This is a genomic window from Neptunomonas sp. ABH4_499 (assembly GCF_056160565.1).
This window is the reverse complement of sequence record NZ_JBSWXK010000008.1, coordinates 114122-171124: the sequence shown is the minus strand read 5'-3', so window position 1 is coordinate 171124 and position 57003 is coordinate 114122. Positions and strand designations below refer to the sequence as shown.

Here is a 57003-nt window from a genome sequence, read left to right as displayed (position 1 = left end):
TGAAAGAAGAATACCCAGTGCGCCCAGACCCAAAGTAACTTGGGCTGCTTTTGTACCGCTTTCCAGTTCTTCAAGGTTTCCAGCATCCATAATAAGGTGCTTGATACCCGCAAACATGTGGTACAACAGTGCTGAGATTAGGCCCCAAGCGATCAGCTTCGCGAAAAAGCTTTCTTCGAATAGGGTGGTGGCTTCATTAAAGCCGGCTTCGGATTGTAGTGACAGTCCTAATGCATACATCATAAAGATCGCGCCTATAAATAGGGCGATACCTGTGACGCGGTGCAAAATAGAAGTGACTGCCGGAAGCGGCAATTTGATAGTTCGCAAATCGAGATTAACAGGTCTTTTTTTGTTCACGGCTCTTGTTCACACTTTGCTGCCCGATGGGCAAGGTTGCTAGGAAGTGTTCAGAGAGTAGTTCCTCAGAAGAAAATATACGCCATCACTCTCCAGACGTATATTCGGAGCGCAAGTATAGACACATCACCCTGAGAATACAACGCAACCACAGGGCAACCTAGCCTAACGTCTAGTCCTAAGATCCATATCGTTATTGATATACATTCAACTAAATGGCAATTCTCTCTTTCTTCTATTATAGGTAAAAATTAACACTCCTTTGTTGCATTGCGGTAAACTTAGTAATGCCCTTGATTGACAATTTTGGGTCAATCTCTATATTGAGCGAGTCCTAATCGGACCAAGACTCACTTATGACCTATTAAAAGTAGCGTCATTACACAACAATCAAAATGATAGGAGCCTCTGATGGCTGATAAGAAAGCACGTTTGACTGTCGATGGTCTTGAAGATGTTATTGAACTACCTGTCTATTCCGGTACGGAAGGCCCCGATGTTATCGACGTTCGCCCCTTAACTGGCAAAGGCTTATTTACCTACGATCCTGGTTTTGTTTCTACCGCTGCTTGTGAATCAAAAATCACTTACATTGATGGCGGTAATGGTGTTCTGCTTCACGGCGGCTACCCAATCGAACAACTGGCCGAAAACTCCGATTACCTGGAAGTTTGTTACCTATTATTGAACGGTGAATTGCCAACACCAGAACAAAAACAAGAGTTCGAGAACACCATCAAGCGCCACACCATGGTTCACGAACAAATGAGCCACTTCTTCAACGGTTTCCGCCGTGATGCCCACCCGATGGCCATCATGGTTGCCGTAGTAGGTGCTCTGTCTGCGTTCTATCACGACTCTCTGGACATCAACGATGCGTACCACCGCGAAGTATGTGCCTACCGTCTGATCGCTAAAATGCCTACGATTGCAGCTATGTGTTACAAGTACAGCATCGGTCAGCCGTTCATGTACCCACGTAACGACCTAAGCTACGCTGATAACTTCCTGCAAATGATGTTTGGTAACCCTTGCGAGGAATACAAACCAAACCCTGTTATCGCAAAAGCAATGGACCGCATCTTCCTGTTGCACGCCGACCACGAGCAGAACGCTTCTACGTCGACAGTACGTCTGGCTGGCTCTTCTGGCGCTAACCCATTTGCATGTATCGCATCAGGCATCGCCGCCCTTTGGGGACCTGCTCACGGTGGTGCGAACGAAGCTGTTCTGACCATGCTGGAAGAGATTGGTGATGAGGCCAATATTCCTGAATTTATTCAACGCGCGAAAGATCCTGAAGACAACTTCCGTCTGATGGGCTTCGGTCACCGTGTTTACCGTAACTTTGACCCACGCGCCAAAGTTATGAAGAAAACTTGTGACGAAGTATTGGCAGAACTGGGCATCAACGACCCACTGTTGAAAATCGCAACTCGCCTAGAGCAGATCGCACTGGAAGACGAGTACTTTGTTCAGCGTAAGCTGTACCCGAACGTAGACTTCTACTCGGGCATCATTCTGAAAGCCATTGGTATTCCAACCAACATGTTTACTGTGATCTTCGCCCTGTCTCGTACTATCGGCTGGATCTCGCACTGGAATGAATTCCACAGCAGCCCGAACAAAATCGGCCGTCCACGCCAGCTGTACACAGGCACAAGCAAGCGCGACTACCCTAAAAAGTAATCTCCGCTTCATTAAAAAAACCGCCAATGGGCGGTTTTTTTGTACCTTTAACACTTAGTCTTACCGATGTGCGATTAAGGTTGCTGCGCTTCGGGTGACATCCAGTTTATCTCAATGGCCGTCGCAGCGCCCATAACCACATCATCTAACGAGGGTGGTATTAATGCTACGGATGGGGTCACCTGAACACGACCACCCATAATCTCCGCATGAGTCTGAGGAAACCGAGGTATCTTATTGGGCTCTGCATACCCTTCTGGCCAAATAGGCCAACCATTCGCTGGGTTGTATTTATCCGATGCCCCTACGGTGTGCAAAAGCTCGTGTGCCGCAATAAGATGATTTTGCCCTTGCTGTTTTGGGGATGCAAAAGCATTGACCAAACCGATCAAGCCTTTTTGAAGCCCCAACGAGTGCTTAAGCATTTTATCTTTCTCTGGCTCATAAAATCGCATATAGATGCGCACATCCGGTTTCGCACCTTGCCAGTTATCCTCCCACCAGGACCAGAGTCGCATATGCAAACTCCAGAGCACATTATCCAAAATACTTGGATTAACAGGCGGCTCAGGCGGCAATGACTCAAGCGGGTCGGACAAAAGCACATGTACAGGCTGGTCTAGCCTTAACCGGTAACGTCTAGCCTCACGCTCAAAGAAGGCTTCAATATCATCAAAATCTGATTCAACCAATGTGCTTATGTACTGATCGGACGCTTGACTGCCATCGGCATTAATGGGGTAGATCACAACCCAGAGCGGGACATCCCAATCGGTTGTTCTTAGCTTCGACAAATAGGTATTGACCGCTACAAACAGCAGCACCAGCAACAGAACTAGAATTCGCACACTGCGCCAGAACGGCATATCGACTCCCTTCTTACTTTAGACACTTACAACACTGACTGCTAACCACCAGAGAGTGGCGTAACGCGCGGCTTTACCCAGCAAAATCACCACGGCCGAGATGAACACAGGCAACCGTAACCAGCCCGCTAACAAACAAAGCGGATCACCCACCACAGGCAGCCACGCAAAAAACAGCCCCCAGACACCGTATCGTTTAAGCCATGCTTGCACACGAGGGTGTTTGCCTGGTGGAAGCTGAAGCCGTTTAAAATGCGCCGCATACCATCCCATCGCATAGGTCACCCATGACCCTAAAGCATTAGCGAACGTTACGGTGATAAAGAGCAGTACAGGTTCAGTCTTTGCTTGATTCACAAGATAAACAAATAAGACCTCAGAGCCACCTGGCAATAAGGTGGAAGACACAAACCCAGATAGCGCCAGCCCCCAGAGCGTCGTGTGCTCAAGCACTTATAACGCCATCGACTTTCGGACACACGCTAAGATGCCCAAGCTGTATTCGCCATCTAACATATCAAATACAGGCTGAAGTGCCCGGCCGTGTTCCGCTTCACACATTTCGATCACCGAGCGAATCTGATTCAGCGCTTGCGATGGCAGCTCAACCACCTCTTCCACAGGGATTAGCCCTTCACCAATCGCGCCTGCCAGATGGTTATAGATCACTTTATCCGATAACTTTTGCATACGCGCGACCTGCGCAACACTCATACCGCTTTTAAAGAGGGCAACGCTCTCGCTCGCTTGCAGATCAACCGATACCCCGCCTTGATCTGCCTCACGGATGACCTCTAGGAAGGCCTCACCATACAAGGCGAGCTTTTTATCACCTACCCCACTAATGCGCTGGAGTTGAAACGCGTTCGCTGGCCGGTTCATGACCATTTCCATCAAGGTCGCATCGTGGAAGATGACGTACGGCGGTACATCTTGATCATCAGCCAAGCGTTTACGCAGTTTTTTAAGCGATTCCCAAAGTTCGTAATCCTCGCGTGAGAGTTGCGACTGGGCGGTGCGACCTTTCTGAGTCGAACCACGCCCTTTTTCGTTGTCCCGACGAAGCATAAGGGACTCTTCGCCCTTTAGAAGCTGACGACACTGCTCAGCCAACTGCAAGACACCGTAACCATCGGCATCCACTTTCAAATAACCACGCCCCACCAACTGACGAAACACCGAACGCCACTGAGCTTTGCTTAAGCCTTTGCCTATACCAAAGGTAGACACCTTATCGTGCCCTTCGCTGGTCACTTTGTCGGTGCGATTGCCCATCAGGACATCCACCACGTGATTCACACCAAAGCGCTGGCCAGTTCGATATACGGCCGACAACGCTTGTCTGGCGGCTTCAGTACCATCCCACTGCTCCACAGGTTCCAGACAGGTATCGCAGTTACCGCACTCAACGTGCTGATCTTCACCAAAGTAGTTGAGTAACACCTGTCGCCGACACGTAGTGATCTCACAAAGCCCTAACATCGCCTCAAGCTTTTGCCGCTCGACTTGCTTAAAGCGCTCACCCGCTTGCGAACCTTCTAACATTTGTCGAAGAAAGATCACATCTTGTAGGCCATACACCATCCAAGCATTAGCCGGCTGACCATCACGCCCTGCCCGCCCTGTTTCCTGATAATAGGCCTCGATACTTTTAGGAAGATCCAAATGCGCGACAAAACGCACATTGGGCTTATCTATCCCCATCCCAAAGGCAATGGTCGCAACCATGATGACGGATTCTTCGGTCAGAAAACGGTGCTGGTGATGCTGCCTTAAATCATTGCTTAAACCCGCATGATACGGCAGCGCGTTGAAGCCCTTTTCGCACAACCAAGCCGCAGTTTCCTCAACCCGCTTGCGTGATAAGCAATAGACAATCCCGGCATCGGATGCATGCTCGCGCTTAATAAAATCAAGCAGTTGCTCTCTGGCGCGATTCTTTTGCATGATGCGATAACGGATATTGGGTCGATCAAACCCCTGCACAACAATGTGCGCGTCACGAAGCTCTAGGCGTGTGACGATCTCATCTTGCGTTCTTGGGTCGGCCGTAGCCGTTAGCGCAATGCGCGGGACTTCTGGGAATTTCTTAGCAAGCTGTGCAAGTTTCAGGTATTCCGGCCTAAAATCATGTCCCCACTGGGACACACAGTGCGCTTCATCAATGGCGAATAACGCGATTTTAGCCTCTTGCAACAGCGCTAGTGTTCTTGGTTGCGTCAGGCGCTCTGGCGCAATGTAGAGAAGGTCCAAATCCCCTACCCGCAAGGCTTGTTCAACTTCCATCTGAACCATCGGGTCCAGCACCGAGTTTAAACACGCCGCCCGGATACCTAATTGGGACAATGCCGTTACCTGATCTTGCATCAGCGCGATCAATGGGGAGACAACAATCCCCACCCCTTCTCTCATTAAAGAGGGCAACTGATAACACAGCGACTTTCCGCCGCCGGTGGGCATAATCACCAACACATCCCTTCCGAATGCCGACGACAATACAACCTCTTCCTGAACGGTGCGGAATTGGTCGTATCCAAAGATTTCTTTTAACAAATGGCGGGCTTGATCGATCATGGCGCAAATTATCCGGCATGAGTCCATCAGTGTCATCCAAAATTATCACTGACGTTTGCGATCACTGGGAGTAGAATACGCACCATATTTGATTCCAAGGAAAACACCATGGCGCAAGCGACCCTGAACACCCCTATTACCGATGCTGATCTGGACACTCTGGAAAACTTTATTTTCTCTGATGCGGTGTCGGAAGACTCATTAGATCTGATTGGCATTCACGCTTTGCTGTGTGCGATTTCGATCAGCCCTGTCGTCATCGAACAAAACGAATGGTTTAAGATCATCTTTGACGGCGAGCCTGAGTGCTCTGAAGACGAGAAGAAAACCATCCTAACCATCTTGGATCGTTGGAAGAACAACATCCATGATGATCTTTACAGTGATCGTGAGCTTGAAATGCCTTGCGACCTGACCTTGGAAAGCGAATCAAATGATGAAGAGCCGGAGCTTGAGCTTTGGGCGCAAGCCTTTATGGAAGGCGTGTTCTTAAACGAAGAAGCATGGTTCAATCACACTAAAGAAGACACCATCGCCGAGCTAATGCTGCCGATCATGGTCGCGTCAAACTTGTTTGATGACCCTGAGTTTAAAGAGATTCGCCGCAATAAGCGCCTCTCTTACCAGATGGTGAACGAGATCCCAGACTTACTGATCGACTTGTACTTGGTGTTCCACTCACCAGAGAAATAAGCGCAGATCCTAAAAAACCACCCATAGGGTGGTTTTTTAATGCCCTATTTTACGAAGAGGCGCTTTGTAACCGTCACTCTGTGGCGAAGCCATACCGAGTAACGTTTTTGAGAGTTTAATGGCGTTTCGCCCAGACGCTTTTGCTTCGTATAAGAGTCTATCCGCTTGACTGATCAAGAGGTGACATTCGTCGTTTTGACTTGGTTTCATCTCTACCAGTCCGATACTTGCCGTAACGAACTCCGACACAGAAGAGTGCTCGTTATCTATTTTGAGCAGTTCGATCTGCTTCAGAAGATCCGCGGCCATCACGTAAGCGTCTTTAAGCTTGATGCCTCCCCACACCAGTGCAAACTCCTCACCGCCATAGCGGGCACACAAATCACTTGGTCGCTGCGAGAAGCCTTTCATGAGCGTCGCTATACGCTTTAAGCATTCATCACCGGTTTGGTGGCCATACGTGTCGTTTAATCGTTTAAAGTAATCGATGTCCAACAAGGCCAAACAGATCGCGTCCTTGGTTCGCTTACAGCGATTCCATTCCGTTAATACAAACTCATCAAACGTGCGGCGATTCGCTATCCCCGTAAGTCCATCGAGCTTGGCCAGCGACTCTACCTCTTCTTCCGCCAGCTTACGCTCTGTCACATCTTGATGCGTAATCACGAAAAACGTCTGGTTGTCATAGTCAAAGGGGGTAACGCACATCATAAACCAGCGCTTTTCATCGGGGCTGTGACAGGGGTATTCCATAAAAAAGGAGGTTTGCTTGCGCTCAATGACACCCATTAAGCCTTCGGCCGCCTGCTCGCTAAACTGATCCCCCGTCCGAGCGGCAGCGTGACACACATCTAAATAGCTGCTGTTTATCCACATCTCGCCACTGGCGCATTGGTTTGCTTCGCCAAACGACCTCCAGCTGCGATTCACGTATTGAATCCGCCCTTGAGCATCAAGCACAACAATACTCTCATTTAAAGAGTCTAGGATAGAGCTCAAAAACAGATGCGATGGGGTCATAGACACCAGCCTTGCTTGGAAAGCGACGTTCGTATCTTTATCAAACCGCCTTAATGTTTGTCAGAATAGACCAACTCTTAGGTTAAAAAAAGGGACATCGTAAAACCGAAGCCCCTTTTTTGAACTTTTAGGTCAGGAAATTACTTATCCAGCACCATAATCGCTTCAACTTCGATGTCTGCATCTTTTGGCAGCGCTTTAACCGCATAAGCCGCACGAGCTGGGTATGGCTCAGAGAAGTAACGCGCCATCACTTCGTTTACTTGAGCAAAGTACTTAAGGTCAGACAGTAAAATGGTGATTTTAGCGAAATCCGCCAATGAACCGCCCGCTTCTTCAGCAACGGCTTTTAAGTTTTCGAAAACACGTACCGCTTGTGTTTCGAAAGAATCCATCTCCATTTCCATGGTTTCTGGGTTCAGAGGGATCTGGCCAGACAGGTAAACCGTGTTACCCACTTTAACCGCTTGAGAGTATGTACCGATCGCCGCAGGCGCTTTTTCAGTCGAGATGATTGTACGAGACATGAAGAATCCTCTTACACAATAAATAGTTAAATAAATCGATTAACGATATCGATCAACACTCAAGCCACTTGGATCAATGTCCGGCTTTTGGCCGTTGATGATATCACTGACGTACTTCGCAGACCCAGCCCCCATGGTCCAACCCAGTGTACCGTGTCCGGTGTTCAGGATCAGATTCGGGAATTTAGTCTCACCTAAAATCGGTGTCCCATCTGGGGTCATTGGGCGCAAGCCCGTCCAAACGTCGGCTTGTTTCAGATCGACACAGCCGCGGAACAGATCGGTCACAACGAAATCCGCATTGCGACGACGATCCGCAGGCAAGCTCAGATCAAGTCCAGTCAACTCAGCTGTGCCGCCCACTCGAATACGATCATCAAAGCGCGTTACCGCGACTTTGTAAGTCTCATCCATCACGGTAGAGACAGGTGCGCGCGACTCATCTACGACCGGCATGGTCAGCGAGTACCCTTTAACTGGATAGATCGGTAAATGAATATCCAAAGGCTTAAGCAACAAAGGACTGTAACTGCCCATCGCAACGACATAGCAATCTGCAACCACACGCTCGCCGCTTGCGATTGTAACACCGGTAATCTCACCACCGGCATGTTCCAGACCGACAATTTCTGTGTTGAAACGAAAGTTTACACCCATTGACATACACACATCCGCTAAGCCATTGGTAAACTTGTAGCAATCGCCTGTACCATCGCCTGGCAAACGCAGACCACCTACCAGCTTGCTTTTAACGTGATCGAGCGCAGGTTCGCTGGCCACACAACCTGCGACATCCAAGGACTCGTAAGCCACACCGCACTCGTCCAGAATGCGCATATCGGCCTTAGCCGCTTCGGCTTGTTTATCGGTACGGAACACTTGAAGCGTACCGCCATTGCGGTGGTCGTACTGCAGATTATGCTCTTGGGTGATCAGTTCGATACACTCACTGCTGTAATCAGCCACACGTAACATGCGGGATTTGTTGATCTGGTAAGCGTCTTGAGTACAATTACTGATCATCTGAAACATCCATTTCAGAAATGCAGGATCAGCCATAGGTTTGATGCGAAGCGGTGCAAGGTCTTGCATCATCCACTTGATCGCTTTAAGTGGTACACCTGGCGCTGCCCAAGGGGCAGAATAACCTGGCGATATCTGACCGGCATTGGCAAAGCTTGTTTCCATAGCAGGCGACGCCTGACGATCGATGACGGTCACTTCGTGACCTGATTTTGCCAAATAGTAAGCGGTGGTAACACCCACGACGCCACTGCCTAGAACAACGATGTTCATTGCCGAGCCAACCTCTTAGTTAACGATATATATCGCTAGATTAGATGAAAATAGCGATAATTTTTTATTGTTTTTGGGTTATAATACAGGTAATAAAACCACAATATTCAAAATCAACAGCAAAAACATGAGAAAACTAGACCGCATCGATCGCAACATTCTTTCTACCCTTCAAAAAGAGGGTCGCATCTCCTATACCGACCTTGCTGACAAAGTGGGATTATCCACCACGCCTTGTATCGAACGGGTAAAACGCCTTGAAAAAGATGGGTTTATCGAAGGTTACTATGCACGCCTCAACCCAGAAGTGCTGGGCTACAGCATGTTGGTGTTTGTTGAGATATCGCTCTCTTACCAATCACCCGATGCCTTCGAGAAATTCAACCGCGCGGTATCCAACCTCCCCTACATCATGGAGTGTCATCTCGTCTCGGGTGACTCGGACTACCTATTAAAAGCACGCATCAAAGATATGTCGGAGTACCGAGCACTGCTTGGCGACATGTTGCTCACTTTGCCGGGTGTTAAGAACTCCAAAAGCTACATCGTGATGGAAGAGGTTAAAGAGTCCTTTAACATTCCTGTGCCGCTGCAAGGCTAATTTGATGCAACGACTGGATCTCTTATTGGTTGAGCTAGGCCACGCCAAAACGCGCACGCATGCCCAACGCTTGATTAAAAATGGCCAAGTAAGATTACAAACACCCAAAGGGTTAGAGGTGCTTACTAAACCTGGGTTAAAACTGGCCTCTGACTCAGAGCTTGACATAGAACTGGCCGAAGTTGACCGCTACGTCTCACGTGGGGCTTTAAAACTGCTTGGCGCACTTGAGCAATTTTCGATTGATGTGACTGGGTTAACAGCCATCGATGTAGGCCAATCGACCGGTGGATTTACCGACTGCTTACTGCAAGGCGGAGCCTCCAAGGTTGTCGGCATCGAGGTGGGGCATGATCAACTCGACGCCTCTTTAAAAGATGACCCTCGCGTTATCTGCCTTGAAGGGATGAACGCTCGCACACTGCCTGCCAATTTAGTGTCACACACGCTCGATCAAGCGGGGTTTGATCTGGCCGTCATGGATGTATCCTTTATCTCTCAAACGAAAATCGTGCCAAACCTTCCCCCTTTGCTTAAACGAGATGGCATGTTGATCACCTTGGTGAAACCCCAGTTTGAAGTGGGAAAAGACGGGATCGGCAAAGGCGGCATCGTTAAAGACAGCTCGTTATTTGAGTCGGTTAAACAGAGCATTACCTCTTGCTGCGAGCAGAATGATTTATCCGTTTTGGGTTACACCGAAAGCCCTATCAAAGGCGGTGATGGGAATCGAGAATTTTTATTGTGGGCGAAAAAAGTATGAGCGGATCTCAGCCGATCGAACGTTTAACCTATAAAGAGACCGCCAAGGAAGCACAGCGTAACCTAGCGGCGTTTTTGGCCGCAGAAACAGGCTTGCCGAAAGGCCGCATTAAAGACGCCATGAATAAAGGTGCGGTGCAACTGAAACGGGGTAAGCAAACCAAACGAGTACGCCGAGCCGAAACGGCCATTCAGCCGGGTGATCAGGTGATCTTTCATTACGATGCGCACCTTTTATCGTTAAAGCCGCCCATGCCCTCCTGTTTAGAAGACCGAATGGGGTACTCGGTTTGGTTTAAACCGGCTGGCGTCATGAGCCAAGGCACCGATTTTGGCGATCATATGTCGATGCTTCGTATTGTCGAGAAGCTGTTGGACAATAAACGGGAGGTCTTCTTGGTACATCGACTGGACCGTGAAACACGCGGTTTAATCATCATTGCGCACAACAAGAAAATGGCCGCTCAACTCAGTGAGCTGTTCCAAAACGGTGAGATTAAAAAAGGATACCGTGCCATAGTTTTGGGCGATCCCCCTGAGAAAGAGACGATCTCAACGCCGTTGGATGACCGTACCGCGATTACCCACATTCAAAATCTAGGCTTTGACCCCGAGCGCAACACATCGGAAGTCGACGTTGATCTTGAAACAGGGCGTACGCACCAGATTCGCCGTCACCTTGAAAGCATCGGCCACCCCATCATGGGTGACCCTCGCTATGGGCAAAACAACAAAAACCGCGAAGGCCTTCAATTGATTGCTTATCGCCTGAGCTACCAATGCCCCATGCGACGAGATCAGGTCAATATTGCCCTACCAGAACCCTTCAAAGCGAAGGAACCTTCAAAAAAAAGGGCTGCCAAGGCAGCCCAAGTCCACACTCGCTTTTTCTACAGCGAATAACGTTTAACCATTTGCTCCAACGATTGAGACATATCAAAGAGATTTTTAGCCGAAGCTCCAATCTGATCCGCCGCGCCTGAGACTTCCGATGAGTTGGCATCGATCATGGCAATGCGAGCTGACACATCTTTAAGCACGTGCGATTGCTCCTCGGAGGCCGAGGCAATCTGAGTCGATAACTGCGTTATGCTGTGCACGGCACTGACAATCCCATCCAAGGAGGTCTCGACTTCGTGCGTTTGCTCCACTGAAGCGTGCATCTTCTCCTGATTAAGCTCCACCAGTTTAAAGGCCGCATCCACCTCGGTTTGCAAGGTTTGAATAATTTGCGCAATTTCGGTCGTCGAGCTTTGTGTGCGCTGTGCAAGTGCGCGTACCTCGTCGGCTACCACCGCAAAGCCTCGGCCTTGCTCGCCGGCGCGCGCTGCCTCAATGGCCGCGTTCAGAGCCAACAACCCGGTTTGATCCGATACGTTGTTAATCACCTCGACGACATTCGAGATACTGATGCTACTGGAGTGCAACTTGCCGATCATTTCACTGAGTTGCACCACATCATTGGCCAACTCATTGACCGCAGACACCGAGCCGCGCACCACCACATGCCCGCTTTTAGCGATATCACTAGCGCTTTGAGCACGGTCAGCTGAGTTGTGTGTGTTGCTCGCCACCTCTTGCACGGCGGTGGAAAGCTCCTCAATGGCGGTAGCGGCTTGCGTGGTCTGCTGTTGCTGCTCCGAAAGCTTTTGTGCACTGTGCAAAGCCACCTGACTGGTTTCACGAGCAATGGTTACCAACCGAGCGCAGTTATCCGCAAGCCCCTGAAAGTCAATCGAAAAGGCTTTCAAAGTCGCATTTAAGCCCTTGGCCACCTGACCCAACTCATCTTCCGACACCACCTCGGCGCGGGCCGACAGATCACGATTGTTCTGTACCTTATCCATCGTGGCCGCTAAGGATTTAACCTGCTTAGTTAGGGTGGCCATGGTCTTCACTGTGATACCGATGGTGGCAACCACCAATACGACCAACAACACCAAGAGAAAGATCAGCTTCGCCAGAGACGAGTTAAGGTGGTCATTGGACACCTCAATCAAATGGGTCGCCAATTGATCCTCTACCCCTTTAATCAGATTGATCCGCTTGGTCGATTGCTCAAACCAGTAGGTCGAAACCACATCAAACCCACCTGTATCGCTCTTCTCTTTTGCCAGCGATCTTAAGCGCTCCACCTCTTTAACGGCCGCATCTTCCATCGCCCCTTGGTAGTGTTTCAAGATCGGCTTAGGCGATAGCTTCGAGAAATGATCAAAGTAGGTGTTTTGTTCGGTCAAGAGTGTAATAAATCGTGCAAAAAACCCGGGGAGAAACCGGTCGGCGGCAAAGGTACTGCTTAGCACCGCCCGCTCGATACCCGCACGCTCTTTACCTTGCAGATAGTCGTAATAAGAAACCGCGTATTTTGCGAGCTCCACATCATTAGACTGGGAGGACGTAATCAACGCACTGGAGAGCAATACTTTGTTATTGCCAGTGTAATAGCTCAACGCTTCGCCCAAAGCGATGGACTGACTGTCTACCTGTTTTCGAATGTCGGTAAGCTGCCCTAACCGTTTGGATGCTTGGGATTTGACCTCTTGCATGGCACCTTCGACATTGGTCGATTGCATGTAGCTTTGCCATGTAGCTAAAGCTTCATTGGTCAAAACTCGCTGCTTAGCTAACCCATCCTTAAACGCACTGCCTTTGGAGGCTAAAAAGCCTGCAGTGGCACCGCGCTCTTTCTGAAGCTCGTGCACTAATTGGCTACTGACTTCAGCAAAAAGCATATTTTCGACTAGACGCTTTTCATCAAAATACACCTTCGAAGCGTTCCACACTTCGTCTGCGATTAATATGACCGACACCAAAAACGGCGCCGACACCAACAACATCAATTTCTTACTAAAACTGAGGTTCTTCATGGCCTGCCTGAAATTCCGTTGACTTGCTGACGAATACTCGCTGGGTCTACGCTTAAAAAGCGCCCTGCTCACTTAATATTAACGTAAGATGAACAAATTGCTTTATAACAAAAAGTAGCGAGGCCCAGAAACAACGGGCGCTGTAGGTGATCTAACCCTTAAAACCGGACGTAAGTAATTGAAAAGTTAAAGGAGATGCGAAATGCCTCATCGAGCCATTCCAGAACCCGATTTTAAAATTCCGGTGGGCATCAGTGCGTGTTTATTAGGTGATAATGTCCGTTTTAACGGCGGGCACAGCCAATCCCGGCTCTGCTTAAAAGTGCTTGATCGGTATTTTGATTACGTACGTTTTTGCCCTGAAGTGGCCGCGGGCTTTCCGACACCTCGCCCAACAATGCGTTTAACCGGTGACCCAAATCAACCGGTGCTGCGTTACAGCAACGATGACACATCGGATCTAACCGATAAGCTCATCGAAGGTTTTTCGAAAAAAGTAGCCGCTTGCGATCATTTAGATGGCTACATTTTGATGAAAAACTCACCAAGCTGCGGGTTAGAGCGGATCAAAATATATCAACCTAATGGGCATCCGCATAATCAGCGTGGTCGCGGGTTATTCACACAAGCATTAATGGAACGTTACCCTCTCATGCCCGTTGAAGAGGAAGGTCACCTTCACGATGATCATCTTTTCGAAAACTTTATCATGCGGGTTTATGCGCATTACCATTTCCGAACTCAAGTGCGCGAGCAGCCGAGCTACCACAACCTGCTTCAATTCCACAGCAGCTACAAGTACTTACTGATGGCACATCATCAGGCGACGTACAAATCGCTGGGTAAGAAGCTCGCCACTAGCGCGGATCTGCCGCTTGAGCCTTTTATAGATGAATACCAAGCCGAATTTACTGCGGCGATTTCTAAGTCTGCCAAACGCGGCGGGCACGCGAACGTACTTTTACACATTTTGGGCTATTTGAAGAAAACCGTTTCAGGCGAAGAGCGCCAAAACATCGTCGATATCATCGAGCAATACCAGCGTGGAGATATCAATTTAGCGACGCCAGTGACCTTGCTGCATCACTACATTAAATTGCACGGTAGCGACTACATCCGCGCTCAACGATACCTCGAGCCCTACCCTGCCGCGCTCGGTTTAAGGAACACCATATGAAGAAGCCAGTGATTTTTTGGTTTCGACAAGATTTACGTTTAGCAGACAACCCAGGTTTAAGTGAAGCCGCCAAAGCGGGTGAGGTTATCCCTGTCTACATACTGGACGATGACACCGCCTCTGAATGGAAGATGGGCGGTGCGAGTCTTTGGTGGTTACATCACGCACTGAACGATTTGAATGATGCGCTGGATGGACATTTGGTAGTTTTACAAGGGCCTGCCAAAGAGCAGATCACAGAGCTTGCCAAAAACACCGACGCACAGGCTGTCTACTGGAACCGCTGCTATGAGCCTTGGCGCATCGCACGGGACAAAGAGATTAAAGCCTCACTCAAATCCATGGACATTCACGTCGACAGCTTAAATGGATCTCTTTTGTGGGAGCCATGGACTGTCACAAAACAAGACGGCACACCGTATAAAGTGTTCACCCCTTACTATAGAAAAGGCTGCCTTAAATCGGCCTCTCCTAGGGAGCCGATTGAAGCACCAAAGCTGCAATACGCATCCCACAGCGTAAAGGGTCAATCCATTGATAGCCTGGCTTTAATACCAGATATCCCATGGTACAAAGAGATGGAAGCGTCGTGGACGCCCACCGAAGCTGGCGCGCGAAAACAGCTTGGGCACTTTTTAAACCATGGCTTACCCATGTACAAACAAGGCCGGGACGAGCCAGCTAAAGAGGCCACCTCCAAACTGTCGCCCTATCTGCATTTTGGCCAAATATCACCCAACACCGCTTGGTACAGTGCACTAGAAGCTGCCGCCGCTCATAAACAAGATGACAGTAACCTAGACACTTTTTTGAGCGAGCTGGGTTGGCGCGAGTTTTCCTATTACCTCTTGTATCATCAGCCCGAGATTGTTTGGCATAACCTGCAGGAGAAATTTAATCGCTTCCCCTGGAAAGCCCAACAAAGCAACGAGTTAGAAGCGTGGCAAATAGGCCAAACCGGTTATCCAATTATTGATGCAGGCATGCGCGAGCTCTGGCAAACCGGCTATATGCATAACCGCGTACGGATGATTGTGGGCTCCTTTTTAGTCAAGAACCTACTGCATCATTGGCACTTGGGCGAGCAATGGTTTTGGGATACGCTATTGGATGCCGATTTGGCCAGTAACAGCGCCAGTTGGCAATGGATTGCGGGCTGTGGTGCTGATGCGGCACCCTACTTCCGGATTTTTAACCCCGTATTACAAGGGGAAAAGTTCGATAAGCACGGCGATTACATCCGTACCTATGTGCCCGAACTGAGTCAGATACCAGACAAGTACATTCATAAACCATGGGAAGCCCCAAGCGATACTCTAAAATCCGCCGGTGTCACATTAGGCAAAGAGTACCCAAAGCCCATCGTCGATTTAAAAGCGTCACGGCAGCGTGCTTTAGATGCGTTGTCATCGATTAAGGAGTAAGAACCCGAATGAGTGAGAAAATCAGCAACGCCATCATACGGGTAACCAATTTAAGGCTGAGAACCTTCATCGGGTTCAATGAAGAAGAGCGCCAAAAGCAGCAGGATGTGATCATCAACTATGAGATCCACTACCCCGCGGAAAACGCGTACGAAACCGATAACGTTCAAGATGCTCTAAACTACAAAGTGGTCACTAAGAAGATCATTTCGCATGTTGAAAGTGGGCGATTTTTGCTACTGGAAAAACTGGTCGCGGATGTGCTCGATATTTGTAGCGAGCACTCTTGGGTCAAGTTTGCATCGGTGACCATCGATAAGCCGCACGCCTTACGTTTTGCCGATTCTGTGTCCCTGACACTCGAAAAGCACTGCGACTGATCGCAACGCTGTAGGAGACAATCATGACTGATATTAAAGCCCCTATTCTGATTACCGGTGTTGGCAAACGCATCGGCTTGGCCTTGGCGGAGCACTTTCTGGCTAACGACCAACCTATTATTGGCACCTACCGAACCCATTACGAGAGCATCGATGCGTTAAAAGCCAAAGGGGCAGAGCTGTATGAGTGCGACCTTTACGAGCAATCTTCGGTGCTGCGATTAATACAGCAGATTGAATCCCAACACTCATCGTTGCGGGGCATCATTCACAACGCATCGGACTGGATTCCTGAAAGCAGCAACTTGCCGCCAGAGTCCGTGTTCCAGAAAATGATGCAAGTTCACGCGGGTGCCCCTTACGAGATCAACCGCCTGCTCACCGACTTGTTACTTGCCTACGAGGGCGAAAGCAGCGACATCATCCACATGACCGATTATGTGGCTGAGCGCGGCAGTCAAAAACACGTTGCGTATGCGGCCAGTAAAGCGGCTCTTGCGAACATGACGCTGTCTTTTTCGGCGATGTTGGCCCCGAAGGTGAAAGTTAACTCGATTGCACCGGCGATGATCATGTTTAATGAGTCGGATGATGATCAGTACAAATCGAAAACCTTGAAAAAGTCTCTGATGGAAATTGCACCGGGTGCCGCCGAAGTGATCGAAGCGGTAGAGTACCTGCTTAGAAGCCGGTATGTCACAGGGCGCACACTCAACGTTGACGGTGGTCGACACCTGAAATAATCTCTCCTGAACGCAATACACCGCTTTGTAGATTTTATGCGGTGTTTTGCGATTTTTTGATGTAAAAACATCATTATTTTAAGATCATACACTTATCCTTCACTGGTGAGTTTTTCTAACGTTTTAGCCGGAATGATTAAAAATATGAGGGCTAAATTAACGCTCTGTAGAATTGCATACCCCCACTTTCATTACTAGAATTCCTCGCATACATAACAAGAACCTCTCAGCACCGTGTCCTCGGTGACTGATCCCCAAATTTAATGAATGAAACAAGACGAACCGGCGACAATCGGGGAGTGGCTTGTGCGTAGCACAAGTAGTAATCACAGAGGTAACCCAATGGAACACACAACTGTTTTGGGCCTGATTGCTGCGTTCTGTACAACGGCGGCTTTCATCCCACAAGTATTTCAGATTATCCGCACAGGCAACGTGGATGGTATCTCACTGCAGATGTACACCATCTTCACTTTCGGTGTCGGTATGTGGCTCGCTTACGGCCTGATCGTGAAGGATATCCCCATGATCGCAGCCAATTTAGTCACCTTTATCTTGGCGGCGACCGTTCTTAGCCTGACCATTTACAAGCGTGCTAAAAAAGCCGCAGCTGCGACGCAAACATTGCAAGTCGCCAACTGATTTCCCCTTTGTAAAAGAGGCTCAACCGGCAACGGTTGGGCCTTTTTTATGCCTACGACATTGGTCGTAAAAGTTACTTTTCTCACACGGATCATTCTTGACCCCACCCGCAATAAGATCCCTCCTCATTTCAGCAACTTAAGTTTCACACGGTCGACATCAGATAAACTCAATTAAAACGAGACATTAAATCTCATTTTAAAAAATTATTGACACGCATTTCACTCTAGGCGTAAAACAAAAAATCTCTTAAATGAGACACAAAATCCCAAAATAATAAAAATGGAGTTTGTTATGAGATCATCTACACCTAAGTTCAAACGCTTAATCACCCCTATCGCACTGGCATGCAGCTTAGCGGCCGCCACCACATCCCCGCTGTTACAAGCAGAGGATGAAAAGGTTCGCTGGAAGGTTCAAGCGGTGTTTGGCACACACTTACCGGGGCTAGGAGACCCCATCAACCACGTAAGCGAACAGATCAAGGCCGCCAGCGGCGGTAACATTCAGTTCAAAGTCTTTGAACCTGGCAAAATCGTCCCACCGTTTGGTATCACCGAAGCGGTTAAGAATAACCAAATCCCGGCAGGCTACGCTTGGTTGGCTTACGACCAAGGTAAGATTCCGGCCTCTGCGCTCTTGTCCGCCGTGCCCTTTGGTATGGAACCATGGGAGTTTGCCACCTGGTGGTACGAAGGCGAAGGCCAAAAACTGGCCGAAGACTTATACGCCAAACACGGTGTTCACCCGGTACTTTGCTCTGTGATTGGGCCAGAAACCGCAGGTTGGTTTAAGAAAGAGTTCAACACCATTGATGACCTTAAAGGGTTAAAAGTCCGCTTTGCGGGCCTTGGCGGTCAGGTGCTGCAGTCACTCGGGGCTTCGGTCACGACCATCCCAGGCGGGGAGATTTTCCCAGCCCTTGAGAAAGGCGCCATCGATGCCTCTGAGTTCTCGATGCCAGCCATCGACCAGATGATGGGCTTTGATAAGGTCGCCAAAAACAACTACTTCCCGGGGTGGCACCAGCCGTTCACCGCCTCCCACCTTGTGGTGAATACCGAGGTTTGGAATGGACTAAGCGATGCGCAACGCTCCATGATCGATATGGCCTGTACCGCAGGTACTCTGCGCGGCCTAACCCGTGGTGAATCCCTACAAGGGGCTGTAATGGCTGGGTTTGATGCCAAGGGCGTTAAAGCCCGTAAAATCCCTGAGCCATTATTGGCAGAGCTTAAAACAGCCAGCGTCAAAGTCCTTGAGGAACAAGCGGCCAAAGACGCCGATTTCAAAGCCATTTATGAGTCCCAACAAAACTTCCTGAAAGATTATCGCCGCTGGAAAACCATGGCGTATCTGCCACGCGATTACGAGTAAGTCGCACATAAGGCAGGCGCGAGTGCCTGCCTCCTCCCCTCGTTTATAGGCAGAACATCATGAATCAAAGAACGGACTATTTGGACGCAGTACCTGCGATTCAGACGGGTGACCCGCACCTGAATCTCGATAACATCGCGTCACATACCACACTCCCGCATACCCGTTTATCGCGGACGTTCGATAACCTATTGGGCGCTATTGGCGAGCTGGCCAGCTACCTTTGGATTGTCCTGATGGTGGTGATTGTCGGTAACGTTTTATTGCGCTACGTCGTAGGCGAAGGCCGAATTGAGTTTGAAGAGCTTCAATGGCATTTGTACGCCATGGGCTGGCTATTTGGCCTCTCTTACTGCTTTGTGCACGACGATCATGTTCGGGTTGATCTGATTTATGATCGACTCTCTCTGACCACTCAAGCTTGGATCGAACTTCTTGGCATCGCCCTACTGTTGATGCCGTTTCTGGTGTTGGTGATCTGGTATGCAGGGCCATTCATCAGCTACTCCTTCGAGTTGAGCGAAGTCTCAAACGCCCCCGGCGGCTTACCCTATCGTTGGGCCATAAAAGCCATGTTGATGGTCGGCTTTGTATTGCTCGGCTTCGCGGTCTTATCTCGATTATCTCGGGTGCTCTGCCATCTCTTTTTCAAACGCTTAGCGATCACAACCGAACAGGAGATCACTCATGGAAATTAATGAGATTCTCGCCATAGCGATGTTCGCAAGTTTTATCGCCCTACTCTTTACTGGCTTTCCGGTCGCTTGGGTTTTAGGCGGTGTAGCCGTCGCCTTCTCGGCGTTAGCCATCTTTATGGACACGACGTTTGATACCTGGATTGGCATTGATTGGCAGTACGTATCGATCGTTGTGCCACGTATTTGGGATGTGATGACCAACTGGGTGCTTGTCGCACTGCCCATGTTTGTCTTTATGGGCTTAATGCTGGATCGAAGCGGCGTGGCCGAGGACTTAATGTCCAACTTGGTTCGCCTATTTGGTCGTGTACGCGGCGGGCTTGCGGTTACGATTACCTTTGTTGGTCTGTTGCTGGCGGCATCCACCGGCATCATTGGTGCTTCGGTGGTGTTGCTGGCCTTGCTTGGCATCCCACTCATGATGAAGCAAGGCTATAACCAAGAATTGGCCTGCGGCACGGTCTGCAGTACGGGCACCTTAGGTATCTTGATCCCCCCCAGCATCATGCTGGTGATGATGGGGGATCGTTTAGGCATCTCAGTGGGAGATCTTTTCCTGGGTGCGCTCTTCCCCGGCATGTTGTTGGCAGGACTTTACATCGCTTACATCTTGATCATCGGCTGGCTAAAACCCAGCATTGCACCGGCCCCTAAAGATGCGGAACCGGTGACTGCAGGCTTGGTATGGAATGTGTTTAAATCGATTTTGCCACCAGCAGGACTGATCTTTGCAGTGCTGGGCTCCATCTTTGCGGGCATTGCGACCCCAACGGAAGCTTCCGGCGTTGGCGCTGCGGGTGCAACCTTATTGGCGTTCGTAAAGGGACGTGTAAACCGCACGGTTCTAAAAGAGGTGTGCCAAGAAACCAGCAAAACCACGGCTTTCATCTTTGCCCTATTGTTGGGTGCGACCGCCTTTTCACTGGTGCTGCGAGGCCTAGGTGGCGATGAGCTGATCGAAAACGCGCTAACGGGCTTACCCTTTGGCCCAACCGGTATCGTGATCACGATTTTGTTGTGCACCTTTATCCTTGGGTTCTTCCTGGATTGGATCGAACTTACGCTGATCATTCTGCCGTTGGTGGCACCGGTTATTGCCAACTTAGGTTTTGATCTTGTCTGGTTCACCATTTTGTTTGCCGTCTGCTTACAGACATCCTTTTTAACACCACCGGTTGGCTTTGCCCTCTTTTATCTAAAAGGAGTAGCCCCGGCCGGCATCAGTGTCGGCACCATTTATCGCGGTGTTATCCCCTTTATTGTGATTCAACTGGTCGGCCTCACCATCGTGTTCTGGTGGCAAGGGATTGTAACTTGGTTACCGAGTGTCGCGTACGGCCAATAACGCATCTGGCCGGATCGGTCACCGAGACGGCCTTCTAAAAAAAACCACCCAGTTAGGGTACAGAGCAACCATAAAAGGAGAGGCAGCCATGTCTAATCGCATCATACTGCCAAGAGTCATGCAGGTAGGCGCAGGCGCGTCCAAAGAACTTCCATCCGTGCTCAGCGCGCTTAATTGCAGTAAACCGCTCATCATCACCGATAAGATGATGGTGGAGCTAGGTTACGTAGGACGGTTATCGGCGGTATTGGATCAACACCAGATCCGTCACGGTGTCTTTGCCGATACCGTACCAGAACCGACCGAAGACTCGATAACGGCTGGTGTAAAAGCGGTCACCGATGGATTAGCGGACGGTGAGTCCTTTGATGCCATTATTGCCCTTGGCGGCGGCAGCCCCATTGACTCGGCCAAGGCGATCTCGATCTTAGGGAAGTTTGGCGGCACCATGCGCGACTATAAATTCCCGCGGGATGTATCCGAAACCGGCCTTCCGATCATCGCGATCCCCACCACGGCAGGTACGGGATCGGAAGCCACGCGCTTTACCATCATTACCGATGACAAAGTTGACGAGAAGATGCTGTGCGTCGGTGTCGGCTTTATGCCAGTGGCTGCACTCATTGATTATGAACTGACGTTATCACTGCCCAAGCGGGTCACGGCAGATACCGGTATCGATGCCCTAACACATGCCATCGAAGCGTACGTCAGCCAAAAAGCCAACCCCTACAGTGACCAGCAAGCACTGGCGGCAATGCGCTTAATCGGCCCACACCTAAGACGCGTTTACCACACCCCATCGGACGACGAAGCACGTGAAGCGATGATGCTCGGCTCCACCTTAGCCGGCATTGCGTTTTCAGCGGCCTCCGTTGCACTGGTGCACGGTATGAGCCGCCCTATTGGCGCGTTTTTCCATGTTCCGCACGGGCTATCGAACGCCATGCTGTTACCGGCCATTACGGCGTTTTCGATCCCAAGTGCTAAAGGGCGTTACGCTGATTGCGCCAAAGCGATTGGGGTGGCTGATTATTGCGATGATGATCAGACCGCATGTAACAAGTTGATCCAAGAATTACAGGCCCTCAATCAGGAGCTGTCGGTGCCCTCCTTAGCTGAGTTTGGCGTCGACCAATCCCGCTTCTTTGAGCTAAGAGCCACCATGGCAGAGCAAGCCTTGGCCTCCGGCTCCCCTGGAAATAATCCAAAAGTACCTACCATTGACGAAATGATCACCCTTTACGAAAAAGTGTGGCATCAGGAGATTTAACCATGAAGACCCTCGGTAACTTAATCAACAACCAAGAGACATACAGCGAATCGAACCGATTTGCACCGGTGTATAACCCAGCAACCGGCGAGCAAACCGCACAAGTCGCGTTATCCAGTGCCGACGAAGCGCGCAAAGCCGTAGATGCAGCCGATGCTGCTTTTGCCACATGGTCCAAAACCCCACCGGTGATTCGTGCCCGCGTGTTGTTCAAATTTAAAACCCTTTTGGAAGAGAACCGTGACGAGCTGGCGCGCTTGATCAGCGAAGAGCACGGCAAGGTCTTCTCCGATGCCCAAGGCGAGATCACCCGCGGCTTGGAAGTCGTCGAGTTTGCCTGTGGCATTCCGCACCTTCAAAAGGGCGAATACAGCTTAAACGTGGGCCGCAATGTGGACTCACAATCGCTGATGCAACCTTTGGGTGTGTGTGTCGGTATTTCTCCCTTTAACTTCCCGGTTATGGTTCCGATGTGGATGTTCCCCGTTGCCATCGCCTGCGGTAACACCTTTGTGATGAAGCCATCCGAAAAAGACCCAAGCTCGACCTTGATGCTGGCTAAGCTGTTGGTGGATGCAGGATTACCGGAGGGCGTGTTTAACGTGGTCAATGGGGATAAAGAGGTGGTGGATTTACTGCTGACCGAGCCACGTGTGCAGGCGGTAAGCTTTGTGGGGTCTACCCCGATTGCCGAGTACATCTACTCCACAGCCTCCCAACACGGCAAACGCTGCCAAGCATTGGGCGGCGCTAAAAACCACATGGTAGTGATGCCCGACGCCGACCCGGAGCAAGTGGTGGGCTCTTTGATGGGTGCAGCCTACGGTTCGGCTGGCGAGCGCTGCATGGCAATCTCGGTCGCCGTGTGTGTCGGTGATGATGTGGCGGATAACCTTATCCAAAAACTGACCAAAGAGATTGATCAGATGCGTGTTGGGCCTGGCACCGGTCAAGATCCAGAGCCACACATGGGGCCATTGGTAACCAAAGAGCATCAACAAAAAGTGCTCGGTTACATCGATCAAGGCGTTAACGAAGGGGCAGAACTCATCGTCGATGGCCGTAACTACCAAGTGAAAGGCTGCGAAAACGGCTACTTTGTTGGGCCAACGCTGTTTGATCAGGTCACAACCGATATGAAGATCTATCAAGAGGAGATCTTCGGCCCTGTCTTGTGTGTTGTGCGCGTAAAGAACTTTGATGAAGCGGTTCAGATGATTAACGCGCATGAATACGGCAACGGCACCTCCTTGTTTACCCGCGATGGTGATACGGCGCGTCAATTTGAGGAGCAGATCAAAGTGGGTATGGTCGGCATCAATGTGCCAATTCCTGTCCCGATGGCCTTCCATTGCTTTGGTGGCTGGAAACGCTCCATCTTTGGGCCGTTGAACATGCACGGCCCAGACGGAGTACGCTTCTTTACCCGCATGAAAACCATCACAAAACGTTGGCCAACCGGTATCCGTGCTGGCGCTGAATTCTCAATGCCAACGATGAAGTAAGCGTCCTCGCTGTAGGGTCATCCTTTAGCAGGCTTCGGCCTGCTTTTTTTGTACGGCAATTAATCATCCTCTTTTGAATCAAGGGTTTGATATACTCAAAACTTAGGATTAACCCGCTGACATTCGGTTCAGTGATGTAACAAGATACGAGGGTGTATGAGTAAACACGAGAAGGAAGCTTCACGCCGTGAGAAAGGCTCCTCCATTGTCCGTGTGTTGGAAATTATGGAAGCCGTTGCTTTAAGCAATCATCCCTTGTCGGTCACCGACTTGGCCTTCCAACTCGACATCCCCAAAGCCACTACCCACCGCCTTGTACAGACCCTTGAAGCCGAGGGTTTTTTACAGACCAACATGCGGGGCAATTTAGTCGTGGCCGATCGCATGCATCGCCTATCGTTAAACGCCCTCTACACCGGCCGCTACAAAGCGGAGCGTCGAGCCATCCTCGAAAAGCTGTCCACCCAAGTGGGGGAAACCTGCGGCATCGCGATACCGGATGGCACCGAGATGATCTATTACGATCGCATCCAAGCCAACTGGCCTTTGCAAGTTCACTTGCCCATCGGCTCGCGGGTACCGGCGTGGTGCACGGCCAGTGGAAAGCTCTACTTAAGCACCCTGCCCAAAGCCAAAGTAAAGCGGATTTTAGCTTCGTTAGCGATGGAGCCTGTGACGCGAAACACCATCGCCGACCCTGAGCGATTGATGGCGCATCTTATCGAAACCTATGAGCGCCAATACGGAACTGATAACGAGGAGTTCATTGACGGAATGTGTGCGTGCTCGGTGCCGGTCTTTAACGATGAGGGGCGTATGGTCGCAGGGCTCTTTTGCCATGCCCCGATTATCCGAAAAACCTTGGATCAACTCTTAGACTACCTACCTGTCATGCGCGAGGCCGCTAACGAGCTGTCCTTGATGATCAGTAACGCCGAGAAAAACCGTATCGAACAGTAATCTTTGCGCAGCACGCAACAAACATGAGCGCACAAAAAAGCCCTTTAATCTTCATTAAAGGGCAAACGTTTTGACTCTGAGAGACACGCTACCTCACAAGGATCACTTCGCGAGCTGTTTATCCCGCTCGATGATCCATTCATGATCTGGGTCGTTATGGAAGATCCAATTACGCGCAGGCCCTGCCATCACATTCAAGTAGTAAGAATCATACCCATGAGGCACACCCACAGGGTGATACCCACCCGGGACCATCACCACGCCGTGGTTTTCAACGCTCATCGTCTCATCGATACTACGATCATCCATGTACACGCGCTGGAACACAAACCCCTGCTCTGGATTGATCCTATGATAGTAGGTCTCTTCCAGATGGGTCTCATGTGGCTCGTTATCCGTATCATGTTTGTGCGGCGGGTAGCTCGACCAGTTACCATCGGGTGTGATCACCTCGCAAACCAATAAGCTGTCTGCGGCCATGTTGCCAAACAAAATGTTGCACACGTGACGCTGGTTCGTCCCAATACCACGGGTTTCGTAGCTGCACATATCGGGCGTGATAAGACGCGTTGGGTAATTACCAAACCCAGGCGCTTTGCACACGGCCAGTTCAAGATCGGTCGTTGCGGTTACAGTAAACTGATCATCGTTAGGGACATAAACCGCGTAGGGGGCTTTTTGATCAAATACGCTGGTACGCTCGCCAAGGTCGGTGAATGACTCTGTTCGAGTTTTTACATCGGCTTTACCGGTTACGAGCACTAGGCAGACTTCTTGATCTTCTGTTGCTTGCTCCAGCGTTTCTCCTTTTTTTAGCGAAAACACCGAAAAGCTGACGTACTCCCAGCCTGCGGATTCAGGCGTAATGTTTTGGATACAGCCGTTTTGATCGGGCGACTGCGCTTTGGATAATAAACGTGACATAACGACCTCGTGAATCAGTTAGCTAATCGAACCGGCTTACCCGTGGCGACCGATTCCGCCGCAGCATCGGCGAGCAAAATCGACTGCAAACCATCAAAGGTGTTGGCGATAGGCTCAGCTGTGCCTTCGATGCAATCGATGAAGTTTTCAAGCTCAATGCGGTAGGCTTTTTCGTAACGTTCAAGGAAAAAGTGCTGCGGTTTCGCACCCGATACACCGTTATCGGTCGATAGCACTAAGTTAGTTTCAAGGTCATTCCCAATCTGGGCCATCCCTTTTGAACCATGGGCTTCGACACGCTGGTCATAGCCATACGCAGCACGACGGCTGTTGCTGATTTGACACAGCTTGCCAGAGGCGGTTTTAAGCGTCACCAAGGCACTGTCCACATCCCCTGCTTCACCAATAGCTGGGTCTACTAGGCAGCTTGCGGTTGCGTACACTTCGACAGGCTCTTCACCCAATAGGAAACGCGCCATATCTAAGTCGTGGATCATCATATCGCGGAACAAACCACCCGATACCTTGATGTATTCAACCGGCGGTGGAGATGGGTCTCGGCTGGTGATCGACAGCATCTCTAACTGACCCACCTTACCGCCTTCGATCGCTTCTTTGATGGCACGAAACTGTGGATCGCAACGGCGGTTAAAACCGATGTTGCAAATGACGCCCGTCTCTTCAACCGTTTTCAAGCAAGCGCGAACCCGATCTGCACTTAAATCGACCGGTTTTTCACAGAAAATGGCTTTACCGGCTTTTGCCGAGGCTTCGATCAAGTCGGCATGCGTATCGGTTGAGGATGCGATGATCACGCCATGCACCTCTGGGTCAGCTAACGCCTCTTCCACAGATACCACGCGCGCATCGTATTTGCTGGCCAACTTTTCGGCGGCGGGAGCGTACGCGTCCACCACGTAGCGGATGGCGACCTTGGGGTTACGCGCAACGTTATCGGTATGAATTGATCCGATTCGTCCGGCACCAAACACACAAAGATTGATCATTCTTATTCTCCTCTTTGCAGGGTGCCGAATGGTTTAGATGGCGGTCACCCTTGCTGTTTATCTAATCGATAGGCCAATCCAATGGCCAAAGCTTGTGCTAAACACAGTGACGAAGACAGCGAGCGGAACGAGTGAACGCTGGCTTCTTTTACGATAAAGCTGACCTCGGCCACCGATGCCAATGGGCTTAACTCACTGTCGGTAATGACAATCAGTGGCACGTTTTTCTCGACCGCTTCATTGGCCACATCCAGCGTTTCGGACGCATAGGGATGAAAGCTAATGGCAATCAGTGCTTCATCTTTTGAGACGGAGCCGGCTTGTTCTTTAAACATGCCACCCACACCGTCTATCAAATACGCTTTACGATCGATATGCCGAAGCGCGTAAGAGATGTAACTGGCCACCACAAACGCCCGACGGACACCCACAATGTGGGTCGCTTTGGCATTGGCTAATACATCGATCGCTTTTTCTAAGTTTTCGTTACTCGTGATGTCGGCTAAGTGCTGAAGCGCGTTCGCATTGGCGTGTACAAACTGCTTTAGCAAGTGCGCTGGGGATTCCTCCCCTTCGTCGCCCAACTCCTCACGGGCGATTCGAATCCGCTCTTGGTAGCTTGGGGCCTCTTCGATCAACTTCTGTTGAAACAGACGTTGCATTTCGCTGAAGCCGCTGTAACCAAATGCGTTCGCAAATCGCACGAGTGTTGACGGGTGGACACCTGCGTTTTTTGAGATGACCGCAACTGTACCGAAAGCAATCTCACTGGGGTTTTCCAAGAGATATTCGGCCACCTGACGTAAGCGCTTGCTTAACTTTGGGTGGTATTCAGTAATGGTCGCTTTTAGATCCGATAAAGACGTTGGGGCTTTATCCAGCATTATGTTTTCGCTCATGCCACTTACTTCAAAATCAATGACGGGTAGCGAAATCATACATCAATGGAATAAATTTTCTATTTTTTCCAACTTCTATTCCGTGTCATCCAAGCACGCTGTGCGTCCAATACCCTTAGCATTCATTTTGAGTAATGATCGAACACTTGGTTCAATCGTTTTATTTTTAGAATATTTTTTCCAGAATGATCGATTAAACCCTCCCTTGTCAACCCAAAAACCTCAAAACCCACTTTAAAAAGATTTATTTTTATCAAATATTGAATAAATGAAACATTCATTCTAAATTTGATTGTTCAATGGATTTGTAACGATCACCAATAACAACAAAAGAGAAAGGTCATGCCTGCTTCACGTGCACAGAAACCGACCCTACACATTGGCCTGATTGGATCAGGCTGCATGGGTAAAGCCCACGCCATTGCCTTTCGTAACGCACCGGCTGTTTTTGATCTTAATGCGCATGTCGTCTGCGATATGCTGGCCGAGGTCAACGAAGAGTTGGCCGCGAAAAAAGCCAAAGAGTTTGGTTTTTTGCGCTCTACGGGCGATTGGAAAGCCCTAGTACATGATGAGTCGATCGACATCGTTGATATCTGTGCGCCCAACCATTTACACAAAACCATGGCGCTTGAGGCCATTCGCGCGGGCAAGCATGTGTATTCCGAAAAACCGTTGGCGCTTAATGCCCTAGACGCACTGGAGATGACCGAAGCGGCGGAAGCAGCGGGTGTCAAAACCCTAGTAGGCTTTAACTACACCAAGAACCCGACCGTCCAATTAGCCCGTGAAATCATCGAACGTGGCGAGATTGGCGAGATTGTCCACTTTAGGGGCACCTTTAACGAAGACTACTTGGCCGATCAAAACCTGCCCTTCACATGGCGTTTGAAGCGTAAGTTTTCGGGTGCGGGTACATTGGGTGATATGGGCTCGCACATCATCAACATGGCTGAGTTTTTAGTCAGCCCCATTCAGGAGATCTGTGCCGATCTACAAACCGTGCACAAGCAACGCCCTATCCCGAACGAGCCTGGCCAAACCGGCACCGTCGAGAACGATGATCAAGTTCATATGATGGTGCGTTTTGAAAACGGAGCCATTGGCACGTTGGAATCCTCGCGCATTGCCTGGGGTCGCAAAAATGGGTTGTGGTTTGAGGTGACCGGCACACAAGGTACGCTGATTTACGATCAAGAAACCCTATCCGAGTTACAGCTCTTTACCGCGGGCGAAGACTCGGCCCGTCAAGGCTTTCGCCGGATTCTGACAGGCCCAGAACACCCCGACTACAAACACTTTTGCGTCTCGGCCGGTCACGGCCTTGGCTATAACGACATGAAAGCGGTTGAGGTACGCGACTTAATCGAAGGCATTGCACTGGATAAGACCCTTTGGCCGGATTTTCGTGCCGCCTATAACGTCAATCGCATCATGGATGCCGCTGAGGAGTCATTCGAGAAGTGCAAATGGATCACGCTGAGCTGAGCGATGATACGGGGGGGCTTTAGCCCCCATTATACAACCAGAAGGAGCTACACCATGAAAAAATGGATAAAAAACGGGTTAGCCTCTGCCCTCCTTACCACCAGCGCATGCGTAGCGCCGCTCGCCTTTGCCGACGATGGCAAGCTGAACATCGGCATTACGATGACATCGTTTGATAACCCTTTCCTGACCATTTTATTAAATGGCATGAAACAGCAAGCTGAAAAAACACAAGGTTTAGAGCTGCAAGTCGAAGATGCCAACTTGGACATCGGGCGACAGATCAATCAGGTGCAAAGCTTTATCGCAAGCGACGTAGATGTGATCATCGTGAACGCCGTTGATGGCGACTCGACTCAAGCCCTCACCCAGATGGCTACTGAGGCGGGTATTCCTCTGGTGTATACCAATCACCCACCGGCTGATCTCGACACTCTGCCAGAGGGCACGGCGTTTGTAGGCTCAAACGAGTTGGATTCAGGCACAATGCAAACCAAAGAGGTATGCCGCCAAATGAACGGCCAAGGCCAAATTGTGGTGATGATGGGCCCGCTGTCCAACCATGCGGCCATCACTCGTACGGATGATATCTATCAAGTCCTTAAACAAGATGCCTGCAAAGGCATTTCGGTTGTGGAAAAACAAAGCGCGAATTGGTCTCGTACCGAGGCTCACGACTTGATGACCAACTGGCTAACAGCGGGCATCGAGTTTGATGCCGTGATCGCCAACAACGATGAGATGGCTATTGGTGCGATTCAAGCACTGCAAGCCTTTGGTCGTGAGATGGACAGCGTCATTGTTGCAGGGATCGATGCAACGCCCGATGGGCTTCAAGCCATGAGCGCAAATGAGCTGGACGTTACCGTCTTTCAAAATGCCACGCGCCAAGGCGAGGTGACGATTGATACAGCCGTTAAGTTGGCCAAAGATCAGCCAACGGATCGGCAAATTTGGGTACCTTTTGAGCTGGTAACCCCAGAGAATCTATCGCAATATAACCCGTAAGCTGGGTCGGTGCCCTGATTGGGCACCTGCTTTACCGATCCAATCCAACAACAATAAGAGCTAACAAGGCCCCGTTATGATGAAGGCAGCAGACCGCAATTTTTTTAAACCCCTTTGGATACGCATCCTTACCACGGCCTTTTGTGCCTTGTGGGCCATTTCTGAATGGGCAACTCAGCAACCCTTGTGGGGCATGATTTTCAGCGGTTTTACCGCCTACTGCATCTACCACTTCTTTTACGCTTGGGATGAGGAAGACGAGGAGCAGTAACCCTAGACACACGTAAGCGCACTCGCTGCGATTGCCCACTTGTGCCATAAAAAAGAATAAGAAATGCTATGTCGAAACGACCCACCATACAGGATTTGGCGAAAGCCGCGGGCGTGAGCGTCGCGACCGTTGATCGCGTCCTCAACAGCCGATCCAAAGTCCGCGAGTCCACCGCACAACGCGTTATTCTGGCCGCCGAAGAGATCGGTTATCACGCTTCAGGTCTGATTCGCCAACGATTCGTATCCACACGGCCTAAAAAGAAAATTACGATTCTACTCCAACGCAGTGACGATCTATTCTATGTGGGGCTTGGTGATGCCATTCGTGAGGCCGCAAAACGCCACCAGCATCAATTTCATTGGCAAGTAGACTTGGTGTTTATGGATGAGATCAACCCAAGCTTTATCCTTGATAGTCTAACCACGGCTGCCAAACACTCCGATGGAGTGGCGTTAGTATCCTTAGATCATCCCAGCATTAATGACCAAATCGAATCCTTACAAGCCGATGGCATTCCGGTGATCTCCTTAATCAGCTACCTTTCAGGCTCAGGTTGTGCAGGACACATCGGGTTGGATGCACGGCAAGCTGGTCGAAGTGCGGCATGGACCATCTCTAGGCTGGCCAAATCCCCCGGTAAAATTGGCATCTTGCTCGGTAGCCATCGCTACCTAAACCAAGATATCTCAGAAATCAGTTTTATCTGCTACTTTCGCGAACATGCCAACACGTTTGAGCTTTTACCGTCGGTGATGAGTTTGGATGATGATCGACTCGCTTGCGAAGCCACCGCCCAAATGTTGCAGGATCATCCCGATTTGATCGGCCTTTATTGCGCAGGCGGCGGTACTAACGGGATGCTCAAAACCCTTCGCCAAGAGCGTTCAGCAAAAGACGTTATTGTCGTGTGTAATGAGTTGACCAAGGATACGCGCGAGGCTCTGATTGATGGCTATGCCGATATGCTGATCTCAACCCCTAAAGAGCGCGTTGCTCAGCACCTATTTGATCTGTTTGCCAAGTACTTCAAAACCAAACACCCCGAACCGAACGCTCCAGTTTACCTCCCCGTGGAGCTGTTCATTCAGGAAAACATCTAACGCTTGGGCTGGTTAGTCGCTTGGGTTCGCTAGGCGCTTTGCTGTCGCCCTTTGTAGTAGGCTTTAAGCAGTTTTTGAGCGCGTTTATGCAAGGTTTTGTCACCGTCGCGCAGCACGTTCAGTAATAAGCGTTTCTCGGACATGTACACTTTGGCAAAGTGCTCATCATGTGCCGTGATCGAGCTCGTGTTATCGATTAAATCCGCCAGTTTTACGGTTTTGGCACGGGCTGAGGCATTGGCGGTATGCTCCCGATCAATCGCCTTTCTCACCTTTCGGTTGCCATCTTCTGGCTGGGAAACATCGGTCAAATCCGCCACCAAGCCCGCAACATCCTCACCAAACTCGGCTTGTATCATCTCAATGGTGACTGGGGTATCTTCCACAACGTCGTGTAACCACGCGGCAGCGATCATCGCTGCATCATCAGTGACCTCTGCTACGATGCCCGCCACGGATTCTGGGTGAACAATGTAAGGCTCGCCAGTGTACTTTCGCTTTTGATCGATTGATGCGTGTGCCTGAGTAGCAAAAGCTTTGGCTTTTTCGATGAGCAACGAAGCCTCATCCTGTTTGGTATCCATCATACAACTCATTTCATCCCTGTTTGTATCGTGTAAAACGTGCGGTCAATGTCGAATCAATCCGTTTGCTGTTGCTTGGCAAAGGTTTCCAAGTTGCCTTAGGTAACAATACCAAAAGGCACATAAATCAGGTGATCGATGGTTTCACCTTTAATCAGCGTCAAGCTGGCTTGGATAGCTCGCTCGGCTTGTTGCTTAGCATCTTGAAAGATAGTGGCCTCTAAATCCCCCGCTTTCATTGCATCCAAAGCATCCTGTGTGGCATCGACCCCCATGATGATATAGCCCTCGGTAGAGCCGTTTGTCGCTTTTAGCGCATCGATTGCGCCCAGCGCCATTTCATCATTATTGGCAATGATCACTTTAAATTTTAAACCCGATGAAAGCCACTGTTCTACAAGGGCTTTGCCTTTTTCCCGAGACCACTCGGCCGTTGCTTCTGCAACAATTTTCATATCGGAGCAGCGTGGCTCGGTAAACACATCATTGACCGCTTTTGTCTGAAGTAACGCCGCGTTGTGAAACAGCTGCCCGGTCATAACGACGTCATCCGCCTTGCCTTCCGTTAAACCGCACGCAAGGTCAGCTTGGAAAGCCCCCGCATCCCACTCATAAGAGCCAACATAGGTTTGGTTTTTGGGCAACAGGTTTATATTGATTGGGACGGAGTTCACTTAAACCAGTGGGATTCCGGCCAAGTCGGCATCACTGCTGAACGATACGGTCGAATCCATGATGACAGGCGCTACAATCAAGGCATCCACTTTTGCCTCTAAGAAATCGGCAATGTCTTGTTGCTGAATCTCATAATCAAGCTGGGCATTTTTGATGATCAATTCAACATTGGCGGCCTCTGCAGAGCGTTCTAGCCCTTTAACCAATAAGCTCAGATACGCATCAATGTCATTCATGGAGACACCAATCACAAGCCGATCCGACTTTTCTTCAGCGATTACGTTGTGAGAACTGAGCATCGCCCACATGAGAACCACCGTGCCCAGACCGCTTGCGAAAGCCGATCTTGCATACCGCACCATTTTGCTCATCACTTAACCCCATTCTTTAATATGACCTTACTAAAGAGTAGTTCATAGGCCACGCTTTTTTCGAACATCAAGCATAAAAAAACCGGCCACATGGCCGGTTCTTCCGTCTTTTACCTTGGCGCTTTGCGCTAGGTTTTTTTCTTGCGTTTGTTCTGGCGATGCTGATCCACCACGACTGCTGCCACGATGATGCCGCCTTTGATGATGTCTTGGTAGTAGGCATCAATCCTTAAGAAGGTAAAGCCCGAGAGCATCACACCCAGAATCAGCGCACCAATCACGGTACCTGTGATTCGACCACGCCCCCCCGAGAGCGATACACCACCGATCACCGCTGCGGCAATCGCATCCAGCTCATACATCAAGCCCATACCCGCTTGGGCGGTTTTGATTCGAGCAATCGCAACCATCGCTGCCAAACCAGCCAACAAACCTGCAATGGTGTATACCTTGATCAGGTGCGTATCGATGTTGATACCCGAAACACGCGCCGCTTGTGGGTTAGCACCGATTGCATAAGTGAACTTACCAAAGCGTGTGTAGCGCATCATGATGTGGAAGAAAGCCGCGACCATCAGGAAGACCACAACCGGCATCCAACGGTCCAGACCGTTACCCAGCATCGCAAAGCCCTCGGTAAAGCCAGACACAGGGCTACCATCGGTGTACCAGCGTGCAACACCACGTGCCGATACCATCATGCCTAAGGTTGCGATAAATGGTGGAATTTTCGTTCTCGTGATCAACCAACCGTTCACAAAACCGGCCGCTGCGCCCACCGCTAAACCGACAATCAATGGGACAACAAACGGCAAGTCCGTAAGCGCGGGGAAGATCACCTTCGGCCAGTTACTGTCTTGGGCAAAGGTGGCCGCCATCATGGCTGACATGGCAACGACAGAGCCGGAGGATAAGTCGATACCACCGGTGATGATGACTTGGGTAACCCCCACAGCGATGATACCGATCACCGATACCTGCAGGATGATGATTTGAAGACGACTCATGTTGGCCAGGAAGCTTTGTCCTACGAAGAACCAACCCAAAATCTCAAAGAGAATGGAAATACCGACCAGTACCAGCAGGATACTGAACTCAGGTGGCATCTTTTTCTTGGATGCAGGGGTCATGGCCTCTTTATCCACCAGGCTGCCAGAGCTGCTTGTTGTCGTTGTTGTCATGTTAACCTCTTATCTTTCTTATAGGTGGTATGAATCGTTTTACTGAGCCGCTAGGTTCATGATCGTGACTTGATCCGCATCTTTGCGATCAACAATGCCCGTCACATGTCCTTCGTGCATAACCAAGACTCGATCACTCATGCCAAGCACTTCCGGAAGCTCAGATGAGATCATGATGACCGCCACGCCCTTGTGCGCCAGCTGGGTAATCAGTGAGTGAATTTCGGATTTCGCGCCCACGTCGATACCGCGGGTTGGCTCATCCAGAATCAAAATACGCGGGTGCGTTAACAACCAACGGCCGATCAGTACTTTTTGCTGGTTACCACCGGATAAGTTTTCGATGGTTTCGGACATGTTTGGCGTTTTTACACGCAGTTTCTTGCAGATTTCTTCACTTTCTTTGGCCAGTTGCGCTTCATCTACAAAGCCACCGCCTTTGACGTAATTCTCGTGAAGAACCGCCGATTGAATGTTCTCTTGGATATCGAGTGGTAAGAAGCAGCCGGTCTCTTTACGGTCTTCGGTTAACAAAGCCATACCGAGCAAAATCGCATCATGCGGACTGCTGATTCTGACCACATCACCGTTGATGCTGATGGTGCCTGAATCCGCTGGAGTCACCCCGAAGATCGCCTCTGCCACGTTGGATCGGCCCGAGCCAACCAAGCCCGCAAAGCCTAAGATTTCACCGGCATGAACATCGAACGACACATCATTAAAGACACCGTCCAATGTGAGGTTTTTGACCGAGAGCACAATATCGCCAATCTCGACCTCCTCTTTTGGGAACATCTGGGTAATGTCACGACCTACCATCATGCGAATGATGTCATCACGGGTGACGTCACTGGATGCGTGTGTTCCTATGTACTGGCCGTCTCGGAACACCGAAAACTCATCAGCAATTTCGAACAACTCGTTCATTTTGTGGGTGATGTAGACTATACCGATACCGCGTTTGCGCAGATCTCGAATGATCTCAAACAGATGTGCAACTTCGGATTCTGTGATGGCCGAGGTTGGCTCATCCATGATCAACACATCGGAGTTAAACGACACCGCCTTGGCAATTTCGACCATTTGACGGTTAGCGACCGACAACTCGCTGATCTCAGAATCTGGATCAAGCTTGATGTTGAGTCGATCGAACAGCTCCTGAGTCATGCGCTTCATTTCGCCATGATCAACAAGACCAAAGCCATTTTTAGGCTCACGACGAATCCAGATGTTCTCTGCAACCGTCATCTGATTCATGAGTAGAAGCTCTTGGTGGATCATCGCAATCCCGGCTTCTTGAGCCGCGAGTGGCGTTTCCATCTTGATCGGCTCACCGTGCAGGCGAACTTCACCGCGATCTGGCTGGTAGATACCGGCAATGATTTTCATCAAGGTGGATTTACCCGCGCCGTTTTCGCCCATTAATGCATGGACGGAACCCGGTCGAATTTTCAGTTGTACATTATCGAGTGCGACGACGCCCGGAAACTCCTTACGGACATCGACCACTTCTAAAACGTACTCAGACTTTGCTTTGATAGACGTTGGAATTGCGCTACTTTCAGACACCAATTCCACCGCTGATGCGCTAGTCATAACGCAATCCCTCCGTTTATTTTTATGTTGGTGCGTTATAGGGGTGTTTACTTGCTAAGGTATTCGTCTAGATTCGCTGGTGTCACAAGCTCAAACGGTACCCAAACTTTTTTGTCTACCTCTTCGCCTTTGGCCAGCTTGACAGCTGTTTCTACAGAGCCTTTACCCTGACCTGAAGCGCTTTGATAAACCGTGACATCCATATCCCCTGCTTTCATGGCCGCGAGTGCATCCGGTGTTGCATCGATACCTGCGACAATGACAGAGTCCATCGAACGACCCGATGCTTTCAGTGCTTGAATCGCACCAATGGCCATCTCATCGTTGTTAGAAATCACCGCATCAAATTCCAAACCGGCGGACAACCAGTTGGTCATCAAGTCGTTGCCTTTAATGCGTGACCATTCAGCGGTTTGTTCTGCAACGATTTCCATTCCAGAGCAATCAGGACGTGCTATCACATCATGAATGTCTTTGGTGCGCTGCAAAGCGGCCTGGTTGGACAACTCGCCCATCATGACAACGATTTTGCCTTTACCGCCCATCAGACGGCAGACTTCTTCGGTTTGGTAAGTACCCGAATCAACTTCATTGGATGCCACAAATGCCTGGTTATCAGGCAGCATCTCTAGGTTGATGGGTTGACGGTTAACGAAAACGAGTGGGATACCTGCAGCTTCTGCATCACTGCTCATAGAGACAGTGGCGTCCGTATCGACAGGGTTAACGATGATGGCGTCTACACCAGAAGCGATAAAATTCTGAATCTGGTTTAACTGAGTGCCTACCTCGTTTTTTCCATCTTCAATCTGAACATCTACATTGTTAGCTTCGGCTGCATCTTCAATGCCGTTTCGAAGAGCCGTAAGAAAGTTATCATCAAACAGCGCCATGGAAACGCCTACTTTGAGATCGGCAGCGCTAACGCTGAAAGGAGAAGCCAACATGGCAGAAGCCAGTGCAGTAAGAGCTAGTTTCTTCATTATTTTTTTATCCTCTTGGTGGTGCCCGGTTGCACCCTGTTTTTATTATTAGAACCGGCAAGCTTCCTGCTTCGGTAGAACCTTTTTGCCGTAACTGACCGGTTCTATGCGCTCATTGGTCAACATATTCATTCCATACATTGACCTACGTAGAACATACGTTCCAATTTGACCGGATTGGGTGGTTTTGTCAACCCTTAAATTCCGAGAAATAGTTAACTTAGAATAAGCGTTCTATTTTTTGGAACACCGGATGGAGAGCGCCCGTTTTGTTAAATACGACAAAGGCTACTTTAGACTAACATTCTTTTTTATCAAGAATCGTTCTCTTCTATGATCTTTTGCACGCTTATCTATACTTTTTTCGCATCAAAACGCATCAGCCAGACATATCTAATGATGCAATTACATCATTTAATGCAGGACGAACCGCTAAATGATGGTTTTTGATCTGATTTGATATGAACCCTCATTTCTATATTGACCCTTTCTGATTCCCCCTCATAAGATCGACCTCGGCATAAAAATTCTAATAACCCACAGGCTGAAATACGTATTTCAAAAAGTGAAACACCGTCAGCCAAACAGTCATAAAGGTATCTCGACATGTCTGATCACAAGCCGCATTACGGCCTTAATCAGATGGTTTGCCCCTCTTACACCATCAACGAATTCTTGGACTTAGCCGATCAACTCGGATTCGAAACGGTCGAGTTCCGAAACGATGTGGGCGATAAAAGCCTCACCAACCTTGAGACCGCTAAGGCCGCAGGCGACAAAGCCAAAGCCTTAGGGATTACCGTGCTTAGCATCAACGCGCTGTATCCGTTCAACATTTGGAACGACGAGCGTAAAGAGCAAACGGAAAAGATGGCCCAGTTAGCGCAAGGCGCTGGTGAAGATGAGTGCTTTGCCGACCGTACCGGCCTTATCCATATCTCGGGGCTTGAGGATGAGATCTCCTTTGAAAATATGCTCGATGGCCACCGTGTGCTCGTAGGCCCGGCGGATCGTTTAGGCAATGTCGAACAACTCCAACGTCTGTTAGCGGATGGCTTTGATGGCCCTGTGTCCTTCGAGCCTTTCTCGGAGCGCGTTTGGAACCTAACGGACCCGAAAGGCGCAGTTGAAGAGAGCATCTCGTTTGTAAACACAGAGCTTTCGAAGTAACGCTCACACAGCGGGTCAGAGCGCCCGCTTTAATAAGAATAAAAACCTAAGGAATCCATATGAAAATCGCCCTCGATCCTTACATGTTTAAGGATTTAACACTGCCTGAAGTGTGTAAAAAAGACCAAAGAAATGGGGTTTGATTACATTGAGCTAGCCCCACATGATCAGTTTCTTAAATGGTGGACAAGACCACGAGTCTACCCAGAGCGTTTAAAAGCCTTTAAAAAAGCACTGCGTGATTACGATGTCGGTTTATCAACGCTTCAGCCTATGTACCGCTGGTCCACCCCCTATGAGGATGAGCGCCAGATGGCAGTGGATAACTGGAAGCGCACCATTGAAATGGCGGTCGAGCTGGATAACCCGCTGTTGATTTCCGAATTTGGTCGAGGCGGCTCGCCCGAGCGCTCATCGGCCGACACCACAGGTCGTCACACCCCAGAAGCCTTCGAAAATGCTTTTTGGCGATCCATGGATGAGTTAGTTCCTATCCTTGAGCGTTAAGGATTAATCCTCAGCATCGAGCCGCACCCAGAGGATTGGGCTGAAACGATGGAGCCTGCGATCGATATCATCCGCACCATTAACTCATCTTCCGTTAAGTGCTCTTACATCGCCCCCCACTCTTTCTATTATGGGGATGACCTTGCAGAGACGATCCGCATGACGCAAGGCGAGCTGATCCATGCCCTCGTGGCCGACACATTCAACCACAAAGGCTCTTCACAATTGCGCTATATCGTGAACCCACCCGGTTCTACCGCACGCGTTCACCAACATTTGGACATGGGCGAAGGCGAAATCGATTGGGATCTGTTCTTTAAGACCCTTCACGAGATCGGTTTTGATGGCGTGCTCTCAAGCTGTGTGTTTGCTTGGGAGGAGCGCGCCGAAGCCTCCTCTCGATTCATGCGCAGCGAGATTCAACGCTACGTCGATAAATACTGGAACTCGTAACCCAGAGGTGCCAGAGGCTTACATCACACCGATGGCGATCCACGATACCGTGATTCACGAATTGGATGTGCTTCGCTGGTTGCTGGACGATGATTACGTATCGGCCCAAGTGGTATTCCCGCGTAAAACCCAACACGCGCACACAAAATTGGCAGACCCACAAATCGTCTTACTGGAAACCAAGAAAGGCATCCGCATTGATGTCGAGGTCTTTGTAAACTGCAAATACGGCTATGACATCCAGTGCTCTGTGGTGAGTGAAGAAGGCATTGCAAACCTACCGGAGCTACAAAGCTTGCTGGTGCGCAAAGACGCAAAACTCTCGAACACCATTCTGACCGATTGGAAGCAGCGCTTCATTGCGGCCTACGATGTGGAGCTTCAAGCCTTTTTGGATGATAGCCTAACCGGACCATCCTCTTCGAATGGTATGGCCGCAGCGGTCGCTGGGGATGCCTGCGTTAAAGTACAGGAAAGCGGCCAAATTGAACCCATCGAGATGCCAGAAAAACCGGCTTTTTATAACTGATCCCGCTCGGTAATCAAACAGCTCATAAGTGGCGTACCTGCGCCACTTTTACCCTTTAACGCTTAAGCAAGCAGCGTGCTGATCGCCTCAAGCGTGAGCTTTACACCGGTAATCGCCAAGAAGGTGTAACAAATGGCATAAAAAAGCTTCTCATTGACTCTGTGATGCATATAGATGCCCATGTACACCCCCACAGGGGCTAACACCATCAGCATTAAGGATGTGAGTAGATGCGTGGCATCAAACAGACCCAGCATTGCATAGGGAATCAGCTTGGCGTAATTCACGCACGCAAAAAAGATGACAGTTGTACCGATGAAAACGGTTTTATTCATCTTTTGGGGCAACAGATACATATCCACCGGAGGGCCACCAGCATGCACACTAAAGCTCGTAAATCCGGCCATCGCACCATAGAAACGTCCACGCCAAGTACTGGCGGGTTTTGCGTCTGGCTCGTACCCCATCAGACTGTGAAGAATCCATCGGCCCGAAAACAGCAGCGCAATGACACCCACAATCAATTTGATGTGCGCTTCAGACAGATAAGAGTAAGTAAACCCGCCGACAGCGACCCCTAATAAGGCGGCAGGGATTAAGGTCACCAAATTTGGCTTATCGTAACGGCCGCGAAAGCCCCAAAGCCCCACCAAGTCCATAGCACAAAGAATGGGTAACAGAATTGCTGCCGCTATGGCGGGAGAGGTCACCAAGGACATGATAGGCACGGCCAAGACAGCCAGTCCACCACCCATCCCCCCTTTGGCAATACCGGCCATCAAGATGGCGGGGACAGCGGCGCAGTAAAACCAAGGGTCGGTGATGATCATATCGAGTCCTTACTGAAAAGATCGGTTGATGCGAAGGGTAACACCCTATGCGTTAACTGAGTTGATAACAGTCTGTTGCAGCCCAATAAGCACAGATCAGTGATGGTAAATATTGGACTAAAAAAAATGTTTATTTCATTTTAAAAAAATTCGTTCCATATTGTTGCTGTTTTGGAATTTTTATTCTATTCTCTTCCAAAAATAAGAATTCGACTCTAACGCGACTGACCCGTAGTCCAGTCCACCAAGAGCAACACCACTGCTAGGGTCGTCACAGGAGAAAATAACAATGAGTACTGAGAAAACTCTGGACCTGATCTGCCTTGGGCGCGCTGCCGTCGATATTTACGGCGAACAAATTGGCGCTCGTCTTGAAGATATGAGCTCGTTCAACAAATACTTAGGTGGCTCTTCCGGTAACATTGCTTATGGTACGGCACGCCTTGGCTTAAAAAGCGCCATGCTCACCCGCGTTGGCGATGAGCACATGGGTCGTTTTGTACGCGAAGAGTTGCAACGTGTTGGCTGTGATGTAAGCCATGTCGTTACCGACAAAGAGCGCCTAACAGGTCTTGTGATTCTTGGTATTAAAGATCAAGAAACCTTCCCCTTGATCTTCTACCGCACGGATTGCGCAGACATGGCGGTGGACTCAGCCGACTTTAGCCCTGAGTTTATTGCATCGTCTAAAGCCTTGTTGATCACAGGCACCCACTTCTCGACAGAACAAACGTTCCAAACCAGTAAAACCGCCTTGGAATACGCCAAAGCACACGGAACAAAATGTGTTTTGGACATCGATTACCGGCCAGTGCTCTGGGGCCTTACCAGCTTAGGTGACGGTGAAACACGGTTTGTCTCCAACGACAGTGTTTCAAAGCACCTCCAGAGCATCTTGCCGGACTTCGACCTAATCGTCGGCACCGAAGAGGAAGTGCACATCGCAGGCGGAAGCACCAACACCATCACGGCGTTAAAGAACATCCGTAACCTGACCGATGCCACCATCGTCCTAAAATTAGGGGCTCTCGGCTGCACGGTACTGGAAGGCGATATTCCGAACAGCGAATCCGACTTTGCCGTACACACCGGTGTGCGTGTCGATGTGCTGAATGTGCTGGGCGCCGGTGATGCCTTTATGAGTGGTTTTCTTCGTGGTTGGCTCCGTGATGAGTCACCAGAACAGTGCTGTAGTTACGCCAATGCGTGCGGTGCACTGGTGGTGTCTCGTCATGGATGCGCACCCGCGATCCCAAGCGGCGAAGAGCTGGACGCGTACATTGCCCGCGCAAGCGAGATCCCCCGTCCGGATTTAGACAAAGAACTCAACTACCTGCACCGCGTCACCACGCAACGCACCGCAACTGAGTGGAAAGATCTGTGCGTTTTGGCCTTTGACCATCGCAAACAACTCTTTGATATGGCCAAAGAGGTTGGCGCCGACCCAGAACGGATCAAAACCCTCAAGCGCTTACTGGTTAAAGCAACTGAGATTGGTTCACAGAAAATTGGCAGCAGCCAAGTGGGTGTTTTGATTGATGACACTTACGGTCAAGCGGCGTTGAATGATGTGACTGGCCGAAACTGGTGGATTGGTCGTCCCGTGGAGCTACCCAGCTCTCGCCCGATTGAATTGGAAGGCGGTCGCAGCATTGGCTCCCGTTTGAAAAGCTGGCCACGTGAACACATCGTTAAATGCTTAGTCTTCTACCACCCCGAGGATCAAGTGGAGCTTCGCGTTCAGCAAGAGCGCCAAGTGGTTGAGCTGTACGATGCGTGCTGCCAATCCGGTCACGAGTTACTGCTGGAACTGATTCCACCCAAGGGCTCCGATGTGGGCGATGATGTGTACATCAATTCGATGCGCCGCTTCTATAACCTAGATGTTCGCCCTGACTGGTGGAAACTGCCGCCACAAAGCAAAGCGAACTGGCAGCGCATTACCGATTTGGTTAACGAGCGTGCCCCACATTGTCGCGGTGTTGTGATGCTCGGCCTAGATGCCCCCGCCGATGAGCTGAAAAAAGGCTTTATGGACAGTGCAGGCTTCGACATCTGCAAAGGCTTTGCGGTTGGTCGCACCATCTTTAGCGCTCCAAGTCGCCAATGGCTGTCGGGCGAATACAACGATGAACAACTGATTGATGCCGTGGTTGCCAACTACCTAGAGCTGGTTGAAACCTGGCAAGCGCGCAACGCATCTTAACCCCATCTGACAACAGAGAGTGAGCCCACGGAGATGGGCTCCCGACAATCACAGTCAACGAGGCATAACAATGAAAACAGTTCGATTGACCATGGCGCAAGCGGTGATCCGCTACCTGACTGCGCAAAAAGTCGAGATCGATGGTCAACTTCAGCCGATGTTTGCAGGCTGCTGGGCCATCTTCGGACACGGAAATGTCGCAGGTTTGGGTGAGGCTCTGTACCACGTACAAGACCAACTCCCAACCTACCGCGCCCACAACGAGCAAGGCATGGCACACGCCGCCATTGCTTACGCTAAAACGATGAACCGCCAGCAAATGATGGTGTGTACCGCATCGGCAGGGCCTGGTTCTGTCAACATGGTGACCGCAGCAGCCGTTGCACACGTCAACCGTTTGCCTGTGCTCTTTTTACCGGGTGACACCTTTGCGACCCGCATGCCAGACCCTGTGCTTCAGCAAGTGGAAAACTTCCATGATCACACTTTGACATCCAACGATTGCTTCCGACCTGTGAGCCGTTTTTTTGATCGCATCACACGTCCAGAGCAACTGCTGACCAGCTTACCGCAAGCGATGCGTGTACTGACTGATCCCATCGAGTGCGGCCCAGTAACGCTGGGGATGCCGCAGGATGTTCAGACCATGGCGTTTGATTACCCAGAATCTTTCTTTGATGAGAAAGTCCATTATCTGCGTCGCCAAGCCCCGGATACTCGCGAGCTTGAAGAGGCCATCGCCCTGATCAAAACCGCCAAAAAGCCCGTTGTGATTGCCGGTGGTGGCCTGCATTACTCCGGCGCTCTGGATGAGTTTGATGCTTTTGTTAGCCAATACAATTTACCGGTGGGTGAAACCCAAGCGGGTAAAGGCGCCCTGCCTTGGGATCACACTCAAAACATGGGCACCATCGGTGTCACAGGTGCCGCTTCTACGAATACATTGTGCGAAGAGACGGATCTGATCATCGCGGTCGGTACCCGATTAGGTGACTTTGCATCCGGCTCACGCACCATGATCAACCCAGACGCCAAGCTTGTGTGCCTTAACGTGGCCTCTTTTGATGCGATCAAGCACAAGGGCGTGCCGTTGGTGGGCGATGCGAAACTCTCATTACCGCTGGTGAGTGCAGGCTTAGGCGATTGGCGACCCGACGGTCAGTGGATCGAAAAAGCCGAGCAACTGCGCCGCCAATGGCAGCATTCGGTTGATGTGGCTACCACCGATCGTGGTACAAACCTGCCAACCGACGCTGAATGCGTGGGTGCGGTTAATCGCGCCGCCGGCGAGAAAGACATTGCGGTGTGTGCCGCCGGTGGCTTACCCGGTGAGCTGCAAAAGCTATGGCGTACCCGTTACGACAAAGGCTACCACATGGAGTATGGCTACTCCTGCATGGGCTACGAAGTGGCTGGGGGCCTGGGTACCAAAATGGCGAAACCGGATTCCGAAGTGTTCGTGATGGTTGGGGACGGCTCTTACTTAATGCTGAACTCGGAGCTTGCGACCTCCGTCATGATTGGTCAGAAGATCATCGTCGTGGTGCTCGATAACCGAGGGTACGGCTGTATCCACCGTCTACAACAGTTCTGTGGCGGACCTGGCTTTAACAACCTGCTGGATGACTGTCTGACCGTTGAAGGCGGCGCACCTAAAACCGACTTTGCTGCCCACGCCCGCGCCTTAGGCGCCAACGCCGAGAAAGTCGCCAACATTGCCGAGCTTGAAGAAGCCCTTGAGCGCGCGAAAGCCTCCGAGATTAGCTATGTGATCACCCTAGATACCGATGCTTTAAATACCTTTGATGAAGGTGGCACCTGGTGGGATGTCGCCGTGCCAGAAGTGTCCGAGCGCGATGAAGTGAACGAAGCCCGTCGTCGATACGAGTCGTTCAAAGCGAAACAGTTTAAAAACCTTTAAGGATTTGGGCGCACAGCGCGCAGGAGATAAACATGAGTGTACGTATCGGTATTAACCCACTGACGTGGACCAACGACGACATGCCAACATTGGGCGCAGATACACCGTTAGAAGTGTGTCTGTCCGAAGGCAAGCAAGCAGGCTTTTCGGGTTTTGAGCTGGGCCAGAAATTCCCACGTGATCCAGAAGTGCTTGGCCCTATTTTAGAGAGCCACGGCCTTGATTTGGTCTCTGGCTGGTTCAGCGGACAACTGCTTGAGCGCAGTGTCGAAGAAGAGATCGAGGCGATTAAGCCGCATCTTCACCTGCTGAAATCCCTTGGCGCTAACGTCATGGTGTATTGTGAAGTTACCGGCTGCATTCACGGCCAACAGGAAACGCCGTTATCGCACCGCCCGCGCATCAGCGAAGAATCAATCAAAACCATGTGCGAAAAACTCAACAAGGTTGCTGAGTTTACCCAATCGCACGGCGTGCAGATCGCGTATCACCACCATATGGGGACTGTGATCGAAACCGAAGAGGAAGTGGATCTTCTGATGAAGTACACCACGCCTGCTGTTGGCTTACTGCTGGATACGGGCCACCTAACCTTTGCCGACGGCGACCCTATCGCCGTGCAAAAACGCTATGCCGATCGCATTGTGCATGTGCACTGTAAAGACTTACGTCCAGACATTTTAAGCGACGCTAAAAACCGCGACTTAAGTTTCTTGAACGCGATGTTAAACGGCGTGTTTACCGTCCCAGGCGATGGTTTTATTGATTACGCCACCCTGTTCAAAGGCCTAAAACAAACCGGTTACAGCGGCTGGTTAGTGGTTGAAGCCGAACAAGACCCAGCGGTTGCACACCCGCTCACCTACGCCACATTAGGGGCGAATAACCTAAAACAACTGTGTAAAGAAACTGAGCTCGACTTGGTTGACTAAGCCCCTACTCCTCAGAAAGCCCGCATGAACTGCGGGCAATACAACAAAAAAGGACATGACAGATGATTACATTAGGCAACTTCATCGATGGTCAGCGCACTGAGAGCCAAAGTGGCCGCGCTGCTCCGGTATTTAACCCAGCAACCGGCGAGCAGACCAAACAAGTTGTGCTTTCTAGCGCCGATGAAACCCGAAGCGCTGTTGCATCCGCACAAGCCGCCTTCCAAACATGGAAAGGCGTGACCCCGCTTAACCGCGCACGTGTGATGTTTAAATTTAAAGCCCTCCTTGAGCAACACGCTGATGAGCTGGCTGAGCTGATCACATCCGAACACGGCAAGGTGTTTTCCGATGCAAAAGGCGAGTTAACACGCGGCCTAGAAGTGGTTGAGTTTGCCTGCGGTATTCCTCACCTTCAAAAAGGCGAGCACAGCTTAAACGTAGGCCGTGGTGTTGATTCCATGTCCTTGATGCAACCGCTGGGTGTTGTGGCCGGTATCGCACCGTTTAACTTCCCAGCGATGGTACCGATGTGGATGTTCCCAGTGGCGATTGCCTGCGGTAACACCTTTGTGATGAAGCCATCTGAAAAAGACCCATCCGTGCCTTTGCGTTTAGCGGAGCTGTTAAAAGAAGCAGGCTTGCCGGACGGTGTCTTCAATGTGGTGAACGGCGACAAAGAATCCGTGGATGTACTGTTAACCGACGAGCGCGTTCAAGCGGTCAGCTTTGTGGGCTCAACGCCGATTGCTGAATACATCTACTCAACCGCATCCGCTCACGGTAAGCGTGTTCAGGCCTTAGGTGGTGCTAAAAACCACATGGTGATCATGCCCGATGCCGACCCAGAACAGGTGGTTAACTCCCTAATGGGTGCCGCTTACGGCTCGGCAGGCGAGCGCTGCATGGCGATCTCGGTTGCGGTGTGCGTGGGTGACGAAGTCGCGGACAAACTGGTACAGCGCATGTCCGAAGAGATCGACAGCATGCGCGTAGGCCCAGGTGTTGGCCTGCCGGAAGAGGCGCACATGGGGCCGGTCATCTCGAAAGCCCACGCGGACAAAGTAAAAGATTACATCACCAGCGGCGTTGAAGAAGGTGCCACCCTGCTGCGCGATGGCCGTGAATTTATCGTCAAAGGACACGAGAACGGCTACTTCGTTGGCCCAACCCTGTTCGACAACGTGAAACGCGGCATGCGTATTTACGAAGAGGAGATCTTCGGCCCAGTGCTTGCGGTTGTCCGTGCTGACAGCTACGAAGAAGCGGTAAAAATGATCAACGAGCACGAATACGGTAACGGTACTGCCATCTTTACCCGCGACGGTGATACGGCCCGTCAATTCTGCGAGGAGATCCAAGTCGGTATGGTCGGTGTCAACGTGCCAATCCCAGTCCCGATGGCGTTCCATAGTTTTGGCGGCTGGAAACGCTCCCTGTTTGGCCCACTGCACATGCACGGCCCAGACGGTGTGCGCTTTTATACCCGCATGAAAACCGTCACTGCACGCTGGCCGACAGGCATCCGTGCCGGTGCTGAATTCTCGATGCCAACGATGAAATAACTGCACCAAGGATTCCGAGTTTCCTCAGAGGCTCGGAACAGGGAAGGTTACCCCCTTCCCTGCCATCACCGATGTGTATCTCAGTGGTGTTTGGTCAGGTTTGCCTCTCCATTCCTGATCATTGGCAAAGCGTTCCTAACGTTCTTGTCCTGGCTCTTTCATACCTGAAGAGTGAAGCTCTGTTGCCACGTCACTGACTGTGGTTTTTTACGCCCATCATCGATGGGCTTTTTTTATGCGTTGAACACAGTGTTCGGGATCAACAACACGACATTACCCTCTAATCACGTACAATCGATGAAAACTTACCGGGAATATGAGCATGAAACTGTATTTGTACGATCACTGCCCTTTTTGCGTCCGCGCCGATATGGTCGCCAACTACAAGCGAGTCGACCACGAAAAAGTTTATCTATTAAATGACGATGAAAAGAGCTGTCTTGATCTGATTGGCGCAAAAATGCTGCCTATCTTGGAAGATGAATCAGGCCATGCGATGGGTGAGAGCTTAGATATTGTCAAAGCCCTCGATAAGATGGGCGCGCCAGAGCAACACATCCGCCCCGAGTACAATACACAAGCGATCACCGATCACATCCAAAACGCAGGTTATGCAATTAACTGCTTACTCTTCCCACGTAATATCCAAATTGGACTACCTGAGTTTGCGACCGACGCTGCTTGCGCTTATTTTCGGGGTAAAAAAGAGGAGATCATCGATCAAAGCTTTGATCATGCCTTTGCCAATACCGCCGAGCACAAAGCCAAAGTAGAAACCATGCTGGCAAGCTTACCCACACTGGAATACCCATCGGATCATCACGGACAAATCAGTTGGAGCGATGTCATCGTTTATCCAACACTTCGCAACCTTACCATGGTTAAAGACTTAGCTTTCCCAGAAGAGGTGCTGCGCTACATCAAAGAGGTCGCCGAAAGCACGGATACTATGTGCTATTTCGAGGATGCAATCTAACCCTTCTTTAAGGCATAAAAAAAGCGTGGCAAGTTCGCACTTGGCCACGCTTTCTTAGCGTTAGACGGATAACTTAGTCTTTCGCTTTGCTGGTCAACTTATCCAAATACCCCATCGTAAACGCCGATGCCACAAAGGCGATGTGGATCAGCACGTACCACATGATTTTGTCGTTATCGATGGTTTGGGCGTTCATAAAGACTTTCAGCAAATGAATGGACGGGATCGCCACAATCGATGCTGCTTAGTGCCAAACGTTGAACAACTTCGTCATCTAAATTCAGTAATCGGGACAACTCTTTTAGGTACATGGTCTCCATGTGGTTTTCTTCATCAATCACCAAAAGCGATGCAAGGTAGATCTCAGAAGCCATCGCCGGGTTCTTCGCCATTGAGGCGATCTCTTTTGGGTCTAATGGTTTGTTGATCTCTTTCTCTAGAAAGCCTTTCTCATTGATACTGAGATTCGACTTTGCCAACGCCTCGTTGATGCGCGCCATCTCATATTGATCAATGTGACCATCGGATTTGGCCGCCGCAATCATCGCTTTAAGAATGATGACCGGATGGTCTTGATCATTCTCTTGGAAGGTTTCCATCTGATTAGGATTGGCTTTTTCCGCTTGGTAGTCGTTGTACACCTTGTACGCCAAAGCACCAATGGCCGCAGCGCCACCCACCTTTAGCAAGGAGGAGCCTTTACCGGATTTCAGTAAGCTGGTCAGCAAACCGCCGCACCGAGCCCCAAATGTTTAAGGGCATCATTCCCACCCAACGATGAACCAGAGCTTTCGGCCTTCTGCTTAACCTGATTCACAACCGAAGAGTTCAATACCTGATTCAATAGCTTGCTTAAGTTCATAAGTCATTGCCCCTTTAGATGATTAAAACGTTAAAAAGCCTTGGTCGTTGCCGTCGTAACCAGCAAACAAAGCGGCTTTTGTTATGCATCTTGGAGCATGAATCAGATAGGAAGGTTCCCGGCATCCTGTTTTACGTTACGAATGTAACTTTATAAGGGGCTGGCTATTCTCTTTTCATCGCCACAACCCTATAGGTATGCCAATGCTTCATTTTTCCCAGTGAGGTTTTAGCGTTCTCTTCACGCTCATCAAATGAGATCACATCAAATCCCTGAAACAGAGCCCTCACAGCACTCGTTGTTAGAGGCATAGTGGTTGTATGATGGTTCGAAGCCCAATCGTCATTTTGCCCCATAAAATCCCCAGCAAACACACCGCCCACATCTAAAGATCGGGTCAAACGACGCCACGTTGTTGCAAAACAATCCGGATCAGCAAAATACAAACTGGAATGAGCAACGATGACATCTGCGTTTGGATAATCAAAGGCTTCAAAAGATGACTCTGTAAGCGTCACGTTTGGTTGATCAGCAAACCGTTGCTTACAGATAGCAATCGCATCATGGTTTAGATCAAAGCCATGGACTTGATATCTATGATCAAGAAGATATTGAATATCACTGCCAACGCCACAACCGCAATCGATAGCCACACGACGGCTCGACTGATTCGCGTTCAAGGCGATGGCCGTCGTGTTGGAATGCGGTCTTACTAATGCACGTTCGTAGTATTGATGCAAAACATCAGCAACCCGAACTGGACTGAGTCACGAAATGCTCTTTGACGATCTTAAAACTGCCTGCCTTGGTAGGCTCAATCACCATGTAATACGCGGGGTCGTAGTAGCATTTTCGAGTTGAGTAGCGCGTCGCATTGATCCGAAACCCTTCTCCCTCTGAAGAGACCTGAACCTCGGAAAACGTGCTACGGTCATCTTGTGCTTTTGCCATCGGCATCGCTTTGCGCACCAGCTGTTTCCATTGAGCACCATCCAGATGCAACTCACGCTGAACTTGGCCTTTTGTGTTGCGATATGCCTGGATATCCGCCGCATCGGCATACAAATCGGCCACACCTACGTCAAACTGGTTACTCAGGGATTCGTATTTGTGAAAAAAATCGATGGGGGTCTCACTGGCCAAGGTGGCTGAAGACAAGATCAACGCCAAAGGCGCTGCAAACCAAGAAGATGTTGACATGATGTATTCCTTTCGCCTTATGTAAAGACAATTCCCTTGTCTAAAAAAAGCCATTTTAGGGTGTATAAGGCTAAAAGTCTGCCTATGGGCAAGCGACAATTTACAAACAAAGCGTCAGAAATTTTGATCCAAATGATTCCCCCTCAGAACGGTTTTATTTTTGGAAATATTCTTTTCCATTTCAGCATTACCGACTGGTATCCAAAAACAGCTACAGTCAGTCAAGCAATCAAACCAACGGAGAATTTAGATGCCTTTTCGCTTACGCTTGGTACACAGTGCCATGATGTCTTTTGTCTTGTGCCTGTTAATGACGTGCTGGGTCACCTTCATCAACTTAGGCATCACCGACCAATTTTTACTGCAATGGTCCCGCGCGTTCAGCCTTTCTTATCCAGCGGCGTTTGTGATCGCGTTCTTTACAGGTCCCATCGTGATGAAGCTTGCGATGAAGCTCATCACACCAAAACAGGCTAACAGTGAAAGTAGCCAGCAGGCTGTGAAAGCGGATTCTTAATCGATAAAGATGATCGCGTGGTTATCGAGCGTTTCGCGCTAACCACGCATCCAATTGATTGGCAAAGGCTTGCTTTTCGCGATTCCCTAATGTGGATGTACGGCCGGTTTGAATACCGCTGGCACGCAGCGTTTCATTGAAATCCCGAATGTTCAATTTGGCCTTGATGGTCTCTTTGGAGAACATTTCACCCCGTGGATGCAAGGCATCTGCGCCCTTATCCATCACCTCGGCCGCTAACGGGATATCTTGGGTGATGACCAGATCGCCCTTTTGTACCAAACGCACAATCTCGTTATCCGCCACATCAAAACCGGCCTCGACCCGTTTGCTTTTCAGAAAAGGTGAAGGCGGCGTTGGGATCAATTGATTAGCAACAAAAGTCGTTTCCACCTGTACACGCTGCGCGGCTTTAAACAAGATCTCACGCATGACTTTTGGGCATGCATCAGCATCAACCCACACTTTTACCTTTTCGGACATTACTCACTTACCCACTAGCCGTGTCAATAATGAAGATTATTGTCGGATTACACCGTCTTTTTAGACAACAACGCACGTACCATAGAGCGCACATTACGCCAGCGCCCGACAATCAGTGCGCCAAAGATAAAGGCACAGCCCCACATCTGCAATCCACTCATGGTTTCATCAAACCAAAAGGCCGCCAAAATCGCCGTCCAAACCGGTTCCAGCGTCATGATCACCGCAGCATTACTGGCCGATGCTAAGCTTTGCGCCCAGGTTTGCATAAAAAAGCGAAGACTTGTGGCAATAAAGATGCTGGCCAACACCCAGCCCCAGATATCGGCCGAAACAGAGACGCGCCCCCAATCCTCGATTAACAGCGATGCCGGCAGCGCGACAACCCCGACCACCATCAGCTGTATGGCCGACAGCGCTATGGTCGAGGTTTTGGCGGCCGCACGGGTGTTTAGGTTGAACATAAACGCAAAGAGCACGGCGGCAATCAGGAAAGACACCTCACCAAAGCCCATGTGAAACTGACTGTCCAAGGACAGACACGCCAAGCCCGTTGCGGCCACTGGCAAGGCCGCCCATGTGGATGCGACCGGCTTTTCACCAAAAGCGATGGCCACGATGGGTACCATCACCACACCCAAGCTGGTTAAAAACGCCCCGACCCCAATGTGGGTGGCGTAGTGCAGACCCAAAATCCAAAAGCACATCGCGGCACCAAAGGTCACACCTACCCCTGCGGTACGCGCGAGCCCTCGTCTATCCAATGCGATCAGTGGCTTTATACCAAAGCCGGCTAACACCACACCTGCACCAAAGAAACGGATCGCGATGAACAAAAGCGGCGGGACACCCACCAAGGCTTCTTTGGAAAAGATCCACCCCACCGCGGCCAGCAAAGTGACAGCAACCAGTAGAAGATCCGATTTGGCGGATGTAGAGAGCACGTAGAAACCTCGCGACGCTTTAGTGAAAACGCAAATAGCTAATGATGGCGGCCGTGCATTGTACCGATTCTAAGAGGATGAATCGCGTTCCCAAACATGTAGTGGTTTAAACAAAAAAATTCATATCAAGGCGGTACCTTTCTGAATTTATTGTGTTATTTTACTACAAATAACCCATTTTATTGGGTGAATTACGGTGAAATCTGCCTAAAAGGTAGAAATATTACAAAATTTAATAGAATTTTTATTCTATTTTATTTTTATTGAAAAATATATTTCATTGCGTATCATTGATGGCACGCTCGCTTACAACAATGAAATGCATGAATAAGAACAATAAGTAGGAGCCTTACATGAGCACAGTTATTCGCGTTGCAATTAACGGGTTTGGTCGCATTGGTCGTAACGTATTACGCGCACTGTACGAGGGCGGTTACCGAGACCGCATTCAAGTGGTTGCCATCAACGATTTAGGCAATGCCGAGATCAACGCCCACCTACTGAAATACGATACCGTTCACGGTCGATTCGCGGCCGATGTCTCTATGGATGGCGATAACATTGTGGTCAACGGCGACCCTATCGCGATCATCTCTGAACGCAACCCAGCCGACTTACCGTGGGGCGAACATAAAATCGATGTGGTGTACGAGTGCACCGGTATCTTTACCAGCCGTGACCAAGCCGCCGCCCACATTGAAGCAGGCGCTAAGAAAGTGATCATTTCGGCACCTGCAAAAGATGCCGACCTGACCGTGGTGCACGGCATCAACCACACCTTGCTGAATTCCGATCATCAGATTATTTCCAACGCCTCTTGCACAACGAACTGCTTGGCTCCTGTTGCCAAACCTCTTAACGATGCCATCGGTATCGAAAGCGGTTTGATGACGACCATTCACGCTTACACGAATGATCAGAAATTGAGCGATGTGTACCACTCTGACTTGTACCGCGCTCGTGCGGCGGCGCATTCGATGATCCCTACCAAAACCGGTGCCGCGGCGGCGGTAGGCTTGGTGCTACCGGAGCTCAACGGCAAGCTCGATGGCATGGCGGTGCGTGTACCGACCATCAACGTCTCCTTGGTGGATTTAAGCTTTGTTGCCTCACGCGATACCAGCGTTGAAGAGGTCAACCAGATTTTGACCGATGCGGCGAACGGCCCACTGAAAGGCGTACTTGAAATCAACCGCTTGCCGCTTGTCTCGGTGGATTTTAACCACAACCCGGCCTCCTCCATCTTTGATGTTAGCCAGACCCGTGTGAACGGCCGTCTCGTAAAAGTCATGTCTTGGTACGATAACGAATGGGGCTTCTCGAACCGTATGCTGGATAACACTCTGGCTTTGATGAACGCAGCGCGCTGAGGTGAGCTTTCCATGCAACGCAGAACGAAAATCGTCGCAACTTTAGGCCCGTCGACCAGCTCGCCCGAGGCGATCGATGGGTTGATTCAAGCCGGAGTTAATGTCGTGCGAATGAACTTTTCGCACGGCAGTGCCCAAGACCATATGGAGCGGGCCGAGCTGGTGCGCACGTTGGCCGCTAAACACAAACGCTTTGTGGCCATTCTGGGTGATTTGCAAGGCCCGAAAATCCGCATTTCGCGCTTTGCCAATGGCAAAGAAACTCTAAAAACAGGCCAAGCCTTTATTCTGGACGCCAATCTTGAGCGCGATGCCGGTAATGCCGAGCGTGTGGGCATCGACTATAAGGAACTGGTCAGCGACTCGAAACCTGGCGATATCTTATTGATCGATGATGGCCGTTTGGAGTTACAAGTTGCGCATGTTGAAGACCAAGAGATTCACTGCACCGTTTTAGTCGGCGGACCGATCTCCAACAACAAAGGGATCAACCGTAAAGGCGGCGGCTTATCCGCTGCAGCCTTAACCGACAAAGACAAGCAGGACATCAAAATTGCTGCCGAAATCGGCGTTGATTACTTAGCGGTGTCCTTCCCTCGCGATGCGGCGGATATGGAACACGCGGCAGAACTGCTGGCAGCAACCGGCTGCAAAGCCGGTTTGATCGCAAAAATTGAGCGTGCCGAAGCCGTAGCCGACCAATCCATCTTGGATGGCATCATTAAAGCCTCCGATGGCGTGATGGTAGCGCGTGGTGACCTTGGCGTTGAAATTGGGGATGCCGAGTTGATTGGCGTGCAAAAGCTGATCATCAACCGTGCGCGTACACTCAATAAAGTGGTAATTACCGCGACCCAGATGATGGAGTCGATGACGCATGCACCACTGCCAACCCGTGCCGAAGTGTTTGATGTCGCCAATGCGGTGCTCGATGGTACCGATGCAGTGATGCTCTCAGGCGAAACAGCCGCAGGCGACTACCCGATCCAAACCGTTGAAGCGATGGCGCGTGTCATCATCGGTGCTGAGAAAAACCCAGAAAGCAGCAAATCCAAGCACCGTATCAACGAAGCATTCACCTACATCGATGAAACCATCGCCCTGTCGGCCATGTACGCCGCAAACCACTTAACGGGCGTTAAGGCGATCATCTGCATGAGTGAAACCGGTGCCACACCGCTATTGATGTCACGTATTCGCTCGCCATTGCCGATCTTTGCCTTTTCCCGTCACCCAGCGACACAGAACAAGGTGGCCTTGTATCGTGGCGTAAAAACCATTCCGTTTGATGCGGACAACCTGCCGAATGAACAGATTAACCAACTCGCGGTGGATGAACTCGTCCGTCGGGAGATCGTTCAAGAAGGCGACATGGTGATCATCACCAAAGGCGATTACATCAACGCCCAAGGCGGCACCAACACGATGAAAGTCGTTCGAGTAGGCGGCAACATCCACTGATTTAAACCTAACCTGACCACTGACCAACCCTTTTTCTGGACCAATAAAAATGACAAGTATCATCCAGGATATTAAAGCGCGTGAGGTCCTTGACTCGCGCGGAAATCCGACCGTAGAAGCCGATGTTATCCTCACCAACGGAGTCATCGGCACCGCATGCGCCCCTTCTGGGGCGAGCACAGGCTCTCGAGAAGCATTGGAGTTACGCGATAAAGACCCTCAGCGCTATTTAGGCAAAGGCGTCTTAACCGCCGTTGATAACATCAACACGCGCATCGCCTCGGTACTTAAAGGCCTAAATGCCCGTAACCAGCGCCTTATTGACGATGCTTTATGTGAGTTGGACGGTACGGACAACAAATCATCCTTGGGTGCGAACGCCACATTGTCGGTCTCGTTAGCGGCAGCGAAAGCCGCAGCGTTGGATCAGAACCAACCTTTATACGCGCACATCGCCACGTTGTATGGCCAGCCGGGGCAGTTCAGTATGCCCGTGCCGATGATGAATATCCTAAACGGCGGCGAGCACGCCGATAACAATGTGGATATTCAGGAGTTTATGATCCAACCCATTTCGGCCACCACCTTTCGCGAGGCCTTACGCATGGGCGCGGAAGTGTTCCACTCGCTCAAAAAGGTATTGCAACAACGCGGCCTGAATACCGCGGTGGGCGATGAAGGCGGTTTTGCACCGAATCTAGCCAGCAATGAAGAAGCCTTAATTGTAATTCAAGAAGCGATAGAAGCCGCCGGTTTCTCATTAGGCGATGATTTCTCGCTGGCGCTCGATTGTGCAGCCTCTGAGTTTTATCGTGACGGGGCTTACCAGCTTTCTGGGGAGGAGCGATCCTTCACGGCAGAAGGCTTTTCGGATTATCTGGCCGAACTCACAGAGCGCTACCCGATCGTCTCCATTGAGGACGGATTGGATGAGTCCGATTGGGCCGGTTGGAACTACTTAACACGAAAACTCGGTGCCACCACGCAACTGGTCGGTGATGATCTGTTTGTCACCAATACGCAGATTCTAAAGCGCGGAATTGAGCAGAACATCGGCAATGCGATTTTGATCAAATTCAACCAGATCGGCACACTGACCGAAACGCTGGATGCGATTAAGATGGCGCAAGACGCCGGCTTCAAAGCCGTTATCTCACATCGTTCAGGTGAAACCGAAGACACCACCATCGCCGACCTTGCGGTGGGGACTTGTGCAGGCCAAATCAAGACAGGCTCGCTTTGCAGATCAGACCGCGTCGCAAAGTATAATCGCCTTCTCCGTATTGAAGAGTCACTTAAGGACCAAGCCCCCTACAAAGGCGATCAAGCCTTGGTCAGCCGCGTGAATCTGAATAAAGGGAGTCGTGGCGATGCCTAAGCACTATGTCATCGGCAATTGGAAAATGAACGGTACCAAGGTCAGTCAATGTCGACTGGTCGAGGGCATTTTGTCCAAGCTGCCCATTTTGCCCAACGTTGAAGTCGCGATCTGTCCGCCCTTCCCTTATCTGCAGCAGATCAGCGATAAGCTGTTTCGACGCCCCGTATCCCTTGGCGCACAATGCATCTCAGCGTTCGATGATGGCGCCCACACGGGCGAGGTGTCGGGCGCGATGCTGAAAGAGTTTAAGACCCGTTTTGTCTTAGTGGGCCATTCTGAACGTCGAGTCCATAACCTCGAATCCAACCAAACGGTGGCCGATCAGTTCGCGGCCGCCTTGCGCCACGAGCTTACGCCCGTACTCTGCGTTGGCGAAACACTGGATGAGCGTGAACAACAGCTCACTGAGCAAGTGATTGCCGATCAGCTTCAAGCGGTTATCGACAAGGTCGGCACTGCTGATTTAGCCAAAGGCATCATCGCTTATGAGCCGGTTTGGGCCATAGGAACCGGCAAAACCGCCACCCCTTTGCAAGCTCAGCAGATACACACGTACATCCGAGGCCTGGTACGCGAGCACGATGTAGAAAGCGCCGAAAGCCTATCCATCTTGTATGGCGGCAGCGTGAACCGAGGTAACGCCAAAGAGCTCTTTTCCATGCCCGACATCAATGGCGGCCTGATTGGTGGCGCTTCGCTAAAGGCAACCGACTTTGTGGAGATCTGCCTCGCGGCCGAGTAAGTGCACCCCCTTATTTTAAAGCGCCTTTGCCCCTTAACCGAGAGGCAGAGGCGTTTTTGTTTCTTTTTGGATTTAACCTTTTAAA

At 50.3% G+C, this 57003-nt stretch carries 57 protein-coding genes and 1 pseudogene (1 of these 58 running past the window's edge); 33 read left to right on the top strand and 25 right to left on the bottom strand.

All coding sequences use genetic code 11. The annotated features are described in order from the left end of the window. Positions 1 to 360 carry the 5' portion of a succinate dehydrogenase, cytochrome b556 subunit gene (gene sdhC, locus ACXAF9_RS10550; RefSeq protein WP_475073813.1) on the bottom strand. 24 nt of this gene lie to the left of the window's left edge, so only the first 360 of its 384 coding nucleotides appear in the window; the start codon lies at positions 358 to 360; the stop codon falls past the left edge of the window. Between the two features lie 411 nt (positions 361 to 771). On the opposite strand from sdhC, the gene gltA reads away from it, so the two are divergent. After that, complete coding sequence (gene gltA / locus ACXAF9_RS10545) at positions 772 to 2049, top strand: citrate synthase (protein ID WP_475073812.1); 1278 nt, start codon at positions 772 to 774, stop codon at positions 2047 to 2049. A gap of 74 nt (positions 2050 to 2123) precedes the next feature. Here gltA and ACXAF9_RS10540 read toward each other — a convergent pair whose 3' ends face one another. From ACXAF9_RS10540 to recQ, 3 genes are read right to left on the bottom strand one after another with little or no spacing between them, the layout of a single operon-like run. Continuing rightward, complete coding sequence (locus ACXAF9_RS10540; RefSeq protein ID WP_475073807.1) at positions 2124 to 2915, bottom strand: hypothetical protein; 792 nt, start codon at positions 2913 to 2915, stop codon at positions 2124 to 2126. A gap of 18 nt (positions 2916 to 2933) precedes the next feature. Continuing rightward, on the bottom strand, positions 2934 to 3368 hold the full coding sequence (locus tag ACXAF9_RS10535) for a YqaA family protein (protein ID WP_475073804.1): 435 nt from the start codon (positions 3366 to 3368) through the stop codon (positions 2934 to 2936). Then, positions 3369 to 5489, bottom strand: a complete 2121-nt coding sequence (gene recQ, locus ACXAF9_RS10530; RefSeq protein WP_475073800.1) for a DNA helicase RecQ — start codon at positions 5487 to 5489, stop codon at positions 3369 to 3371. It lies immediately after the preceding gene. Between the two features lie 108 nt (positions 5490 to 5597). On the opposite strand from recQ, the gene ACXAF9_RS10525 reads away from it, so the two are divergent. Continuing rightward, complete coding sequence (locus tag ACXAF9_RS10525) at positions 5598 to 6182, top strand: YecA/YgfB family protein (RefSeq protein WP_475073798.1); 585 nt, start codon at positions 5598 to 5600, stop codon at positions 6180 to 6182. Positions 6183 to 6218: 36 nt separating this feature from the next. Here ACXAF9_RS10525 and ACXAF9_RS10520 read toward each other — a convergent pair whose 3' ends face one another. The 3 genes from ACXAF9_RS10520 to ACXAF9_RS10510 all read right to left on the bottom strand — a co-directional run bounded on the left by ACXAF9_RS10520 (position 6219) and on the right by ACXAF9_RS10510 (position 9025). Then, positions 6219 to 7202 (bottom strand): sensor domain-containing diguanylate cyclase, encoded by a 984-nt coding sequence (locus tag ACXAF9_RS10520; protein WP_475073796.1) that lies wholly within the window; start codon positions 7200 to 7202, stop codon positions 6219 to 6221. A 140-nt stretch (positions 7203 to 7342) separates the two neighbouring features. Beyond that, positions 7343 to 7729 (bottom strand): RidA family protein, encoded by a 387-nt coding sequence (locus tag ACXAF9_RS10515; protein WP_475073793.1) that lies wholly within the window; start codon positions 7727 to 7729, stop codon positions 7343 to 7345. Positions 7730 to 7768: 39 nt separating this feature from the next. After that, positions 7769 to 9025: a D-amino acid dehydrogenase gene (locus ACXAF9_RS10510; protein ID WP_475073791.1), complete on the bottom strand. Its 1257-nt coding sequence runs from the start codon at positions 9023 to 9025 to the stop codon at positions 7769 to 7771. 127 nt (positions 9026 to 9152) lie between these two features. Here ACXAF9_RS10510 and ACXAF9_RS10505 point away from each other — a divergent pair, with 127 nt between their 5' ends. From ACXAF9_RS10505 to ACXAF9_RS10495, 3 genes are read left to right on the top strand one after another with little or no spacing between them, the layout of a single operon-like run. After that, entirely contained in the window at positions 9153 to 9626 is a 474-nt protein-coding gene (locus ACXAF9_RS10505; RefSeq protein WP_475073789.1) for an Lrp/AsnC ligand binding domain-containing protein, read from the top strand. A gap of 4 nt (positions 9627 to 9630) precedes the next feature. Continuing rightward, positions 9631 to 10389 carry a TlyA family RNA methyltransferase gene (locus ACXAF9_RS10500; protein ID WP_475073787.1) on the top strand — a complete coding sequence of 253 codons (759 nt, stop codon included), beginning with the start codon at positions 9631 to 9633 and terminating at the stop codon, positions 10387 to 10389. Beyond that, the gene (locus ACXAF9_RS10495; protein ID WP_475073784.1) at positions 10386 to 11291 is read left to right on the top strand and encodes an RluA family pseudouridine synthase; all 906 of its coding nucleotides are present in this window, start codon (positions 10386 to 10388) and stop codon (positions 11289 to 11291) included. The genes ACXAF9_RS10500 and ACXAF9_RS10495 overlap by 4 nt, the downstream gene beginning before the upstream one ends. On the opposite strand, the gene ACXAF9_RS10490 is transcribed toward ACXAF9_RS10495, so the two are convergent. After that, positions 11279 to 13255 carry a methyl-accepting chemotaxis protein gene (locus tag ACXAF9_RS10490; protein ID WP_475073781.1) on the bottom strand — a complete coding sequence of 659 codons (1977 nt, stop codon included), beginning with the start codon at positions 13253 to 13255 and terminating at the stop codon, positions 11279 to 11281. The genes ACXAF9_RS10495 and ACXAF9_RS10490 overlap by 13 nt on opposite strands. A 202-nt stretch (positions 13256 to 13457) precedes the next feature. Between ACXAF9_RS10490 and ACXAF9_RS10485 the strand changes: the two genes are divergently transcribed. The 11 genes from ACXAF9_RS10485 to ACXAF9_RS10435 all read left to right on the top strand — a co-directional run bounded on the left by ACXAF9_RS10485 (position 13458) and on the right by ACXAF9_RS10435 (position 24779). Next, a complete protein-coding gene (locus ACXAF9_RS10485) occupies positions 13458 to 14432 on the top strand; it encodes a YbgA family protein (protein WP_475073779.1) in 975 nt (324 codons plus the stop codon). Further along, entirely contained in the window at positions 14429 to 15856 is a 1428-nt protein-coding gene (locus ACXAF9_RS10480; protein ID WP_475073777.1) for a cryptochrome/photolyase family protein, read from the top strand. Before ACXAF9_RS10485 ends, ACXAF9_RS10480 begins: the two co-directional genes overlap by 4 nt. A gap of 8 nt (positions 15857 to 15864) precedes the next feature. Beyond that, entirely contained in the window at positions 15865 to 16236 is a 372-nt protein-coding gene (folX, locus tag ACXAF9_RS10475) for a dihydroneopterin triphosphate 2'-epimerase (protein ID WP_475073774.1), read from the top strand. A gap of 23 nt (positions 16237 to 16259) precedes the next feature. After that, positions 16260 to 16979, top strand: a complete 720-nt coding sequence (gene folM, locus ACXAF9_RS10470; RefSeq protein WP_475073771.1) for a dihydromonapterin reductase — start codon at positions 16260 to 16262, stop codon at positions 16977 to 16979. Positions 16980 to 17321: 342 nt separating this feature from the next. Then, on the top strand, positions 17322 to 17621 hold the full coding sequence (locus ACXAF9_RS10465; protein ID WP_475073769.1) for a SemiSWEET transporter: 300 nt from the start codon (positions 17322 to 17324) through the stop codon (positions 17619 to 17621). A gap of 294 nt (positions 17622 to 17915) precedes the next feature. After that, positions 17916 to 18998, top strand: coding sequence for a TRAP transporter substrate-binding protein (locus tag ACXAF9_RS10460; protein ID WP_475073767.1), 1083 nt, complete (start codon positions 17916 to 17918; stop codon positions 18996 to 18998). A 59-nt stretch (positions 18999 to 19057) separates the two neighbouring features. Continuing rightward, positions 19058 to 19696 carry a TRAP transporter small permease subunit gene (locus tag ACXAF9_RS10455; RefSeq protein WP_475073763.1) on the top strand — a complete coding sequence of 213 codons (639 nt, stop codon included), beginning with the start codon at positions 19058 to 19060 and terminating at the stop codon, positions 19694 to 19696. After that, positions 19686 to 21041, top strand: coding sequence for a TRAP transporter large permease (locus ACXAF9_RS10450; protein WP_475073760.1), 1356 nt, complete (start codon positions 19686 to 19688; stop codon positions 21039 to 21041). The genes ACXAF9_RS10455 and ACXAF9_RS10450 overlap by 11 nt, the downstream gene beginning before the upstream one ends. Positions 21042 to 21129: 88 nt before the next feature. Beyond that, positions 21130 to 22314 (top strand): iron-containing alcohol dehydrogenase, encoded by a 1185-nt coding sequence (locus ACXAF9_RS10445; protein WP_475073756.1) that lies wholly within the window; start codon positions 21130 to 21132, stop codon positions 22312 to 22314. Positions 22315 to 22316: 2 nt separating this feature from the next. Beyond that, positions 22317 to 23819 carry a CoA-acylating methylmalonate-semialdehyde dehydrogenase gene (locus ACXAF9_RS10440; RefSeq protein ID WP_475073751.1) on the top strand — a complete coding sequence of 501 codons (1503 nt, stop codon included), beginning with the start codon at positions 22317 to 22319 and terminating at the stop codon, positions 23817 to 23819. A gap of 156 nt (positions 23820 to 23975) precedes the next feature. After that, positions 23976 to 24779 carry an IclR family transcriptional regulator gene (locus tag ACXAF9_RS10435; protein WP_475073748.1) on the top strand — a complete coding sequence of 268 codons (804 nt, stop codon included), beginning with the start codon at positions 23976 to 23978 and terminating at the stop codon, positions 24777 to 24779. Between the two features lie 102 nt (positions 24780 to 24881). Here ACXAF9_RS10435 and iolB read toward each other — a convergent pair whose 3' ends face one another. From iolB to ACXAF9_RS10420, 3 genes are read right to left on the bottom strand one after another with little or no spacing between them, the layout of a single operon-like run. Then, positions 24882 to 25703 (bottom strand): 5-deoxy-glucuronate isomerase, encoded by an 822-nt coding sequence (iolB, locus tag ACXAF9_RS10430; RefSeq protein WP_475073743.1) that lies wholly within the window; start codon positions 25701 to 25703, stop codon positions 24882 to 24884. 14 nt (positions 25704 to 25717) lie between these two features. Next, entirely contained in the window at positions 25718 to 26710 is a 993-nt protein-coding gene (iolG, locus tag ACXAF9_RS10425; RefSeq protein WP_475073740.1) for an inositol 2-dehydrogenase, read from the bottom strand. A 44-nt stretch (positions 26711 to 26754) separates the two neighbouring features. Next, positions 26755 to 27609, bottom strand: coding sequence for a MurR/RpiR family transcriptional regulator (locus ACXAF9_RS10420; protein WP_475073737.1), 855 nt, complete (start codon positions 27607 to 27609; stop codon positions 26755 to 26757). Between the two features lie 342 nt (positions 27610 to 27951). Between ACXAF9_RS10420 and ACXAF9_RS10415 the strand changes: the two genes are divergently transcribed. The 4 genes from ACXAF9_RS10415 to ACXAF9_RS10400 all read left to right on the top strand — a co-directional run bounded on the left by ACXAF9_RS10415 (position 27952) and on the right by ACXAF9_RS10400 (position 31479). Beyond that, a complete protein-coding gene (locus ACXAF9_RS10415) occupies positions 27952 to 29097 on the top strand; it encodes a Gfo/Idh/MocA family protein (protein ID WP_475073735.1) in 1146 nt (381 codons plus the stop codon). A gap of 54 nt (positions 29098 to 29151) precedes the next feature. Next, positions 29152 to 30105 carry a sugar ABC transporter substrate-binding protein gene (locus ACXAF9_RS10410; RefSeq protein ID WP_475073733.1) on the top strand — a complete coding sequence of 318 codons (954 nt, stop codon included), beginning with the start codon at positions 29152 to 29154 and terminating at the stop codon, positions 30103 to 30105. A gap of 76 nt (positions 30106 to 30181) precedes the next feature. Beyond that, the gene (locus ACXAF9_RS10405; protein ID WP_475073729.1) at positions 30182 to 30376 is read left to right on the top strand and encodes a hypothetical protein; all 195 of its coding nucleotides are present in this window, start codon (positions 30182 to 30184) and stop codon (positions 30374 to 30376) included. Between the two features lie 68 nt (positions 30377 to 30444). After that, a complete protein-coding gene (locus tag ACXAF9_RS10400) occupies positions 30445 to 31479 on the top strand; it encodes a LacI family DNA-binding transcriptional regulator (protein WP_475073726.1) in 1035 nt (344 codons plus the stop codon). A gap of 29 nt (positions 31480 to 31508) precedes the next feature. On the opposite strand, the gene ACXAF9_RS10395 is transcribed toward ACXAF9_RS10400, so the two are convergent. The 6 genes from ACXAF9_RS10395 to ACXAF9_RS10370 all read right to left on the bottom strand — a co-directional run bounded on the left by ACXAF9_RS10395 (position 31509) and on the right by ACXAF9_RS10370 (position 36869). Then, on the bottom strand, positions 31509 to 32066 hold the full coding sequence (locus ACXAF9_RS10395) for an HD domain-containing protein (protein ID WP_475073724.1): 558 nt from the start codon (positions 32064 to 32066) through the stop codon (positions 31509 to 31511). Between the two features lie 95 nt (positions 32067 to 32161). Further along, complete coding sequence (locus tag ACXAF9_RS10390; RefSeq protein WP_475073720.1) at positions 32162 to 32737, bottom strand: substrate-binding domain-containing protein; 576 nt, start codon at positions 32735 to 32737, stop codon at positions 32162 to 32164. Next, positions 32738 to 33109 (bottom strand): hypothetical protein, encoded by a 372-nt coding sequence (locus tag ACXAF9_RS10385; protein ID WP_475073718.1) that lies wholly within the window; start codon positions 33107 to 33109, stop codon positions 32738 to 32740. 128 nt (positions 33110 to 33237) lie between these two features. Next, positions 33238 to 34290, bottom strand: a complete 1053-nt coding sequence (locus ACXAF9_RS10380; RefSeq protein ID WP_475073715.1) for an ABC transporter permease — start codon at positions 34288 to 34290, stop codon at positions 33238 to 33240. Between the two features lie 39 nt (positions 34291 to 34329). Continuing rightward, complete coding sequence (locus tag ACXAF9_RS10375; RefSeq protein ID WP_475073713.1) at positions 34330 to 35886, bottom strand: sugar ABC transporter ATP-binding protein; 1557 nt, start codon at positions 35884 to 35886, stop codon at positions 34330 to 34332. 47 nt (positions 35887 to 35933) lie between these two features. Beyond that, positions 35934 to 36869 carry a sugar ABC transporter substrate-binding protein gene (locus ACXAF9_RS10370; protein ID WP_475073711.1) on the bottom strand — a complete coding sequence of 312 codons (936 nt, stop codon included), beginning with the start codon at positions 36867 to 36869 and terminating at the stop codon, positions 35934 to 35936. Between the two features lie 606 nt (positions 36870 to 37475). Here ACXAF9_RS10370 and ACXAF9_RS10365 point away from each other — a divergent pair. From ACXAF9_RS10365 to ACXAF9_RS10355, 3 genes and pseudogenes are all read left to right on the top strand, one after another. Then, the gene (locus ACXAF9_RS10365; protein ID WP_475073709.1) at positions 37476 to 38039 is read left to right on the top strand and encodes a hypothetical protein; all 564 of its coding nucleotides are present in this window, start codon (positions 37476 to 37478) and stop codon (positions 38037 to 38039) included. A gap of 132 nt (positions 38040 to 38171) precedes the next feature. Then, positions 38172 to 38999 (top strand): annotated as a pseudogene (locus ACXAF9_RS10360) (sugar phosphate isomerase/epimerase family protein). A gap of 31 nt (positions 39000 to 39030) precedes the next feature. Further along, entirely contained in the window at positions 39031 to 39528 is a 498-nt protein-coding gene (locus tag ACXAF9_RS10355) for a Gfo/Idh/MocA family oxidoreductase (protein ID WP_475073707.1), read from the top strand. A gap of 62 nt (positions 39529 to 39590) precedes the next feature. Here ACXAF9_RS10355 and ACXAF9_RS10350 read toward each other — a convergent pair whose 3' ends face one another. Then, positions 39591 to 40358: a sulfite exporter TauE/SafE family protein gene (locus ACXAF9_RS10350; protein ID WP_475073704.1), complete on the bottom strand. Its 768-nt coding sequence runs from the start codon at positions 40356 to 40358 to the stop codon at positions 39591 to 39593. A gap of 289 nt (positions 40359 to 40647) precedes the next feature. On the opposite strand from ACXAF9_RS10350, the gene ACXAF9_RS10345 reads away from it, so the two are divergent. The 5 genes from ACXAF9_RS10345 to grxB all read left to right on the top strand — a co-directional run bounded on the left by ACXAF9_RS10345 (position 40648) and on the right by grxB (position 47958). Beyond that, positions 40648 to 42564 carry a bifunctional 5-dehydro-2-deoxygluconokinase/5-dehydro-2-deoxyphosphogluconate aldolase gene (locus ACXAF9_RS10345; RefSeq protein ID WP_475073703.1) on the top strand — a complete coding sequence of 639 codons (1917 nt, stop codon included), beginning with the start codon at positions 40648 to 40650 and terminating at the stop codon, positions 42562 to 42564. Positions 42565 to 42634: 70 nt separating this feature from the next. Then, positions 42635 to 44485: a 3D-(3,5/4)-trihydroxycyclohexane-1,2-dione acylhydrolase (decyclizing) gene (iolD, locus tag ACXAF9_RS10340; protein ID WP_475073701.1), complete on the top strand. Its 1851-nt coding sequence runs from the start codon at positions 42635 to 42637 to the stop codon at positions 44483 to 44485. Between the two features lie 32 nt (positions 44486 to 44517). Continuing rightward, positions 44518 to 45417, top strand: coding sequence for a myo-inosose-2 dehydratase (gene iolE / locus ACXAF9_RS10335; protein ID WP_475073699.1), 900 nt, complete (start codon positions 44518 to 44520; stop codon positions 45415 to 45417). Positions 45418 to 45479: 62 nt separating this feature from the next. After that, entirely contained in the window at positions 45480 to 46982 is a 1503-nt protein-coding gene (locus ACXAF9_RS10330; protein ID WP_475073696.1) for a CoA-acylating methylmalonate-semialdehyde dehydrogenase, read from the top strand. Positions 46983 to 47304: 322 nt separating this feature from the next. Continuing rightward, entirely contained in the window at positions 47305 to 47958 is a 654-nt protein-coding gene (grxB, locus tag ACXAF9_RS10325; protein ID WP_475073692.1) for a glutaredoxin 2, read from the top strand. Positions 47959 to 48031: 73 nt separating this feature from the next. On the opposite strand, the gene ACXAF9_RS10320 is transcribed toward grxB, so the two are convergent. The 5 genes from ACXAF9_RS10320 to ACXAF9_RS10300 all read right to left on the bottom strand — a co-directional run bounded on the left by ACXAF9_RS10320 (position 48032) and on the right by ACXAF9_RS10300 (position 50020). Further along, a complete protein-coding gene (locus tag ACXAF9_RS10320; RefSeq protein ID WP_475073688.1) occupies positions 48032 to 48154 on the bottom strand; it encodes a hypothetical protein in 123 nt (40 codons plus the stop codon). Then, entirely contained in the window at positions 48132 to 48686 is a 555-nt protein-coding gene (locus ACXAF9_RS10315; protein ID WP_475073684.1) for a tellurite resistance TerB family protein, read from the bottom strand. The genes ACXAF9_RS10320 and ACXAF9_RS10315 overlap by 23 nt, the downstream gene beginning before the upstream one ends. Continuing rightward, complete coding sequence (locus tag ACXAF9_RS10310; RefSeq protein WP_475073682.1) at positions 48680 to 48820, bottom strand: hypothetical protein; 141 nt, start codon at positions 48818 to 48820, stop codon at positions 48680 to 48682. The genes ACXAF9_RS10315 and ACXAF9_RS10310 overlap by 7 nt, the downstream gene beginning before the upstream one ends. A gap of 164 nt (positions 48821 to 48984) precedes the next feature. Further along, positions 48985 to 49473 carry a class I SAM-dependent methyltransferase gene (locus ACXAF9_RS10305; RefSeq protein WP_475073679.1) on the bottom strand — a complete coding sequence of 163 codons (489 nt, stop codon included), beginning with the start codon at positions 49471 to 49473 and terminating at the stop codon, positions 48985 to 48987. Positions 49474 to 49564: 91 nt separating this feature from the next. Next, entirely contained in the window at positions 49565 to 50020 is a 456-nt protein-coding gene (locus tag ACXAF9_RS10300; RefSeq protein WP_475073675.1) for a hypothetical protein, read from the bottom strand. Between the two features lie 250 nt (positions 50021 to 50270). On the opposite strand from ACXAF9_RS10300, the gene ACXAF9_RS10295 reads away from it, so the two are divergent. Next, entirely contained in the window at positions 50271 to 50537 is a 267-nt protein-coding gene (locus ACXAF9_RS10295; protein WP_475073672.1) for a DUF2798 domain-containing protein, read from the top strand. A 21-nt stretch (positions 50538 to 50558) separates the two neighbouring features. Here the strand turns inward: ACXAF9_RS10295 and ACXAF9_RS10290 are convergent, their stop codons facing one another. Together ACXAF9_RS10290 and ACXAF9_RS10285 are read right to left on the bottom strand one after the other, a co-directional pair. Continuing rightward, positions 50559 to 51020: a YaiI/YqxD family protein gene (locus ACXAF9_RS10290; RefSeq protein ID WP_475073670.1), complete on the bottom strand. Its 462-nt coding sequence runs from the start codon at positions 51018 to 51020 to the stop codon at positions 50559 to 50561. Positions 51021 to 51067: 47 nt separating this feature from the next. Further along, positions 51068 to 51964, bottom strand: a complete 897-nt coding sequence (locus ACXAF9_RS10285) for a DMT family transporter (RefSeq protein WP_475073666.1) — start codon at positions 51962 to 51964, stop codon at positions 51068 to 51070. Between the two features lie 353 nt (positions 51965 to 52317). Here ACXAF9_RS10285 and gap point away from each other — a divergent pair, with 353 nt between their 5' ends. From gap to tpiA, 4 genes are read left to right on the top strand one after another with little or no spacing between them, the layout of a single operon-like run. After that, entirely contained in the window at positions 52318 to 53334 is a 1017-nt protein-coding gene (gene gap / locus ACXAF9_RS10280; RefSeq protein WP_475073664.1) for a type I glyceraldehyde-3-phosphate dehydrogenase, read from the top strand. Between the two features lie 12 nt (positions 53335 to 53346). Next, on the top strand, positions 53347 to 54795 hold the full coding sequence (gene pyk, locus ACXAF9_RS10275) for a pyruvate kinase (protein WP_475073661.1): 1449 nt from the start codon (positions 53347 to 53349) through the stop codon (positions 54793 to 54795). 49 nt (positions 54796 to 54844) lie between these two features. Beyond that, on the top strand, positions 54845 to 56173 hold the full coding sequence (gene eno / locus ACXAF9_RS10270) for a phosphopyruvate hydratase (RefSeq protein WP_475073659.1): 1329 nt from the start codon (positions 54845 to 54847) through the stop codon (positions 56171 to 56173). Further along, the gene (gene tpiA / locus ACXAF9_RS10265; protein WP_475073656.1) at positions 56166 to 56918 is read left to right on the top strand and encodes a triose-phosphate isomerase; all 753 of its coding nucleotides are present in this window, start codon (positions 56166 to 56168) and stop codon (positions 56916 to 56918) included. The genes eno and tpiA overlap by 8 nt, the downstream gene beginning before the upstream one ends. Positions 56919 to 57003: the final 85 nt, after the last annotated feature.

Bases quoted from the DNA above. Each gene is read 5' to 3' on its own strand.
- gltA (WP_475073812.1), top strand. From the start codon at position 772: ATGGCTGATAAGAAAGCACGTTTGACTGTCGATGGTCTTGAAGATGTT.
- ACXAF9_RS10540 (WP_475073807.1), bottom strand. From the start codon at position 2,915: ATGCCGTTCTGGCGCAGTGTGCGAATTCTAGTTCTGTTGCTGGTGCTG.
- recQ (WP_475073800.1), bottom strand. From the start codon at position 5,489: ATGATCGATCAAGCCCGCCATTTGTTAAAAGAAATCTTTGGATACGAC.
- ACXAF9_RS10525 (WP_475073798.1), top strand. From the start codon at position 5,598: ATGGCGCAAGCGACCCTGAACACCCCTATTACCGATGCTGATCTGGAC.
- ACXAF9_RS10520 (WP_475073796.1), bottom strand. From the start codon at position 7,202: ATGACCCCATCGCATCTGTTTTTGAGCTCTATCCTAGACTCTTTAAAT.
- ACXAF9_RS10515 (WP_475073793.1), bottom strand. From the start codon at position 7,729: ATGTCTCGTACAATCATCTCGACTGAAAAAGCGCCTGCGGCGATCGGT.
- ACXAF9_RS10510 (WP_475073791.1), bottom strand. From the start codon at position 9,025: ATGAACATCGTTGTTCTAGGCAGTGGCGTCGTGGGTGTTACCACCGCT.
- ACXAF9_RS10505 (WP_475073789.1), top strand. From the start codon at position 9,153: ATGAGAAAACTAGACCGCATCGATCGCAACATTCTTTCTACCCTTCAA.
- ACXAF9_RS10500 (WP_475073787.1), top strand. From the start codon at position 9,631: ATGCAACGACTGGATCTCTTATTGGTTGAGCTAGGCCACGCCAAAACG.
- ACXAF9_RS10495 (WP_475073784.1), top strand. From the start codon at position 10,386: ATGAGCGGATCTCAGCCGATCGAACGTTTAACCTATAAAGAGACCGCC.
- ACXAF9_RS10490 (WP_475073781.1), bottom strand. From the start codon at position 13,255: ATGAAGAACCTCAGTTTTAGTAAGAAATTGATGTTGTTGGTGTCGGCG.
- ACXAF9_RS10485 (WP_475073779.1), top strand. From the start codon at position 13,458: ATGCCTCATCGAGCCATTCCAGAACCCGATTTTAAAATTCCGGTGGGC.
- ACXAF9_RS10480 (WP_475073777.1), top strand. From the start codon at position 14,429: ATGAAGAAGCCAGTGATTTTTTGGTTTCGACAAGATTTACGTTTAGCA.
- folX (WP_475073774.1), top strand. From the start codon at position 15,865: ATGAGTGAGAAAATCAGCAACGCCATCATACGGGTAACCAATTTAAGG.
- folM (WP_475073771.1), top strand. From the start codon at position 16,260: ATGACTGATATTAAAGCCCCTATTCTGATTACCGGTGTTGGCAAACGC.
- ACXAF9_RS10465 (WP_475073769.1), top strand. From the start codon at position 17,322: ATGGAACACACAACTGTTTTGGGCCTGATTGCTGCGTTCTGTACAACG.
- ACXAF9_RS10460 (WP_475073767.1), top strand. From the start codon at position 17,916: ATGAGATCATCTACACCTAAGTTCAAACGCTTAATCACCCCTATCGCA.
- ACXAF9_RS10455 (WP_475073763.1), top strand. From the start codon at position 19,058: ATGAATCAAAGAACGGACTATTTGGACGCAGTACCTGCGATTCAGACG.
- ACXAF9_RS10450 (WP_475073760.1), top strand. From the start codon at position 19,686: ATGGAAATTAATGAGATTCTCGCCATAGCGATGTTCGCAAGTTTTATC.
- ACXAF9_RS10445 (WP_475073756.1), top strand. From the start codon at position 21,130: ATGTCTAATCGCATCATACTGCCAAGAGTCATGCAGGTAGGCGCAGGC.
- ACXAF9_RS10440 (WP_475073751.1), top strand. From the start codon at position 22,317: ATGAAGACCCTCGGTAACTTAATCAACAACCAAGAGACATACAGCGAA.
- ACXAF9_RS10435 (WP_475073748.1), top strand. From the start codon at position 23,976: ATGAGTAAACACGAGAAGGAAGCTTCACGCCGTGAGAAAGGCTCCTCC.
- iolB (WP_475073743.1), bottom strand. From the start codon at position 25,703: ATGTCACGTTTATTATCCAAAGCGCAGTCGCCCGATCAAAACGGCTGT.
- iolG (WP_475073740.1), bottom strand. From the start codon at position 26,710: ATGATCAATCTTTGTGTGTTTGGTGCCGGACGAATCGGATCAATTCAT.
- ACXAF9_RS10420 (WP_475073737.1), bottom strand. From the start codon at position 27,609: ATGAGCGAAAACATAATGCTGGATAAAGCCCCAACGTCTTTATCGGAT.
- ACXAF9_RS10415 (WP_475073735.1), top strand. From the start codon at position 27,952: ATGCCTGCTTCACGTGCACAGAAACCGACCCTACACATTGGCCTGATT.
- ACXAF9_RS10410 (WP_475073733.1), top strand. From the start codon at position 29,152: ATGAAAAAATGGATAAAAAACGGGTTAGCCTCTGCCCTCCTTACCACC.
- ACXAF9_RS10405 (WP_475073729.1), top strand. From the start codon at position 30,182: ATGATGAAGGCAGCAGACCGCAATTTTTTTAAACCCCTTTGGATACGC.
- ACXAF9_RS10400 (WP_475073726.1), top strand. From the start codon at position 30,445: ATGTCGAAACGACCCACCATACAGGATTTGGCGAAAGCCGCGGGCGTG.
- ACXAF9_RS10395 (WP_475073724.1), bottom strand. From the start codon at position 32,066: ATGATGGATACCAAACAGGATGAGGCTTCGTTGCTCATCGAAAAAGCC.
- ACXAF9_RS10385 (WP_475073718.1), bottom strand. From the start codon at position 33,109: ATGAGCAAAATGGTGCGGTATGCAAGATCGGCTTTCGCAAGCGGTCTG.
- ACXAF9_RS10380 (WP_475073715.1), bottom strand. From the start codon at position 34,290: ATGACAACAACGACAACAAGCAGCTCTGGCAGCCTGGTGGATAAAGAG.
- ACXAF9_RS10375 (WP_475073713.1), bottom strand. From the start codon at position 35,886: ATGACTAGCGCATCAGCGGTGGAATTGGTGTCTGAAAGTAGCGCAATT.
- ACXAF9_RS10370 (WP_475073711.1), bottom strand. From the start codon at position 36,869: ATGAAGAAACTAGCTCTTACTGCACTGGCTTCTGCCATGTTGGCTTCT.
- ACXAF9_RS10365 (WP_475073709.1), top strand. From the start codon at position 37,476: ATGTCTGATCACAAGCCGCATTACGGCCTTAATCAGATGGTTTGCCCC.
- ACXAF9_RS10355 (WP_475073707.1), top strand. From the start codon at position 39,031: ATGGCGATCCACGATACCGTGATTCACGAATTGGATGTGCTTCGCTGG.
- ACXAF9_RS10350 (WP_475073704.1), bottom strand. From the start codon at position 40,358: ATGATCATCACCGACCCTTGGTTTTACTGCGCCGCTGTCCCCGCCATC.
- ACXAF9_RS10345 (WP_475073703.1), top strand. From the start codon at position 40,648: ATGAGTACTGAGAAAACTCTGGACCTGATCTGCCTTGGGCGCGCTGCC.
- iolD (WP_475073701.1), top strand. From the start codon at position 42,635: ATGAAAACAGTTCGATTGACCATGGCGCAAGCGGTGATCCGCTACCTG.
- iolE (WP_475073699.1), top strand. From the start codon at position 44,518: ATGAGTGTACGTATCGGTATTAACCCACTGACGTGGACCAACGACGAC.
- ACXAF9_RS10330 (WP_475073696.1), top strand. From the start codon at position 45,480: ATGATTACATTAGGCAACTTCATCGATGGTCAGCGCACTGAGAGCCAA.
- grxB (WP_475073692.1), top strand. From the start codon at position 47,305: ATGAAACTGTATTTGTACGATCACTGCCCTTTTTGCGTCCGCGCCGAT.
- ACXAF9_RS10320 (WP_475073688.1), bottom strand. From the start codon at position 48,154: ATGAACGCCCAAACCATCGATAACGACAAAATCATGTGGTACGTGCTG.
- ACXAF9_RS10310 (WP_475073682.1), bottom strand. From the start codon at position 48,820: ATGAACTTAAGCAAGCTATTGAATCAGGTATTGAACTCTTCGGTTGTG.
- ACXAF9_RS10300 (WP_475073675.1), bottom strand. From the start codon at position 50,020: ATGTCAACATCTTCTTGGTTTGCAGCGCCTTTGGCGTTGATCTTGTCT.
- ACXAF9_RS10295 (WP_475073672.1), top strand. From the start codon at position 50,271: ATGCCTTTTCGCTTACGCTTGGTACACAGTGCCATGATGTCTTTTGTC.
- ACXAF9_RS10290 (WP_475073670.1), bottom strand. From the start codon at position 51,020: ATGTCCGAAAAGGTAAAAGTGTGGGTTGATGCTGATGCATGCCCAAAA.
- gap (WP_475073664.1), top strand. From the start codon at position 52,318: ATGAGCACAGTTATTCGCGTTGCAATTAACGGGTTTGGTCGCATTGGT.
- pyk (WP_475073661.1), top strand. From the start codon at position 53,347: ATGCAACGCAGAACGAAAATCGTCGCAACTTTAGGCCCGTCGACCAGC.
- eno (WP_475073659.1), top strand. From the start codon at position 54,845: ATGACAAGTATCATCCAGGATATTAAAGCGCGTGAGGTCCTTGACTCG.
- tpiA (WP_475073656.1), top strand. From the start codon at position 56,166: ATGCCTAAGCACTATGTCATCGGCAATTGGAAAATGAACGGTACCAAG.